Below are 55,459 nucleotides of genomic sequence, written 5' to 3'. Positions count from 1 at the left end.
GGACCTGCTCCCGCTCCTGGAGAAGGTCATGCAGTCGGGCAAGCCGCTGCTGATCATCGCCGAGGACGTCGAGGGCGAGGCCCTGTCGACCCTGGTCGTCAACAAGATCCGCGGCACCTTCAAGTCCGTCGCCGTCAAGGCCCCGGGCTTCGGCGACCGCCGCAAGGCGATGCTGAACGACATCGCCATCCTCACCGGCGGCGAGGTCATCTCCGAGGAGGTCGGTCTCAAGCTCGAGAACACGACCCTCGACCTGCTGGGCCGCGCCCGCAAGGTCGTCATCACCAAGGACGAGACCACCATCGTCGACGGTGCCGGCTCCACCGAGCAGGTCCAGGGCCGGGTCAACCAGATCCGCGCCGAGATCGAGCAGTCCGACTCGGACTACGACCGTGAGAAGCTCCAGGAGCGCCTGGCCAAGCTCGCCGGTGGCGTCGCCGTCATCAAGGCCGGTGCCGCGACCGAGGTCGAGCTCAAGGAGCGCAAGCACCGCATCGAGGACGCCGTCCGCAACGCCAAGGCGGCCGTCGAGGAGGGCATCGTCGCCGGTGGTGGCGTGGCGCTCATCCAGGCGTCCACCGTCTTCGAGAAGCTGGACCTCGAAGGTGACGAGGCGACCGGCGCCCAGGCCGTGAAGCTCGCCCTTGAGGCCCCGCTGAAGCAGATCGCCGTCAACGCCGGCCTCGAGGGCGGCGTCGTGGTGGAGAAGGTCCGCAACCTCACCCCGGGTCACGGCCTGAACGCCGCGACCGGTGAATACGTCGACCTGGTCGCCGAGGGCATCATCGACCCGGCGAAGGTGACGCGCTCTGCCCTGCAGAACGCCGCCTCCATCGCCGCGCTGTTCCTCACCACCGAGGCCGTCATCGCCGACAAGCCGGAGAAGGCCGCCGCGGCCGCTCCGGGCGGCATGCCGGGCGGTGACATGGACTTCTGAGCCTGAGGCTCGGATGTTCTGACGCAGCACCGAGGGCGGCACCCCCTGTTCGACAGGGGGTGCCGCCCTTCGGCGTTTCCGCAGCTGAGCAAGCGGGAGCTGCTCGTCGGCCGAGCGGCTCGGGCGAAGTCCGCTGCGGTTCGGCAGCGCCCCGAGGGGCGCTGGGGGTACCCCCGGCCGGAGCGCTCGGCACGGACGGCGGTGGGGCCGTGTCCCGGGTCACACGGCATCCGTGCGGGAGCGGGAATGTGCACGCCCGGGCAGGTCGTTCTGCACAGACGTGCACTCGATGCGTGTGCACATACCGTCCGGTATACGACCTGGGTGTATTGCCCGGGTACCCGACCTACTCACGAGGAGCCCCCCACGTGACCGTCACCACGCCCCCCGCCTCCCGCGCGGCCGAGATCCTCTCCCGTCCCATCGCCCTGAACGGGCTCACGGTCCCCAACCGGATCGTGATGGCGCCGATGACCCGCCAGTTCAGCCCCGGCGGCATCCCCGGCGAGGACGTGGTCTCGTACTACTCCCGCCGGGCCGCCGCCGGTGTCGGTCTGATCGTCACCGAGGGGACGTACGTCGGCCACGACTCGGCCGGGCAGAGCACCCGCGTCCCGCGGTTCCACGGTGAGGAGCAGCTGGCGGGCTGGGCGAAGGTCGCCGAGGGGGTGCACGCGGCCGGCGGCACGATCGTCCCGCAGCTGTGGCACATCGGCATGGTCCGCAAGCAGGGCCAGCCGCCGGTCGCGGACGCCCCCGCCGTCGGCCCCTCCGGCATCCGCCTGGACGGCACCGAGGGCGAGGGCAGGCCGATGACCTCGCAGGACCTGGACGACGTCATCCGCGCGTTCGCCGAGGCCGCGGCCGACGCCGAGCGCATCGGCTTCGACGGCGTCGAGCTGCACGGCGCCCACGGCTACCTGCTCGACCAGTTCCTGTGGGCGGGCACCAACCGCCGCAGCGACGCGTACGGCGGCGACCCGGTCGCCCGTACGAAGTTCGCGGCGGAGATCGTGGCCGCCGTACGCGACTCGGTCTCCCCGGAGTTCCCGGTCATCTTCCGCTACTCGCAGTGGAAGTCCGACAACTACGACGCCCGCCTCGCCGAGACCCCCGAGGAGCTGGAGGCGATCCTCACCCCGCTGGCCGCCGCCGGCGTCGACGTCTTCCACGCCTCCACGCGCCGCTACTGGCTCCCCGAGTTCGACGGCTCCGACCTGAACCTGGCCGGCTGGACCAAGAAGCTCACCGGCAGGCCCACCATCACCGTCGGCTCGGTCGGTCTCGACGGCGACTTCATCAAGGGCTTCCAGGGCGAGGGCTCCCCGGTCAAGGGCATCGACGACCTCCTCGACAGCCTGGAGCGCGACGAGTACGACATGGTCGCCGTCGGCCGCGCCCTCCTCCAGGACCCCGAGTGGGCGGCGAAGGTCCTGGCCGGCCGCACGGACGAGCTCACGTCGTACGACGCGGAGGCGCTCAAGACGCTGAGCTGATCCCGGCGGTTCGCCCCCCTGCCCTGGTCGTGATCATCCCGCGATGCTCATGACCAGGGCGACCACACCCTGCACGGGCAGGGACAGGAGGCCGAAGATCAGGGCGCCGTAGGGCGCGGCGTCCGCCTCCTTGCCCCGGTACCTCCCGAAGGCCCAGCCGCCGGCGGCGGCCAGGAGAGGTATGAGGGCCAGTACGACGTAACCCGTCGCGAACAGCGGGACCACGTCGAGCGCCAGCAGTACCGCCACCCCGGCCCAAACGCCTCGCACCTCGCGGGTCTCGGGGCGTCCGAAGTGCATCGCGCCGTAGATCACGGAGTGGACGAGGGCGACGAGGGTGCAGAGGACGACCAGGGACACGGCCTCGTCGCCCAGGGCCGCCAGGAAGTTCCCGAACAGCAGGGCGTCCGGGGCGTGCAACAGGTCGCCGAAGCCCATCACCCCGAGGGTGATCAGGAGCGAGACACGCAACTGCTTGAGCAGGCCGCTCACCGGCGCTCTCCTGTCGCGTGGGTCGCGTATGTGGTCACGGCTCGGCTCTCCGGTCGGCGGCTGACTGTCGGCTGGCTGTTGAGATATGGGACGTCAGGATCCTGTGCGAGCGGCCCCCGGGAACGGCCCCAAGACGCGGCGCTGACCTGCCGGAACGTCTCAAGTGGGGTGCGGAACCTGCCCACTTGCCTCGCGCACTTCGTTATCGGCTTGTGATGGCCGCCGGAGCCGCCGGTGCCGGTCCGGCCGAACGGACACATGTTCCCTGCGCGGGATCCACGGGCCCATGAGACGGTGTACGAGATCGACGAGGCGGAGGCCAGGGCGTTCGTGGCCCGGCGCGGCTGACCCGGATCGCCTGGATTCACTCCAACGGGTGAGGGGTGTTCGGCACTCGTGCGAGACGCCGGACGTTTCATCGGTGACCGGCCGTGAAACCGGTGGCGGTCAGTCGTCGGAAGTGGCAGCAACCAGCCGTCGAAAGCGAGCGATCATGATCACGAACGAGTCCGCCGAGCCGACGGCCGCCGCCGAGGGCCCTGTCGTGCGCACCACCGCCGGTGCCGTGCGCGGCCTGCGGGAGGACGGCCTGGCGGTCTTCCGGGGGATACCGTTCGCCGAACCCCCGGTGGGAGCGGCCAGGTTCGCCGCGCCGCGCCCGGCGCGGCCCTGGGAGGGGACGCGTGAGGCGTACGCCTTCGGCCCGCCGCCCCCGCAGGACCTGGGCATCCAGGGGCGCACGGGTGTCCTGGAGGCCCCCGAGGGCGACGACTGGCTGACGGTGAACGTGTGGACACCCGCCCCGGACCCGGCCGCCCGCCGCCCGGTGATGGTGTGGATCTACGGCGGCGCCTACAAGCTCGGCCACTCCGGCAGCCCCGGCTACGACGCCCAGCACATCGCCCGCGACGGCGACGTGGTCGTGGTCTCCCTCAACTACCGCGTCGGCATGGAGGGTTTCGCCCAGATCGAGGGCGCGCCCGCCAACCGGGGCCTGCTGGACCAGGTGGCGGCGCTGGAGTGGGTGCGGGAGAACATCACGGCGTTCGGCGGCGACCCCGGCCAGGTCACGGTCTTCGGCGAGTCGGCGGGCGCCGGATCGGTGGCGTCCCTCCTGGCGATGCCGAGGGCGCGCGGGCTGTTCCGGCGGGCGATCGCGCAGAGCGTCCCGGGCACGTTCTTCTCCCTCGACCTGGCCGAGGACATCGGCAGGGCCCTCGCCGCCGAGGCCGGCCTGCGCCCCACGGCGGCCGACCTGGCGACGACCGACCCGCGCCGGCTGACCGAGGCCGGGCAGGCGCTCGGCGCCAAGATGCCCCAGTACGTGGACCGCTGGGGCCAGATCGCGCCGACGGTCACCCCGTTCTCCCCGGTGGTCGACGGCGAGGTGCTCCCGACCACCCCCTGGCAGGCGCTGGCCTCCGGTGCCGCCCGCGACGTGGACCTCCTCGTCGGTCACAACCGCGACGAGTTCCGCCTGTTCCTGGTCATGAGCGGGATGTACGGCAAGATCACGGAGGAGCAGGCGACCGGCGCCCTGCGCCTGTTCGCACCGGGCGGCTCGGTGGGCGAGCACGCCTACCGCGCGGCCCACCCCGACGCCTCGCCGAGCGAGCTGTACGAACGGGTGCAGACCGACTGGCTGTTCGCCGTACCGTCCCTGCGCCTGGCGGAGGCGCAGACCGCGGGCGGCGGCCGGGCCCACCTCTACGAACTGACCTGGAGCGCCCCGGGCAACGACGGACTCCTCGGCGCCTGCCACGGCCTGGACATCCCCCTCCTCTTCGGCACGTTCGAGGCGGACATCGCCAACCTCCTCTGGGCCGGCACCGACGTCACCCCCGAGGCCGAGGCCCTCTCCGCCCGCTTCCGCACCGCATGGACGTCCTTCGCCGCGAGCGGCGACCCGGGCTGGCCGGCCTACGACACCGAGGCCCGCACCACCCAGGTCCTGGACGCGACACCGACGGTGACGGCGTACCCGGAGGAGACGAGCAGGCAGCTGTGGGAGGGACACGACTTCGCTCCCTCACCACTGCTCGGCTGACCGAGGTCAGGCCTTGTCGGCGGCCCCGTTCAGGTCCGCCGCCGGGCACGGATCCGGCACAACTCGCGGACGCCGTCCGGGCCCCGGCAGGACCGCAGCTGTTCACCCGGCTCACCGCGGGGCGGGGCTGGCCGGCCGCCACCTACGAGGAATGGCTGGCCGACACGCTCGCCGCCACGCTCCTGCCCCGGGAAGGGTGAGCCGCGGGACCGGGCCGGTCACGGCAGGATGGAGTCGACGTAGCCGCCGTCCACCCTCAGGGCGCCACCGGTGGTGGCCGAGGCCTGGTCGGAGCTGAGGTAGACCACCATGTGGGCGATCTCCTCCGGCTCGATCAGGCGCCGCAGCAGCGACTGCGGCCGGTGTTCGCGCATGAAGACGCGCTGGGCCTCGTCCCAGGGCAGGTCGCGGTCGACGAGTTCGTAGACGAAGTCCTCGACGCCCCCGGTGTGGGTGGGACCGGCGATCACGGAGTTCACCGTGACGCCCGTACCGGCGGCCTGCTTGGCGAAGCCGCGGCCCACCGCGAGCAGCGCGGTCTTCGACATGCCGTAGTGGATCATCTCCGCGGGGATGGCGACCGCCGAGTCGCTGGCGATGTACTGGATGCGCCCCCAGCCGCGTTCGGTCATGCCCGGCAGGAAGAGGCGGGTCAGCCGCACCGCGGCCAGGACGTTCACCTCGAAGTACCGCCGCCACTCCTCGTCGGTGATCCGCAGGGGGTCCTCGGCGCCGAAGATCCCCAGGTTGTTGACGAGGATGTCCACCTGCGGCAGCGCCTCCGCCGCCCGTCGGGCGCCCTCCTCGCCGGTCACGTCCGCCGCGACCGGCACGAGGTCGGCGCCGGGCGCCTGCTCCTTCAGCCGGGCCACGCTCTCCTCGACGCGCCGCGCGTCCCGGCCGTTGACCCCCACCCGGGCCCCGGCCCGGGCCAGGCCGACGGCGATCGCCGCGCCGATGCCCTGCGTGGAGCCGGTGACCAGTGCCGTGCGCCCCGTCAGATCGATCTTCATCCCGCCGAACCCCTTCCGCGTATCTGTCTCCGCTCAGGTACCCGGGTGGGCGTTCCGGCACAAAGGGTTCGGGCGTTCAGTGCCTGGATGGCGGCATCGGTGAAGCTCGGGGCGGTCGGGAGACGGCGGCCGATCTCCGTGGATCACCGATGCCGCGCGCTACTGTTCCCCGCGTGACAGGCGAGGACACTTCCACGGCAAGGCCGGACGGACGGGTCGAACGGGGGAACCGCACCCGTCGGCTGGTGCTGGACCGGACCGTCGAGATCGCGTCCGTGGAGGGGCTGGAGGCGTTGTCCGTCGGGCGGTTGGCGTCGGATCTGGGGCTCAGCAAGAGCGGGGTGTTCGCGCTCTTCGGGTCCAAGGAGGAGATGCAGCTTGCCACCGTGCGGGAGGCGGGACGCGTCTTCGCCGAGCGGGTGATCCGTCCGGTGTCGGCGGAACCCGCGGGGGTGCTGCGGGTGTGGCGGCTGTGCGAGGCCTGGCTCGAGTACTCGCGGGGGCGGGTCTTTCCGGGCGGCTGCTTCTTCTACGAGGTGATCGCCGAGTTCGACGCCCGCTCGGGGCCGGTGCACGACGCCGTGGTGCGGGCCCAGCGAGACTGGTCGGCGTACGTGGAGCGCACCGTCGCCGAGGCGCGGGAGGTGGGTGAGTTGCGGGCCGACGTCGATGCGCCCCAACTTTCCTTCGAACTCATCGCGTTGATGGAGGCCGCCAACGGGGTCGCGGTGCTGCGCGGCGAGGAGACCGCCTACCGGCGGGCCCGCGTCGGGATAGCGGCACGCCTGCGGACGGTAGCGGCGGATCCGCTGCGGGTGCCGCAAGTCTCCTGAATCCACGGCAAATCGAAGAGCGCGGGCGGCGCGAAAACAACTAGCACGACCGTTCGCACAATTTTAGAATCGGTGTCATGACTGTCACCGGAGCGGACATCGTCGAGTTGGACCGGATCGCCGTGCGTGAGGCGGTTCGGGTGGTGGATCTGGCGGGCGGCGAGGACTGGGAACGGGACACCCCCTGTGCGGGGTGGACGTTGCGTCGGCTGGTGGCGCACATGGCGGCCCAGCACCACGGCTTCGCGGCCGCCGCACGGGGCGCCGGACAGGATGCCGCCCGGTGGCGGGAGCCGCAGGACATGAGCGAGCCGTCGCGGGTGCACCGGGCGGCCGCGGCGGAGGTGCTCGGCGCGTTCGGCGAACCGGGGGCGAGCGAGCGGGAGTTCGCGCTGCCGGAGCTCGGCGGGAGCTTTCCCGGACGGAGGGCGATCAGCTTCCACTTCGTCGACTACGTGGTGCACGCCTGGGACGTGGCCGCCACCCTCGACGTGGCGGTGGAACTGCCGGACGACGTGCTCGGCGCGGCCCTCGCCGTCGCGCGGCTCGTTCCGGCGGACCCGGCGGGGCGGGGGCCGGGGTTCGCCTTCGCGCCCGCGGAGGAGGTTCCCGCGGGGGCCGGACCGCTGGAGGAGACGTTGCGGCTGCTGGGGAGGGAGCCGGAGCGCAGGTGAGGGCCGTGGGGCCGGACCCGGTCGTCACCCCGGTGACGGCGCGGTGATCCGCTTCTCGAACCAGTGATGGGCGTACGGCTCGTCGTTGAACGCCGGAACCTCCTGGAAGCCGTAGGAGTGGTAGAGGCCGATCGCGGAGCTGAGCGTCTTGTTGGTGTCCAGGCGCAGGGTGTCGTAGCCGTGCCGGGCGGCCTGTGCCTCCAGCTCGGTCAGGAACCGGCGGGCGAGGCCGAGTCTGCGGGCGTGCGGGGCGACCCACATGCGCTTGATCTCGGCCGGAGCCCCGGGCGGCAGCTTCACCCCCGCGCAGCCGACGGGTTCGCCGTGCAGCCGGGCGACCAGGAACAGGCCGCGCGGCGGCCGGAGTTCGCCCGCGTCGGGCAGCAGGCTGCGCGCGGGATCGAAGCCGGTGTCGAAGCGCTCCTGCAACTCGGCGAAGTAGGACAGCAGGCAGTGCCGGGCGTCGGGGTGGTCGGGGTCGACGACGTCCAGGGTGACCGTCCCGGCGGTCAGCAGCCGGTCGACCTCGGCCATGGCCGCGACCAGCCGGGCGCGCTGTGCGGCGTTGAGCGGCCGGAGCAGGGAAGCGGCGAGGTCGTCGCTGCGGTCGTCGAGCAGGGCGCGCTCCGCGCGGCCCTTCTCGGTGAGCCGCGCCGTGCGTACCCGTCTGTCCTGGGGCTGCGGCTCCACCGCCACCAGCCCGGCGGCCTCCAGGGAACGCAGCAGCCGGCTGACGTACCCGGAGTCGAGCCCGAGCCGTTCGCGCAGACGCCGGACGTCCTGGCCCTGCTCGCCGATCTCCCAGAGCAGCCGGGACTCGCCGATCGGCCGGTCACGGCCCAGGTAGCGGTCGTGGAGCACGCCCACGCGTTCGGTGACGGTCCGGTTGAACCGCCGTACGTCCTCGATCTGTGCCCGATCCATCCTCTGACTTTAGTCAGAGAACAGTGGGTGGCGCCACCGGCCGCTAGAGGTTGCCGAGCGGCTCGATGTCCACGTGCACCGGAGTGCCCCAGACCCGGAGCACCTCGTAGTCGGTGAACTCGTGGACCAGTCGGTAGGCCATGGCCGGCCGGGACCCGCGTCGCTGGGCGGCGAGGTACAGCTCGGCCTCGCGCCGGTCGCGCCGGGGGGTGCCGCACAGCTCCCACTCCCGGCCGTTCCACGCCTCCGGCAGCCAGCGCTGCTGCGGCTGCGGCCGGTCGGCCCGCGCCCCGTAACGCGACATGGAGGGACTGACGGCCTCCCCCGGCAGCGGCCGGGGCCCACCCGCGAACTCCGACCGCCGCGCGGCCCGCCGCCGCGTCTCGCAGAGCAGGCACAGGTCAGGGGCGCTCTCGTCCACGGGGCCCTGCGGATGCTCGGCACACCGGGTGGTGGGCGCGGCCGCGCTGACGCTCTCCTCCAGCAGATCGAGGGCGCGCCGGAGGTCGTCCTTGACCTCGTGCAGCTTGGCGTCGGGAGTGTCGCCGGTCAGGGCCTCCCCGTGCTCGCCGAGCAGACGAAGGGCTCGGCCCAGAGCGGTGAGCTGGGAGTGGTTCATATGAACCAGCGTGGCATACGGCGCTGACAACACCTCCGGAACGTCCGGAGCGTGATGTCAGGTGCTGCGACCTACCTTGAGCACGTAGACGGTGACCGTCTCGCCGTCCGGGCGGTAGAGCACCCGCCAAGTGCCGACGTGCAGGCGGTAATACCCCGATGTTCCGAGTGCGCGGGCCTCCTCCGGGCGAGGCTCTTCGGCAAGCGCTCGCACCGCTGCGGCAGCCGCCTTGGCACCCACGGGATCGATCGCCCGCAGCCGCCGGAACTCGTCCATGGCGCGGTGTTCCCACACCACCGCGTGGATCACGAAGCGACCTCTCGGCGGTCCTCGTCCTCCAACTGCGCCATGAACTCGTCGTGCGCCATCGAAGGCCCGGAGCGAGCGGCTTCCCGTGCACGTGCTTCGGCGATGTCCGCGTCGTCCCGAAGTCGCTGAAGTTCCTCAAGCTCGCTTATGGGGATCAGCGCTGCGGCGGGCTTGCCGTACTCGGTGATCAGGATGTGCTCCTGACCGTGCCGGACCCGGCCGACAAGCTGGCCGAGCTGGTTCCGGGCCTCCACAAGCGGATATGTCTCCATGGAAAAACTGTACACACCTGCGGGTGCGTGCAGTGTGTGCGCAGGAGCCGTCATGCCGGTGTCCTCTCTCGTCGTTGGTTCATCGCGCCACGGATCTCGGCGACCCGGGACTGGACCTCGGGAGGTGACAGGGGTGTGTGGGGACTGCTCGGGGCGGGTTCGCCCCGGCATGCGCCGCAGATGCCGCCCGGCAGCGCCTCCGGGCGGCCCGGCGCTCTGCACTTCGCGCACTCCAGGATCCGGAGCGGCGGGCGGGCGGGGGGACGCACCGGCTCGGGAGGGAGCTTGTCGGTGAGGCGTCTGCGCAGCAGGGCGGCCGGGTGGTGGACGGGCGAGGGCAGGCCGCTGGTCAGGGCCTGGAGTGCGTACTCGTCGGTGGCGCCGCGAGCGAACCACTCCATGAGCAGCGGGGCGAGGGCGGCGCAGTCGGCCTGGGAGAGGGAGAGCGCGGGAGCCGTACGGCCGAGGGCCGCGAGGAGGATGTGGGCGCGGCTGCGGGTGGGGCGGGCCCGGTCGGGAGGCTGCTCCGGCTCCGGTACGGCGCCTCGGGTGAACGCCGCCCACCAGTCATCGTCGCGTGCGGTACGGGACCACCACGATCGGGTGATCCAGCGTCGGGTCCCCGAGTCGGCCAGATGTTCCCGGCCTCGCCTCAAGTGCCCGGCCCGCTGGAGGTTGTTGAGGGCGGTGCGGAGCGCGCACTGACCGTATGGGAGGTGCTTGGCCAGCGTCTTCACGGAGATGTCGGCGCCGTCCGGGAGCCGGTCGACGTACCCGGCGATGGCGGCTTCGCGGGGTGGGAGGTGGGCGAAGTCGTGGGCGGTGCGACGGAGTTGGCCGGGCGCGGACCGCTTTCCGTACCCCGGGTTGGCCATGGGGTGCGGGGTGACGTGCGCGGGCGGGAGGGCAGCACTAAGCTGGCTGTCAGCCATGGGATCGAGCCTCGTAACCGATCTCGTTGGTCAAGCCCCCGCAGGTGTTGGTAGCGCCTGACGGGGGCTGTTTCGTTCGTTATGCGGGCACGCTAGACGATCGTGACTGTGCGTGGCAACTCGAACGCGTCACGTCAACTCGCCGGGTGGGAGGGTGGGTTGAGGCCCTCCACCCGTTCCCTGAAAAAAGGGCTCGGGACTGGCGGCTTGAGCCTCGGGGCACCGCGCAGGGCCGCCAGTTTCTCGGTGTCGTCGGATTCGGGGGCGGGCGCGTAGACGACGATGCGGAGGTCGGAGCCGGGGACCGTGAGGACGTCGAGGTCGAGGGTGAGGTCGCCGACCAGGGGGTGTTCGACGGTCTTGCGGTCGCCGGTGTGGAGGCCCGCGGTGCCGTTGGACCACAGCCGGGCGAAGCGGGGGCTGGTTTCCAGGAGGCGGTCGACGAGTAAGGAGAGGCGGGCGTCGTCGGGGTAGGCCACCGCCGTGACCCGCAGGTCGGCCACCAGGGACTCCTCCTCGACCTCGTCGCCCGCCCAGGACCGTACCGGCCAGGCGGCGATGGAATCGACGCGGTGGCCGCCGTGGGAGCGGAACATCCCGGCGACGAGATTGCCCTGGTCCCAGCCGTACGTACGGGGGTCCCCGATGACGGCGGCCCACATCCGGTTCCAGCTCAGCAGCGTCCAGTCGGCGGCGTAGACCGCGACCGGCGCGTCGCCCAGCTGCCGGACGAGCCGGTGGACCCTCGGCGGCACCTGCCGTGGCACATCACCGGCGGCGGGCGGGGTGAGCCGGGCGCACCGGAACAGGTGGTCGCGCTCCTCGGCGTCCAGGCGCAGCGCCCGGGACAGGGCGCCGACGACCTGGGCCGAGGGGTTGCGGGCGCGGCCCTGTTCGAGCCGCACCACGTAGTCGACGGACAGCCCGGCCAGGCGGGCCAGTTCCTCACGGCGCAGACCGGGGATGCGCCGGTCCGCGGCGGATTCCAGCTCGCCCGTCAGGGGTGAACGGCGCTCCCGCCAGCCGCGCAGGGCGATGCCGAAGTTGTTCGTCGTTGCCATGCGGGCATCATCGTTCGCAATTGTTCGGATGAGCTGCGCACAGTGGAAGTCCTTTGCCACATCTGGGTAAAGGCCTGCTTGGGGCAGCGGTCAGGAGCTGAGCGCGGCCTCGGCGGAGGTCCGGGCGGCCGCCCAGTGGGCCCGGGTGAAGGCGGCGGCGGAGTTCAGCGCCTCGTCGGCCTCGTCGAGCATGACGGCGAACGCCTGGAAGACGTGCGGGACTTGGGGCCAGACCTGGAGTTCGACGCGGACGTCGTCGGCGGCGGCGCGGGCGGCCAGCCGGACGGCGTCGTCCAGCAGGATCTCGTGCGAGCCCACCTGGACGAGCAGCGGCGGCAGCCCCGTCAGGTCGGCGAAGACCGGGCTGGCCAGCGGCTCGGTGCCGGGCGTCGTCGGACCGAGGTAGTCGCGGGCCCGGGTGCGCAGGGCCTGCGGGGTGAGTGCCGGGTCCAGGTCGGCCCTGCCGGTCGCGCCGGCTCCGGACACCGTGAGGTCGGCCCAGGGGGAGAACACCGCGGCCGAGGACGGCTGGGGCAGCCCCGCCGCCTTGAGGGCGACCAGCGTCGCGACGGTCAGGCCGCCCCCGGCGGACTCGCCGACGAAGGCGATCCGGGCGGCGGGGACGCCCTGGTCGAGCAGCGCGCGGTACGCGGCCACCGCGTCGTCGACGGCCGCGGGGAACGGGTTCTCCGGAGCCAGCCGGTAGTCGACGCAGACGGCACGGGCGCCGACGCGCCGGGACACGTCGGCGGCCAGGCCCGCCGCGTCGGCGGCGGAGCCGATGGCGTACGCGCCGCCATGGAAGTACAGGACCACGTCGGACGGATCGCCGCCCGGCGTCTCGACCGTGACGACAGGGACGCCGCCGAGCAGACCGGGGGTGGTCGTGACATCGGGGGGCAGCGGTATCGAGGTCATCATCTCGTGGAAGACCGCGCGTGCTTCGGCTATGTCGCCGCCGACGTCGAGCGGGGAGTGCCGGAGCATCTCGTCGAGGTCGCGGCGTTGCTGCCCGGACATGGCTGTGCCTTTCGTAAGGGGGGCGGACGCGGGGTGCCGGCGGGGGCGCCGACGTTCAGCGCGGCGGGCCGAGGATGATCTGGCCGTACATGTCGGCGGCCTCGGCCATCAGGTCCTTGGATATCTCGAACCCCTCCGGCCGTGCGGTCGACAGGTCGCGTCCGGCGTGCCGGAACATGCCCTCGATGCCGGCCGGAGTGCAGATCATCAACAGGTCGGCGGTGTCGGAGGTGATCCGGTAGCCGTGCGGGACGTTCTTGGGCAGATAGACGATCCCGCCCTCCGTCAGCTCCAGCTCCTGGTCGTCCGACCACACCAGCGCGGTGCCCTTGATCAGCATGAAGACCTCGTCCTCGCGGGTGTGCATGTGATAGGGCGGCGCCTCCCCCTTGGCGACGCTGAACCGTCCCACGGTCAGCTGTCCGTCGGTGGCCGCACTGTCCAGGAGGACGGCGAACTGGCCGCCGTCGAGCCATTCGAGCTTCTGCTGCTGGTCGGGCTGGGCGAGGTACATCATGCTCACGGCGGTGTCCGTTCGGTGTGGGTGACCGGTGTGGGGTGACCATCCCGCGCCGATGATCCTCTTCCGGAACCGGCCGTCGCCAGAGCCTGGGGTAGGACCAGCGGTACCACCGGCAGCGCCGCCCAGGGCATGGACGAGGCCTTTCACGTACGATTCAGACGTATGGTCCGTTACGTGACCATATGGGGAGTTCTGTCATGGATGGTCTTGCCGATCTGGGCGGCACACCGGGATGGGGTCCCGTGCACCCCCCGCCTCCCGACGAACCGGTCTTCGCGGAGCCCTGGCAGCGCCGGGCCTTCGCCCTCGCGATCCTCTCCAGCCGTGTCGCGTCCGGCGGCGTCAACACGGATGCCTTCCGGCACGCCCTGGAGCGCCTGGACCGGGCCGCCTACTTCGACGACGGCTACTACGGCCGCTGGCTCAACGGCGGGGAACTGATGCTCCACGACAGTGCCGTCCTCGCGCCCGGCGCGATCGACGCCCGCGCCCGCAACCTGCGCGGCGAACACGTCCCGGAGCCCCCGAGCCCCGAGCCCCACCGGCCCGACTACGCGCCGACCGCCGAGGGCTCGCTGCGCTCGGTCGACACCGAGCCCGCCTTCACCGTCGGCGAGCGGGTACGGGCCCGCGCCGCATCCGTGCCCGGCCACACCCGGCTCCCGCGCTACGCCCGCGGACACACCGGCACCGTCCAGGCCGTACAGCCCGCCGCCGTACTGCCCGACACCAACGCCCACTTCCAGGGCGAGAACCCGCAGTACGTCTACTCCGTGCGGTTCGACTCCCGCGAACTGTGGGGCGCCGACGCCGAACCCTTCGCCGTCACCCTGGAGATGTACGAGAGCTACCTGGAGGCCGCCGCATGACCACCGCCGGATCCGGCGAACGCCTGCCCCCGGCCCTGCGCACCGAGGCGCTGGAGCAACTGCTCACCGAACGGGGCCTGATCGACCCGAAGGTGATGGACGGGATCATCACCGAGTACGAGACCAACGTGGGCCCCCTCAACGGCGCCAAGGTCGTCGCCAGGGCCTGGACCGACCCGGAGTACCGGCGCCGCCTGCTCCGGGACGGCACCGCCGCCATCAAGGAACTCGGCTTCTCCGGACCCCAGGGCGAGCACATCGTCGTCGTGGAGAACACCCCCACCACGCATCACGTGGTCGTGTGCACCCTGTGCTCCTGCTACCCGTGGCCGGTGCTCGGCCTGCCGCCCAGCTGGTACAAGGACCCCGCCTACCGCGCCCGCGTCGTGAAGGAGCCCCGCCGGGTGCTGGCCGAGATGGGCCTCGCACTCGACGACGACGTGCGGATCACCGTCCATGACTCCACCAGCGAGGTCCGCTGGCTGGTCCTGCCCGAGCGGCCGGCGGGCACCGGCCACCTGACCGAGGAGGAACTCGTGCCGCTGATCACCCGGGACTCGATGGTCGGCGTGGCCAAGGCGACGGCCCCATGACCGCGCCGCTCGACATCGACGGCCCGGCCGCGCCGCCCCGCTCCAACGGCGAACTCACCTTCGCCGAGCCGTGGGAGAGCCGCGCCTTCGGCATGGCCGTCAGCCTGTGCGAGACGGGCGCGTTCACCTGGCCGCAGTTCCAGAGCGCGCTGATCGCCCGGATCGCGGCAGCCTCGGAGGGGCCGTACCGCTACTACCAGCTGTGGCTGGGCGCCCTGGAGGACGTACTCGCCGGCCTCTCCGTCGTGTCCCCGGAGGACATCACCGCCCGCGCCCGGGCCCTGGCGCAGCGCCCTCGGGGCCACGACCACGGCTCTTGACGCCGTCGACGAAGGCCGACCAGGTCTCCGGCAGGAACGCGAGTGTCGGGCCGTGGGGGGCGGTTTTGGAGTCGCGGACGGGGATGAGGGTGGGGTGGGCGGCGGTGACTTCGAGGCAGTTTCCGCCGCCCTGGCTATAGCTCGACTTGATCCACGTGGCCGTGCTCAGGTCGTGGTTAGGGATGTACCTCATGGGCGTAATCCTGCGCCAACGCCTCGATCAGGGCTAGCGACTTCTCTTGCGAGAGCGCGGAGGCAACGAGGAGATCAAACAGGAACCTCAGTTGGGTGACCGTGGCCGGGTCATCCTCCAACCGCCCACTGCGCACCGCTTCGAGGTAGGCCAGCGTCGGGGCCTCCTCGAACTCCATCAGCTTGAGGGCTCCCGCCATGCCCGCGTGCGCACCTGCGCTGAGCGGCAGCACCTGCATGATGACCCGGTTGCGGCGGGACAGGTCGGCAATGTGGCGCAGGGCTTCCGCCATCACTACCCGGCCGCCGGTTTCCCGGCGCAGCGCCGCCTCGTCAAGCACGGCCCACAACAACGGTTTTGTCGGATGGTCAAGCAGACGGATCCGCTCCATCCGGCCTTCCGTCCACTCCTCGATGGTCTCTTCCGACGCGGTCGGGGCGTAGGCGCGGTTCACGATCCGGGCATACGTGGGCGTCTGCAACAGCCCGGGAATCAGGAGCGGTACGTATTCCCTGATCGCTGTGGCTTGAGCCTCGATCTCCGCTACGTCTGCGAAGTAATCCTCATACTTCGACCTGGCCGCCGCCTTGCAGTTCCGCTTGAAGAAGCCGTCAGTCTCCAGGACTTCGTCCAGCAGGCGGGCGAGATCCGGCAGCATTCGCCGAGTCCCTGACTCCAACTGTCCGATGTAGGACCCGCTCACGAACACCATCTGGCCCAACTCGGCCTGGCTCAGCCCCTTCTGCTCGCGCGCATGCCGTAACTCCGCCCCCAGCAAGGCGCGCGGCGATGACGACGGATCCAGGTCCTTGGGTCCTGACATGGGCCACTCCCTGTCTCAACAGCCGAAGTTGTTGGGATGCCGTATCTGGCCAGGTTAGAGGCATGCCCGACACGCTGTGTGGCGAACCGAGAACTCAGCGTGGAGGTGCGGAATGGTGCTGCGACCCACCGAAGAAGTCGTGGAGACGTTGCGGTTGGCCCTGCGGGGCGTCGGTGTCGTCCTGCCGTCGCTGTGCGTCGACCCGGTGACCGGTGCGAGCGACGAGCCCTTCGCACTGGTCGAGTTGGGGCGGTGCAATGTGCGGGTCGCGGAGCGGCTGGCCTCGGTGGTCCGGGGGGAACGGCCGCCGCTCGGGACGTACGTGACGGACGTACGGGACGGGCGGATCGGTGAGGTCAGGGGGCATGTCGGCGGGAAGGTGCAGTTGCGGCCCGTGGCGGGTGGGCGGGAGTGGGACTGCCCGCCCGAGTCGCTGGAGCCGGCGCCGCCGGACGAGGTGCTGCGGGCGCAGGTGCGGCGCGTCAACGGGACGCGGCGACTGCCTTGTTGACGTCTGGAGAGGAAGCCCGCTCTGTAGTGTCGCAAGCATGAGCGTTGAGGCGGACATCACCGAACGCGAGCTGACCCATCCCTGGGAAGGCGTTCTGATCGCTCCGGTGCACGGGAGCGAGGTCGGCGTTCTGGTCCTGGCGGGATCCAGTGGGCGCGTCGAGCGTGAACGGGCGCGCATCCTCGCTCGGCAGGGCTTCGCGGCCTTGGCGATCCGCTGGTTCGGTGGGCCCGGGCAGCCGCCGGGGATCTGCGAAGTTCCCCTGGAGACCTTCACCGCCGCCGTTGACCTCCTTCGGCTGGGCGGAGCGCGACGCATCGGAGTTCTCGGCTTCTCCAAGGGGGCTGAGGCAGCTCTGCTCACGGCTGTGCACGACCCGCGTGTGGACGTGGCGATCGCGCTGTCGCCCACCTCGCGAGTCTGGTGCAATGTCGGCCCGGGCCGCGACGGAGCGCACCACCCGTATCGCTCGTCCTGGACCTGGCGGGAACGGCCGCTGCCGTTCGTCCCGATGGACGATTCCTGGGCTCCCGCGGAGCCGGACAGCGGGCCCGTCGCCATCCGGGGATGGTACGAACGGAGCGAGCGGACGTTCGCTCGCTCGCTTGCGTCGGCGGAGATCCCCGTGGAGACGGCCAGAGCGGATCTCCTGTTGGTGGCGGGCGGCGATGACGCGATGTGGCCCTCGCTTCCCTACGCCGAGCAGTTGGCGCAACGCCGACGGTCGGTGGGGGCAACCGTGCGTCTGATCGCCCGCGACGACGCCGGCCACCGGCAGCGCCTTCCTGGTGAGAGCCCCGCGCCGGCGTCCCCGCGCTTCAGGTACGGGGGCACTCCTGAAGCGGACGCGCTCCTCGGCAGGGCGGCGTGGCCGTACATCCTCGACGCGCTCGGCGACGGAAGGGCCGCTGCCGACGGCCGCTGAAACTGGCCGACTTCCGTGCGTCGGCTGCGGCACGCGGAGGGTGACGTCATCACCTGGATCGCCGAGGTGACGGGTCACCCGGGACACCTGCGCCGCTGAAGCCGGCGTAGGTCGCCAGGAAGCCCACGGCGTAACCGGTCAGCAGGCCGCCCGCGTAGATCGCCGCCGCCAGGGCCGGGCCCCTGTTTCCCGTGAGAAGGGGGAACAGGGCCCAGCCCGAGGGGCCGATGGCGGTGGCGCCCACCCGGTCGCCGAGGACCGCGAAGAAGCCGACGAAGGCGCCGCCCGCCGCCCCGCCCGCGCAGGCGGTGAGGAAGGGGCGACCGAGGGGGAGCGAGACGCCGTAGATGAGGGGCTCGCCGACGCCCAGCAGGCCGGCCGGGAGCGCCGACCTGATCGTCGTACGGAGCTGGGTGTCGTGGCGGAGGCGGGCGTAGACGGCGAGGGCGGCGCCCACCTGGCCGGCGCCCGCCATGGCGAGGAGGGGGAGCAGGACGGTGTAGCCCTGCTGCTGGATGAGGGTGGTGTGGATGGGGATCAGGGCCTGGTGCAGGCCCAGCATGACGAGGGGGAGGAAGAGACCGCCGAGGACCAGGCCGGCGAGCGGGCCGGTGGTGGCGAGCAGCCAGTTGGCCGCGGTGCCGATGGCGGAGGAGACGAGACCGGCGGCGTACATGAGGCCGTAGAGCGTGGCGAGGCCCGCGACGAGGACGGTGACGGTGGGGGTGAGGAGGACGTCGAGGGCGTCCGGGACGCGCCCCCGGCACCACCTCTCGACGCCGACGGCGAGCAGCGCCGCCGCCAGGGCTCCGAGGACCCCGCCCTGACCGGGGGCGAGCGCCACCCCGAAGGCCGTCACCTTCGCGACGCCCGGATAGACGACGACCGCCGCGACCGCGCCCCCGAGGACGGGCGTTCCGCCGAACACCTTCGCCGTGTTGTATCCGACGAAGACGCTGATCAGGGCCATGAAGCCGGAGGCGACGGCGGCGAGGGCGGGGGTCAGCCAGGGCAGCCAACCGGCGTTCACGAGGAGCCCGTTGAGGCCGGCCAGCACCCCGCAGCCGATCAGGGCGGGGATGAGCGGCACGAAGATGTCCGCGACGCGGCGGAGGGCCGTCTTGACCGGGGTCGCGTTGCGCCGGGCGCGGTCCGCCCGCAGCTCGGCCCCGCGGGCGGCGAGCCGCTGCGCGGACAGCAGCTTCTCGAACTCGGCGGTCACGGTCACCACGGCCCCCGGCCCGATGACGATCTGCACGGTGTCCGCGTCGGCCACCACCCCCAGCACCCCCGGCACGGCCCGCACCGCCGCCGCGTCCACGAGCGAGCGATCGGCCAGCCCCACCCTGAGCCGGGTCATGCAGTGGGCGACGGAGGTGACGTTCCCGGGGCCGCCGACCAGGGGCAGCAGCGCGGTGGCGGTGTCGTACGACGATCTCTGCACCCTCCGAGCGTGCGGGTCAGCCGCCCGTCGCGGTGAGCGCCGCGCGCAGATGACCGCCGGACTCCTCCAGAAGGCGGGCTGCGGTGGGCCCGTCGACACCGGCCAGGATCACCAGGACGGCGGGCTTCACCTCGCCGTCGGTGGCGGTGAGGGCCGCCTCGATCTCGTCGTCCGACGCACCCGTGGCGAGCGCGACGATCCGGCGGGAGCGGGCGCGCAGCTTCTCGTTGGAGGCGCGGACGTCGACCATCAGGTTCCCGTAGGTCTTGCCGAGCCGGATCATCGTGATCGTCGACAGCATGTTGAGGACGAGCTTCTGGGCGGTGCCGGCCTTGAGGCGGGTGGAGCCGGTGAGCAGTTCGGGGCCGACGACGACCTCGATCCCGTGCTCGGCGGCGGCCGCGAGCGCGCTGCCCGCGTTGCAGGAGAGGCCGACGGTCAGGGCGCCCAGGGCGCGGGCGTGCTCGACGGCGCCGACGGCGTAGGGGGTGCGGCCGGAGGCCGAGATGCCGACGACGGAGTCGGCGGGGCCGATTCCGAGCGCGTCGAGGTCCTTCCGGGCCAGCTCCGCGGAGTCCTCGGCCCCTTCCACGGACGTGACCATGGCCTCCGGCCCGCCCGCGATGACCCCGACGACCTGACCGGGCCGGGTGTTGAAGGTGGGCGGACACTCGGAGGCGTCCAGGATCCCGAGCCGCCCGGCGGTACCGGCCCCGGCGTAGACCAGCCGGCCGCCCTGGGCCATCCGGGCGGCGATGCCGTCGATCGCGGCCGAGATCTGGGGCAGCCGCAGAGCCACGGCGGCGGCCACCCCGGCGTCCTCACCGTTCATCAGGCGGGCGATGTCCAGGGTGGGCAGCGTGTCGATCTCGGCGAGCTCGGGGCGGAAGGCCTCGGTGGTGAGCGACTCCAGCTCGGTGCGGAGAGCGCGGTGTTCGGTGGTCATTCGGATACGGCTCTTTCCAACGCGGACGAGTGCACTTACTCAGGGGCGCGGGGCTGTGTTGAATATGCGGCTACCGCCGCGCGGGCGCGACAAGCCACGACGAACCGGCACGTTCCCACAATGATCAAGCCCTACGGTCTATCGGGGCACACTCCGATGCCGATGGGCCAACGCCTCGTACGACGCCGCCAACGCCGGCGCCGCCGCCTCGTACGTCCGCTGCGCCACCCCCACGAACAGACAGTCCACCACCAGCAACTGCCCGGTCCGCGACGACATCGCCGCCGGCCGCAGCTCGCTCTCCCGCGCCGTCGACGTCGTCAGCACATGGTCGGCGTACTGCGTCACCGACGACCCGGGCCGCCCGGTGATCGCGACGGTCGTGGCCCCCCGTTCGAAGGCCACCCGCAGCGGCTCTATGACATCCCCGGTCGACCCGGAGTGCGTGATCGCTATCGCCACGTCCCCGGCCCGCAACTGCACCGCGTTGGTGACCGCGAGATGCGGATCGCTGTGGGCGTGCGCTATCAGCCCTATCCGCAGCAGCTTCTGCGTGAGGTCCTGGGCGACCAGCCCCGACGCCCCGATGCCGTACACGTCGGTCCGCCGCGCCCCGGCGAGTGCGCTGACGGCGGCCCCCAGCTGCACCGTGTCGAGGCCGGCCGCCGTGTCCGCGAGGGTCTGCTGTTCGTCGTAGGCGAGTTTCGCGACGACGTCGGCGATCGGGTCGTCGACGGCGATGTCGGTGGTGATCGCGGGCGCCCGCCCCGACTGCTGGTGCGCGGCGAGCCCGGCGAGGGCGAGCCGCAGGTCGCGGTAGCCGGGGTAACCGAGCAGCCGGGCGGTGCGGACGACGGTCGCCTCGCTGGTGCCGGTCAGTTCGGCGAGGCCGGTGACCGTGAGGGCCGCGCAGCCGGCGGGGTCGTTCGCGACGGCCTCGGCGACGCGCTGCATGGAGCGGGTCATGGAGGGCGCGAGGGTCCGCACCTTGGCCGCGAGGGCGGCCGGAGCCGGTGGCGCACCAGCGCTTCCGCGGCGGCCGAAAATTTCCTTCACGTCCTTGGTCACTCTTGAAAGATATTTTCGGTTCGGGTGCCCGGTCAAGACCGCGCACAATAGGACCATGGACCCCGTAAGCCCCTTGGAACAGGCGTTGCACGCAGCCCGCGCCCTCGTGCTCGCCGATCTGGTCGCGGGCGAGGTCGCCGAGGCGGACGTGGTCTCGCTGGTCGAGGACTCCGTCGTACAGCGCCGCTGGTGGGTGGAGCAGTGGCCGGAGGGCGCGGGGTACGTGGCGGGGCTGGTGGCCCAGGACGTGCAGGACGCGCTCCTTGAGCGGTACGGCCGCTGGCCGCTGTGCCCGGTGTGCGGCTCCGGTGACCCGCACGCCCTGGACGTCGAACCGGAACTCGGCCCGGACCCGCACTGGGTGTGCCACAAGGCGGGCGTGAAGGTCGCCTCGGTCGGTTCCCTGGGCAGTTCCCTGGGCGGCGGGATGTCCTCCTCGTGACGGAGTTCTCATGACGGTGTACATCGATCCGCCGGACTGGCCGGGCCACGGCCGGATGTGGTCCCACCTGGTCAGCGATGTCTCGTACGCCGAACTGCACGCCTTCGCCGAGGACATGGGCGTACTGCGCCGTGCCTTCGAGCGCGACCACTACGACATCCCCTCGCACCGCTACCCGGACGCGGTCCGGGCCGGTGCCGTGGAGGTCAGCAGCCGCGAGGTGGTGCGGCTGCTGCACGGGGCGGGGCTGCGCCGGCGCAAGAGCGACGTGCCCCGCCGGTAACGGCCCCTGACGGTCCGGCGGTTCCTATTCCGCCCGCAGCGCGAAGGCCAGCTCCGCCTCGCCCTCGCTCACCTTGCCGAACCCGGCGCGGGTGACGACCGCCTGGGAGGCGGTGTTGGCGGTCTCGACGGTGGCGAACAGGGTGCGTACGTCGTCGCGGGCCAGGGCCCAGCCGGCCAGGGCGCGGAGCGCTTCCGTCGCGTAGCCGTTGCCGCGGGCGGCCTCGGCCAGGTCGTAGCCGATCTCCACCCGGCCCTCCTCGTCCGGGGCGGAGTGGAAGCCGATGCCGCCGACCGCGCGGCCGTCCGCCCGGCGGACCAGGGCGAAGACGCCGAACTCCGGCCGGTGGACGCCCCCTTCGTACGCCTTCAGCAGGAAGCCGGCGGCGTCCCGGGTGCCCTCGTAGGGGCCGCCGTCGACCCATTCGAAGCCGCCGTCGCCGCCGAGGCGCAGGTCGCGGGCTTCGGCGGGGCGGATGCCGACGAGGTCGAGGCGTTCGGCGGGGATGACGAGGTTGTTGCGCCAGCGCCAGTCGGTGACCGGGGCCCGGCCGGGCAGCTCGCCGCGGCCGGTGGCCCACAGGAGGGTCGGCCAGGCGGCGGGGCCGGGCTGGACGTGCGGGAACAGCCAGGCCAGGACGGACTCGGCGAGTTCTTCGGAGGGCCGGTAGGGGAGCCCGAGGCCCGTGGCCATGTCGTGGGTGTGGAGCAGCACTTCGGCGACGCCCATCGCGGCGAAGCCCGCGCGGTCGGCGCTGCGGAAGGGGTAGGGGTGGAAGGCGCGGACCTGGCGGGAGGTGGTGCGGACGGTGGCGGCGAGCAGGGCGCCGGTCGTCTCGATGACGTGCAGGAGGCCGGAGTTGTCGGTCCCGTCGTCGAGCCTGAGCTCGAAGGGCACGTACGCGTCCTGGGCGCGCCCGGCCAGATTGGCGGCGTACGCGACGAGGTCGTCGGCGACATGGACCGCCGTCTCGTGGCAGTTCCAGTCCAGCCTGCCGGCCGTCACCTCCGTCCAGTCCCGCGCCACCGCGGGCCGCAGCGCGGCCACACAGCCCGCGACGGCCTCTTCCACCTGGTCCCCGCCCATGTCACGCATGGGTCGCACCCTAGGACGCCGGATCCTCGGCGGTCGACAGCATTTCCAGCTCCGCGGCGAGGTTGTAGCGGGCGGTCGGCTCCCACTCGGTCCGGCCGTACGGCGTTCTGAACAGCTGGGGCAGGTCGAGGAGTTGGCGCAGGATCGCGGAACGGCCCGCACGGAAGGCGTCGTTCGGGACGAAGTGGTACTCCTCGCGCACCTCGACGGTGTAGGCGGCGTACCCGGAGGGCGGGGCGGCGAGGATCGCGAGGTCGGCGTCGCACAGGACCTCGCCGTTGCGGTCGCCCGGGGCCGGGTCGTGGGTGACGGTGAGCCGGACCAGGCGGGCGACCTCGGCGGTCTTCTCCGCGGAGATCCCGGCCTCGGGGAGGGCGCGTTCGGCGAGGCGGGCCGAGCGCTCCTCGTTCTCCGACCGGTCCGGGAGGTACACCGCGTCGTGGAACCAGGCGGCGAGCCGGACCAGGTCCGGCTCGTCCGCGTACTCCGCCAGTACGTCGACGTGGTCGAGGACCGCCGTGAGGTGGGCGACCGTGTGGTACCGGCGCTGGGGCTCCTGCCAGCGGCGGAGCAGTTCGTCGGCGTACGGGTCGGGGTCGGGGTGGCGGGAGTCGTCGTCGCGCGCCATGAGGAGGGCGTCCCGCCAGCGGGCGCGGAGATCGCGGAGATCGGCCATGCGCTCATTCTCCCGCCCGCCACTGACATCCCCCTAGCGTGGGACGCATGACTGCTGCTGCTGACGACGCACGCGACCCCCTCCTTCCCGGCCGTCTCCTCACCGTCGAGCGCGACGCGCTGATCCCGCTCCTGCGCTCCCGGCCGGACGCGGACTTCGCGCTGCCGACCGCCGCGTGTCCCGGGTGGACGGTCCGGGACGTGCTCGCCCACTGTTCGTCCGCGCTGATCCGGGTGGTGGAGAGCCGCTTCGAGCCCGGGGTGTTCTCACCCGAGTCGAACGACCGGGACATCGCCGAGCGCGCCGACTGGACCAACGCCCGGGTCCTCGACGAGCTGGAGCGCGGGATGACCGAGGCCGGCGACGTGATCGCGGGGCGGGCGGACGGGGCGCTGGACGGGATCGCCCTGGGGGAGTGGGTGCACGCCGGTGACGTCCGCGACACCCTCGGCGAACCCGGCGCCTACACGGGCGCGGGTCTGCCCCACGCGCTCTCGCTGCTGGCCCGGGTGACCCGGGCGCGGGGGCACCTGCGGCTCCAGGCCGACCTGGACGACGTGGACGACCCGCTGCACCTGGGCGAGACCAGCGGGACCCGGACCCCGGCCCGTTTCATGGGGGACGCGGCGACGCTCGTACGGCTGTACACCGGGCGGTCGCCGAACGGGACGTCGTACGAGCTGATGGGAGCGGAGGCGGTGGAGCTGAACCTCTACGGCTGAATACGGACCTTGTGCGACGGGGGCGGTCTCGCGGCCGTCCCTGTTCCCCGCGTACCCTGGATTGGACTAGACCTCCGGACTAGACCACCGGTCGGGAGGTGCACGGGGAACACCACGGAAGGGGCCCTATGAGCACGCGTGCAGTCCTGGAGGTGATCGCCCTCGACGCCGAGGACGCGGTCGCCGCCCAGGCCGGAGGCGCGGACCGCCTTGAACTGGTCACCGACATGGCGGCCGACGGGCTCACCCCGCCGCCCCGGACCTTCACCGCGATCCGGGCCGCCGTCGACATCGACCTGCGCGTGATGCTGCGACTGGCGGACGGGTTCGCGGCGGGCGACGCCGACCGCCTGGTGGAGGTGGCCGGGGAACTGCGGGCGGCCGGGGCCGACCAGTTCGTGCTCGGGTTCCTGGACGCGGAGGGCGGGGTGGACCTGGACGCGGTGGAGCGGGTGGTCGCCGCGCTGGACGGCTGCCGCTGGACCTTCCACCGGGCCATCGACCGGGCCGCGGACCGCGACGCCCTGCGCAAGCAGCTCGCCGACCTGCCCGGCCTCGACACCTACCTCACGGCCGGGGCCGCGGAGGGCGTGGACGAGGGGCTGCCCAGGCTGCTGGCCGAGGCGGGGCGGCGCGGAGAGCCGGGGTACGAGCAGACCCTCCTGGTGGGCGGTGGCCTGCGGCTCGATCATGTGGCCGAGCTGCGGGCGGCGGGCATCGAGGCCTTCCACATCGGCGGCGCGGCCCGGCCGGCGGGCTGGGACGGGGCGGTGTCGGAGGCGGCGGTGCGGTCCTGGCGCCGGGTGCTGGACGGGTCGGGGTCCTCCAACTAGGGCCGGGGCCGGCTCACTCGGCGGCGAGCAGGTGGGCGGGGGCGATCCTGGACAGCCCCCGGATCGGCACCGTCAGCGCCGCCCCCACCAGGGCGGTCGCCGCGAGCGTGGCCAGCAGCGCGGCGCCGGTGACCGTGAACAGGTGTCCGTGCAGCACGCCCCGGCCCAGTGCCAGCACCCCGGCCAGACCGGCCACCGCGCCGGACAGGCCGCCCAGCAGAGCCAGTCCGATCCCCTCGTAGAGGGTCAGCTTCGCCAGCTCGCGGTTGGTCCAGCCGGTCGCCCGCAGCACCGCGAGGTCGGCGGCGCGCTCGCGCTGCGAGATGACCAGGACGTCGATGGCACCGGCGGCGCCCAGCAGCAGGGACAGGGCGACGCTGAGGTAGTCGGCCTCGCGCGCCTGCGCCACCACGGCGCTGCCGAGCAGCGACCCGGCCACCTCGCCCCGGAAGGCCAGCGTCAGGGCCAGCAGCACCGTGAACGCGGCCACTCCCAGCGCCAGCCCGGCCGCGCCCAGCAGCGTGCGGCCCCGCACCCGCAGCAGGTTGAGCACGGCCAGCCCGGCCACCGAACGCACCGGGCGGGCGCGGCGGGCCGCCGTCACCGGGGGCCGGACGGCTTCCATCGGTCCCAGCCGGGTGGCGAGCCAGGCGGGGATCAGGCCCGCCGCCGTGGCCAGCAGAAGCGCCACCGGGAGCACGAGGAGCGACTTGGCGCCGGCTCCGGGCTGGCCCAGCGCCCGGCCCAGCACGTACGCGAGCACCGCGCCCGCGGCTCCGGCGGCGAGGCCGATCACCGCCAGTTCGCCGAGGACCAGGCGGAGTACTTCGCCGCCGCTCCAGCCCAGGCAGCGCAACGTGCCGATCTCGGTGCGGCGTGAGCGCACCGAGGCCAGCGCCGCCTGGCCGAGGAAGAGCGCGCACACGACGAGGACCAGCACGAAGAGCACCGCGCTCTTGGTGTCCACCGCCCGGAGGATGCGCAGGGCCACGCCCTTGGCGACCCAACGCTCCGTCACCCGCGCCGAGCCGCTCAACGCCACCGTCTGCGGGGCGGGCGAACTGCCGACGGTGACGTCGACCTGGAGCCGGGGGTAGGCGGCCCGGATCGCCCCGGCCACGGCGTTCACCCGCGCCCGGGAGGCCGTGTCGACGCCGGTCACTCCGGCCACCCGGATCCTGATCGCGCTCACCGGCGCCTTGTCCTGGAGGCTCGGGACCCGGCGGCTCTTGGTGAGCGCGGTGATGGAGTCCATCGTCGTCAGCATGGTGGGCGGCGGGCTGACGTAGCCGCCCAGGTTGCGGTCGGGCTGCAGCGGCTTGCCGTGGAGCTTCGCCCGGGTCGCGCTGTCCGCGCCGGTGACCTGCGGTGTCTGGTAGGTCTCCAGCGGGGTGTCGGACAGTGCCGAGAAACCGCGCAGTCTGCCGGTGTCGTAGCGGCCGACCAGGTGGACGAAGGGGTTGGGCAGGCGCCCGGAGTCGACGCCGTCGCAGGAACCCAGCCCGACGCAGTCCGTGGCGGCGTGACTGGTCACCTTCCGGTACTGGGTGCCCTGGTGGTTCTCCTCGGGGACGTTGGCGAACGGCTGCTGGTTCGAGTTGGTGATCCACAGGCTGCGCTTCTGCGCCGGCTGCGGCTGCGCGGTCAGGTCGCCGTCCGAGGTCCGGCGGTAGGTGACCGGGCCGACCGTCCAGTAGTCCCCGGTGTCGAACGAATCCTCGGTCAGCGCCTTCCGGTAGCCCTTGCCCAGGTCGACCCGGGTTGTGCCCACCGTGGTGCCGTGCAGGCCGCGGACGAAGCTGTCGGCCGTCGGGTTGCCCAGTTTCGAGGGCAGCTCGGCCGGGTCGCCGACGTCGAGCCGCTCGACGGTGGCGTCGAGCGTTCCGGTGGTCAGCGGGTTGTCGCTGAGCAGCGCCGGGATGTAGGAGTCGTGCTGTCCGTGGACGCTCTTGGCGGACGACACCGTCCACGGCTTGTCCTGCTCGGTGAGCATCCGGCCCGAGGTGATGGTGTCGCCCAGGCCCACCAGCCGGTTCTCGGCCGCCGGGTCGATGGCGGACAGCAGCACGGGGTAACTGACCGGAACGTCGATGGTGGCCTTGTCCCGGCCGGACTGGCAGTTCATCCGCGAACTCAGGTCCGGGTCGAACGGCGACCTGTCCCTGAGGTCCTCGGCGATGAAGTTCGTCCTCATCGGCAGTTTCAGGTTGAACTCGGTCTGCTCGGTCTTGTCCCGGTTGAAGTAGAAGCAGACGTCGTACTTCCCCGCCAGCTGGTACCGCTCGGTGCTCTTGTCGACCGCGCCCTTCTCCAGGGTGTCGGACTGGAACAGGTCCTCCGGTGTCCCCGCCGCTGTCAGGGGGGAGCGGGTGAGGTAGACGTACTCGTCGGAGGTGCGGTAGGTGCCCAGTCCGGAGGTGAGCGTCGGGCTGATGCGCAGGATCTGCCGGGAGGCCTTGCCGTCCAGGAAGCGGGACACGTCGACGGTGACGGTGCTCGACACCATGAGGTAGCCGATGTTGGCGACCGGCGCGGCCACGTCGACCCCGGCCAGGCCGCGGATGCGCCGGTACTGGTCCATGGTGATGCCGCCGAACGTGCCGGACAGGAAGTTCGGCGTGACCAGACCGCTCTGCCGCTCCACGGCCGTCTGCGAGTCCGGCGGGCGTACCAGGACGTCGTACGCGGACCGTGCGTTCTTCCGTACGGTGCCCACGGTGGTCGCCTGGCTCGTGCTCACCGTCGCGGTCAGCAGGGTGAAGCTGGTCGCCGCCACCAGGATTCCGGCGGCCAGGGCCAGCGCGCGCCCGCGCCGCCGCCGGAGCTGATCGAGGATCATCCCTATCACGGGCGCAGGCCCCCCAGCCGGTGCAGCACGTCGCCGGCCGGCGTGACCCGCTGGTCCGAGGTGATCCTGCCGTCCTGCAGGCGCACCACCCGGTCGCCGTTGGCGGCGACCTCCGCGTCGTGGGTGGCGATCAGCATCGTCATCCCGTACCGCTCGCGCAGCGACATCAGCAGGTCGATGATCTCCCGCCCGATGACGCTGTCCAGGTTGCCGGTGGGCTCGTCGGCCAGCAGCAGTCCCGGCCGGTTGATCAACGCGCGGGCGACGGCGACGCGTTGCTGCTGGCCGCCCGACAACTGTGCGGGCAGGGCGTCGGCCCGGTGGCCCAGGCCGACCGCTTCGAGCAGTTCCATGCCGCGCGCACGGCGGTCGAAGTCCACCCTGCGCGGCAGGACGGGGGCGAGCACGTTGTCCAGCGCGGTCAGCGCGGGCAGCAGGTGGAAGCGCTGGAAGACGAAGCCGATCCGCCGGCGGTGCCGGTCCAGGTCCCGGCGCACCAGTTCCGTGCCGTCGATCTCGACGTGTCCCTCGTCGGGCTGGTCCATGCCACCCGTCACGTGCAGCACGGTGGACTTGCCGGCACCGGAAGGCCCGGTCAGCATCACCACCTCGCCGGCCGCGACCTCCAGGTCGACCTCGTCCAGCGCGGTCAGCCCGGGATACCGGCGGCTCACCCCGCGCAACGCCACGCTCACAGCCATAGATGCAGCCTCGCCCTCGCACATCGCGGCACGTACACCGCCGCACATACATTGCGGCAATTCAGGGGTATGTTGTCACAATGTAGAAGGGACGTATATGCCGCTCCATCACGCCGTGCTCGCGCTGCTGACCCGGCGACCGAATCACGGATACGAACTCAAGGCCCGCTTCGAGGAGGCCATCGGCCCGCAGTGGGGTGGCCTGAACATCGGTCACCTCTACCAGATCCTCGAACGGCTGGTCCGTGACGGCTATGTCTCACGCTCGCAGGTCACGCAGACCGACCGGCCCGACAAGAACCTCTACACGCTCACCGAGGCGGGCGAGGCCGAACTGCGCTCCTGGGCGACCACCGCCTGGGTGCGCGTCGGCGGCTTCCGCGACGAACTGTTCCTCAAGCTCCTCGGCGCCTCCGCGCTGGGCCCGCAGGCCCTGACCACGCTGATCGAGGCGCAGCGGCAGACGTACCTGTCCGAGCTCGCGGGCCTGGCCCGACAGCGCCGGGCCCACGCCGACGAGCCGCTGGTCGCCGTCCTGATCGACGCCGCCATCGCCCACACCAAGGCCGACCTCGGACTGCTGGACAGCGCCGCGCAGCATCTGGGGCCGCTCGCCGCGGCGCACGGTGCACAGGTGCAGGGTGAAGCCGACGAGGCCGGCGGTCGCAGCGGGACGGGCGGGTCCCGCGCGGAGTCCGCCTAGCCCGACGTCTGCTTTCCCGGCCGGCTCAGCTCAGCTGCGGCGGCAGCGCGGCCGCGTGGGTGACGATGAGGCCGGACACCGCCCGGGTCAGCGCCACGTACAGGCGGCGCAGGCCGGTGCGTTCGTCCGGTTCGCCGTCGACCACGGCCCGGGGCTCGTCGAGGACCACGTAGTCGTACTCCAGGCCCTTGGCCAGTGACGCCGGGACCAGGGTGAGGCGGGTCTCGGCCGTGGTCTCCTCGCCGGGGGCCAGGTAGCCGATGCCCGCCGCCGCCAGCGCCTCCGCGAGCGCCGGCACGCGCGCGTCCGCCGCGATCAGGCCCGTCGAGCCCTCGTTGCCGAGCAACTCCTCGCACGCGGCGACCACTTCGGCGGTGTCCCCGATGGCGCGGAGCGCGAAGAAACCGGGGTTCTCACGGACCGAGGCGACCGGCGCGAGGCCGGGGGCGATGTGCGGGAGGAGCCGGGAGGCGTAGGTGATGACGTCGGTCGGGACGCGGAAACCCGCCGTCAGTTCCTCGACGACCCCGTCGGACTTGCCCAGGTGGGCCAGCGCCTCGTCCCAACTCCGCGTCGCCCACGGCGTGGTGCCCTGCGCCAGGTCGCCGAGGACGGTCGCCGACCCGGTGGTGCACCGGCGGCCGACCGCGCGGTACTGCATGGGGGAGAGGTCCTGCGCCTCGTCCAGGACGACATGGCCGAGCGAGTGGGTGCGCTGGACGAGATCCGTCGTCTCGTCGATCAGCACTGCGTCCGCGGCCGACCACTTCGCCGCCTTGACGCTGCGCACCGGCTTCGCCCACACGATCGTCTTCTGCTCGTCGTCGGTGAGGATCCCCTCCGCGTGTACGGCGAGGAAATCCGTGTCCGTGAGCAGGCGCAGCACGAGCTTCGCCGGGTCGACCGGCGGCCAGACCTGTTTGACGGCCGCCTTCACCGCCGCGTTGCGCGCCACCGAGTCCTGCACGCGGTCGTCGGGTGCCTCTCCCGAGCGCTCCATCTGGACCAGCACGGCGTGCGCGATGCGCTGCGGCAGGGCCTCGCGCGCGGCGCCGTACCGGATGCCCCGGTCCAGCAACTCGCGGACGATGTCCTCCAGCTCGTACGCCGGGACCCGCCAGCGCCGGGAGCCGCGCACCACCACGACCGGTTCGGTGGGCGGCGTGACGTGCGCGTAGACGGCCCTGCGCAGGACCTCCGCCATCCGGGCGTCGCCCTTGATGACCGCGGCGGGGGCGTCGTCGGTGCCGCGGATGTCGACGTCACGGGCCACCAGGTCGTCCACCGTCGCCTGCTGCACGGTCAGCTCGCCCAGCGCGGGCAGCACCTGCTCGATGTAGTGCAGGAAGGAGCGGTTCGGCCCGATGACCAGGGTGCCGGTGCGGGCGAGCCGCTCCCGGTGGGCGTAGAGGAGGTACGCGACCCGGTGCAGGCCGACGGCGGTCTTCCCGGTCCCCGGGCCACCCTGCACGCAGACCGTTCCGCCGAGCCCGCTGCGCACGATCTCGTCCTGCTCGGGCTGGATGGTCGCCACGATGTCGCGCATCGGGCCGACACGCGGGCGCTCGATCTCCTGCTGGAGCAGCTTGCTGGTGCGGGCCGCTTCGGCGGGGTCGGAGAGGTGCTCGTCCTCGTACGCCGTGATGTCGCCGCGGGTGTACCCGAAGCGGCGGCGCAGGGCGACGTCCATCGGGTCCTTCTTGGACGCCCGGTAGAACGGCTGCGAGACCGGCGCCCGCCAGTCGATGACCATCGGATCGCCGTCGTGGTCGTGCACGTGCCGGCGCCCGATGTAGAAGCGTTCGCCGTACGCGCCTTCCGCCTGGTCGGCGCCGGGGGCGTGCAGGTAGTCGAGGCGGCCGAAGAACAGCGGGGTGTCGCTGAGGTCGGCCAGCGCCTTGATGCGCTCCTCCATCTGGCGGGCGAGGACCTCGGCGTTGACCCAGTTCGCGGTGACGTCGCTGATGTCCAGCGACTCGACGTCCTCACGCATGGCGCGCAGGGCGGCGCGGGACTCGGCGAGGTGGGAGCGTTCGCGGGAGAGGGGGTCGGGGAGGGAGTCGGGGCCGGGGCCGGGGTGCGGGTCCGCTAGCGGGTCGTGGGCGGGCGTGGACAAGGGGGTGCCTCCGAAGGCCTGCGAGTCGATGGCGCTCAGGTGTGGATGGCGCACAGGTGGCGATCAGCCGACCGGTTTCCGTCCGGGCGGCGGCACTCCGGGGACGGAGGCGGGCAAGAGCGTAGATTCTAGTGAGGTGGGGGTGGGGGAGGCCAATGGATTTCCCCGCAACCCCTAGGGGGAGCATCACCCTGAGGGTGGGGCCGAGGCCGGGGGCGGCGTCCATCGGGGGGTGGACCGGAGGATGCCGGAAATTGGACCCGTGGACCGATGCCGTAGCCATGCCCGAAGTTCCACCATTGAGGCATGAGCGCAGCAACCATCCACCCAGCCTCCAGCCGTCCCCCGGGCGCCACAGCCCTCGACGGAGTTCCCCAGCCCCACCACCGCCTGGGCGACGCCCTGCGCGCCGTCAAGGTCTTCGTCAGCGCGGCGTTCAGCGTCGCGATACTCGGTGAATACGGCGAGGAAGCGGGCATACGCCGCAAGTGACGGCATAGGGTCGCCCCCGTGCCGAACCGGACGGTGACGTCACCCCCTGCCCCGCCCGCCTCCATCCCCCTCCTCCTGTCCCTCTCCTTACTGACGGTCTCCCTCTGCTCCTTCGCCGTCCTCTGCATCCTGCTCCGCGCCCCGATGGCCGACCTGCTGGTCTACCGGGCCGAGGGCGAAGCCGTGGTCCACGGCGGTGATCTGTACGGCTTCACGGTCACCGAGTGGCGGCTGCCGGCGACGTATCCGCCCTTCGCGGCGGTCCTGTTCGTCCCGACGACCGGGATCCCCGTCCCGGCCCTGAAGGCCCTGTTCCTCGCGGGCAACGCGCTCCTGCTCGCCTGGCTCCTCGCCCTCTCCGCCCGCCTGGCCGGCCGCACGGCACCCGTCCCGCTGCTGTGCGCGGCGACCGCACTCGCCCTCTGGCTGGAGCCGGTCTTCCAGACACTCCTCTTCGGCCAGGTCAACCTCGCGATCACCGGCCTGGTCCTCTGGGACCTCACCCGCCCGCCCGGCGCCCGCGCCAAGGGCCTGGCCCTGGGCATCGCGGCGGGCGTCAAACTCACCCCGGCGATCTTCATCGCCTACCTGTTCCTGACCGCACGCAGAAAGGAGGCAGCCACCGCGACGGCGTCCTTCGCGGGTACGGCCCTGCTCGGCGCCCTTCTCCTCCCGGCGGCCACCGTGGACTTCTGGACGCGGCGTCTGTTCGAGACCGGCCGGGTCGGCAAGGCCTGGATCATCGACAACCAGTCGCTCCAGGGCCTGGTCGCCAGGGTGACGGGCTCGGCGGCACCGGGCCTTGCCTGGGTGCTCCCGGCGGCGATGGTGGCGGTGACGGGCCTGTGGCTGGCCACCCGCGCTCGCCACGTGCACGGCTCCGACCGCTGGGGCATCCTGCTCACCGCGTGCACGGCCCTGCTGGTCTGCCCGATCAGCTGGTCCCACCACTGGGTGTGGTGCGTCCCGTTGCTGGCGGTCCTGCTGGCCGAGGGGCGAACGCTCCTCGCGGCCACGACGGCGCTGGTCTTCACGGCCCGCACGATGTGGCTGGTGCCCCACGCGGGCGACCGTGACCTGCACCTGCCGTGGTGGCAGCAGGCGTGCGCGTCGCCGTACCCCCTCCTGGGGCTGGCGTTGCTGGCGGGCGCCGCGGTCGCCCTACGGCGGCGCAGCGGCACCCTGCCGGAGAGGCGTCCCGGCGCCGCCCTGCCGGACGGCTCTCAGCCCTCCGCCAGCAGCTCGTCCGCGTCCATGATCCGGTAGGCGTACCCCTGCTCCGCCAGGAACCGCTGCCGGTGGGCGGCGAAGTCCTGGTCGATCGTGTCGCGGGCGACGACGGAGTAGAAGTGGGCCTTGTGGCCGTCGGCCTTCGGGCGCAGGACGCGGCCGAGGCGCTGGGCCTCCTCCTGGCGGGAGCCGAAGGTGCCCGACACCTGGATGGCGACCGTCGCCTCCGGCAGGTCGATGGAGAAGTTGGCGACCTTCGAGACGACCAGCACGCTGATCTCGCCCTCGCGGAAGGCGTCGAAGAGCTTCTCGCGCTGGGCGTTGGAGGTCTCGCCCTTGATGACGGGGGCGTTCAGGTGCTCGCCCAGCTCGTCGAGCTGGTCGATGTACTGGCCGATGACGAGGATCTGCTGCCCCGCGAAACGCCTCACGATCGCCTCCGTGACCTTCCGCTTGGTCGCGGTGGTCGCACAGAAGCGGTACTTCTCCTCGGTCTCGGCGGTGGCGTACGCCAGCCGCTCCGAGTCCGTCAGGTTCACCCGCACCTCCACACAGTCGGCGGGTGCGATGTAGCCCTGCGCCTCGATCTCCTTCCACGGAGCGTCGAACCGCTTGGGCCCGATGAGGGAGAACACGTCCGATTCCCGGCCGTCCTCGCGCACGAGGGTGGCCGTCAGCCCCAGCCGCCGGCGCGCCTGCAGATCGGCGGTGAACTTGAAGACAGGAGCCGGCAGCAGATGGACCTCGTCGTAGACGATCAGACCCCAGTCGCGGGAGTCGAAGAGTTCCAGGTGCGGGTAGACGCCCTTCCGCCTGGTCGTGAGGACCTGGTACGTGGCGATCGTGACGGGCCGGATCTCCTTCCGTGTCCCGCTGTACTCCCCGATCTCGTCCTCGGTGAGACTCGTCCGCTTCACCAGCTCGTGCTTCCACTGCCGCGCGGAGACGGTGTTGGTCACCAGGATCAGCGTGGTCGACTTCGCCTGCGCCATGGACCCGGCCCCGACCAGGGTCTTCCCGGCCCCGCAGGGGAGGACGACGACCCCGCTCCCGCCGTGCCAGAAGTTCTCCACGGCCTGCTTCTGGTACGGCCGCAGCGCCCAGCCGTCCTCGGCGAGCTCGATCGGGTGCGCCTCGCCGTCCACGTACCCGGCGAGGTCCTCGGCGGGCCAGCCCAGCTTCAGCAGGGTCTGCTTGATCTGCCCCCGCTCGGAGGGGTGCACGGCGACGGTGTCGGGGTCGATCCGGGCGCCGACCAGCGGGGCGATCCGCTTGGAGCGCAGGATCTCCTCCAGGACCGGCCGGTCGGTGGTGGTGAGCACCAGCCCGTGCGCCGGGTGCTTGCTGAGCGTCAGGCGCCCGTACCGGTCCATCGTCTCGGCGATGTCGACCAGCAGCGCGTGCGGCACCGGGTAGCGGCTGTACTCGACCAGCGCGTCCACGACCTGCTCGGCGTCGTGCCCGGCCGCCCGCGCGTTCCACAGCCCCAGCGGGGTCACCCGGTAGGTGTGGATGTGCTCCGGCGCCCGCTCCAGCTCGGCGAAGGGCGCGATCGCCCGACGGCAGTCGTCGGCCCGCTCGTGGTCGACTTCCAGGAGCAGGGTCTTGTCGGACTGGACGATCAACGGACCATTCACGCGCTGCACCCTTTCCGTTCGGACCGTGCGGCCATCGCCATGGCGGCCATCGTCACGGGCCAAAGTTCCAGTGTGCCTCATAGGCGAGCGATCACCTTCGCCGTTCGACGGAACGTGCACCGCCCGTGACCGGCTTCAGGGTGCATCTGATCGTCCTGTGCAACCTTGGGTCCGTTTCGGCTGTCATGTCCGGGGGAGGCGCGGTTGAGCGCGGCTCGGTGGGGAGGCTGGGGTGACGTCCGTACGCATCTGGGGTGCCGGCGCGGGGGCCGTGGTGGTGCTGGTGGCGGCCGGGGTGTGGGCGCGCGGGTCGAGCGCGGTCGACGCCGGCCTGTGGGCCGAGGTACGTCCCGCGATCGAGGCGCGGCTCGTGACGCAGTCCGCCGGGAACGGGGCCGGGGAGAGCGAGCCCGCTCTCAGGTCGCGGTGGTTCTGCCGGGCGGAGGCGCTGGACCTGGAGGAGAGCGGGGGCCGGGTGCGGGCCGGCATCAACACCCTGTGCGAGGAGTACGGCGAGCGCGCGGGCGCCCTGGTGCTGTGCGGCGGGGCGCAGATACCGCAGGTGGTGCGGCTGGAGCGGGATCCGGCGAGCGGTGGCTTCCGGGTGGTCTCCGCGGAGGCGCCGCCGGACGGTGAGGGCTACGGGGAGTGGGAGGGGGACCACTTCAGCCACTATGCGGCGTCCCGCCTCGACCGGGAGATGACGTCCAGCGGGCTGCGGACCGCGGCCCGTGCCCACTTCGGCCTGCCGAGCGGGGCGCCGGTGCGGTACTGCTGAGGGGGCCGGCCGAAGACCGGCCCCCTCGGGGGCGGCATCGCCTCAGCTCGGCGGCTCGACGGCGAAGGTGCCCGGTGTGGGGTTCTTCTCGGCCATCGCCTCGCCCGGGGCGGCCAGTCTGGCCCGGGCGCGCAGGACGGACCCCGGCACCACGCCCGCCAGGAGCGGGCTGGGCACGGCGAGCAGCAGGCGCTGTCCGACGTTGCCCGACAACAGGTCGGCGTATCCGGTCACCGGCTCGGCGCCGAGTACGTCCACCTCTGCCAGGTCCCAGCCCGCCAGCCGCGGATGCGGCTCGGTCCTGACCAGCCGCGCGGTCAGATCAGTGCGGTTCTCGACCACCTGCACCATGGCCGGCGGTCACCGGTGGTGCGGGCCTTCGAGCGGGCGGGCGCCGTACCCGTTCCCGGCCTTGACGGACTCCGGTGTGCCCGTACTGCCTGACCGCACGGCCTGCTCCAGGTAGGCCTCGGCGCCGGCCCAGGGGGCGACGGCCTGTTCCAGCGTGGCGAGCCGGTCCTGGAGGTCGTGGATCGTCTTGACCAGCCCGGGCACGTCCTCCTCCCGCCTGGCGGCGGCGGTGGGGGCGGGCGCGCGTACGGGAACCCCAGCCGAGACCGACACCGACGCGGTCATCGTGGCGGCGGGCGCAGAGATGTCCGTGACGGAGACGCCGGTCGGGGTGCCGGCGTACGACCGGGAACTGGGCTTGGTCGACGGACCGAACGAGCTGTTGCCCGTGCTGCCGGGGTAGACGTCACCGGCGTCACCGCGGTTCGCCGCGGACTCCAGGTCGCGCTGATCGTCCGCCTGGACGAGGCCCACCATGTAGTGGTGTTCGTTGGTGTTGTCCGGCTGGCTCTCGTCGATGTGCCAGATCTGCATGCCCGAGGCGGGCAGTGACTTGTCGTAGCCCGACTGCTGGCGGTTCTCGACCAGGAAGTACTCCTTCCCGTGCAGGCCGTCGGTCCACAGCCGGTACGTCTCGAAGCCGTTCTTGATGTCGGGGACGGACAGCTGTCCGTTGCTCGTGACGTTGACGGCTTTGGCCCAGCCCTGCTGGATCTTGCACCAGGCCGACGGATGCGTCGGCCTCTCGCCGGGGTGGTCGCCGCCCCATGAACCGGCGGCCATCAGGCACCAGTTGCCGATCCCTTCCGACGAACCGTCGATGTCGTACAGGTCGGGGAAGCCGAACAGCAGGTGGCCCAGCTCGTGGGCGCAGACCCCGATCTTGGCGTCCTCGGGAATGGTGAGGTAGCCGTAGATCTGGGCGCCGTCGGCGTTGTACGCGTTCGGCAGGACCCATTTGTGCGACCAGAGGTCTCCCCGGATACCGGTGGCTTCGCCGCCGGGGCCGGAGTGCACGACGATGAAGGCGTCCACGAAGCCGTTGCCATCGTTGTCGTACGGCGCGTAGTTGATGAGGGGGTCGGCGCCGACGGCGGCGTCCCGGGCCAGGATCTGCGCGCGCGGCTCGCCGGTCGGTTTGCCGATGCCGAAGTTGTTGTTGGCGTACCAGGAGAGCTTCTGCGGCATCCGGACCGGGCCGATGACCTCGCCGACGATGTCGACCAGGCCGTGGGTCACTTCACGGTAGTAGTCCCGGACGCTGCCGTGCGGGAGCTCGCCTTCGGAGAAGAACAGCTTCTCGAAGTGTTCGTTGTCCGCGGTCATCGGCTTGTCCGTGAAGTCCGCCAGGACGACGACGACCCGGACCGTGCCGGTCAGCGGGGTCCGTGCGGCGGCCGTGGCGCGGATGGCCTCCAGCGATGTCCCCGGGGCGAACGCCTCGGGCGGCATGTTGACGCCGTCGCCGTAGCCGAACCTGCGGGGGGTGCCGCCGAGGCGGAACAGACTCGCCACGTCCGACTCGCTCCGGACCCGCTCCAGTTCCTGCTGCATCCTGCCGCGGAGTTCCGGGCTGGGTGCGATGGCGCAGAATTCCGACCAGACGGCGACTGCGGAGTCCCGTGAAGTGGAAAGGTCAACCATTCCAAATCCTCTCAAAAAGGGATGTGTTGGTTGTTTCTACGCCAGTGACGCATGCAGGTGCGCGGCCTGCAAGATGATCACTTACTCCTGCGCGAGTTCCGCCACCCCCGTCACGCGGTGCAGGGGGTAGGTGCGTACCTCGTCGGCGGTGTGGTCGTAGGCCGTGACGAAGCCGCCCTCGACGCGGATGGGGGCGATGACGCGCTGGCTGGCGGTGCCCTCGGCGTTGACGTAGCCGATCCAGAGGGTGTCGCCGGTGAGGACGGCGGCCTGCATGGTGGCGAGGGTCTCGGCGGGGGTGGTGCGCGGGAGTTCGCCGCCCCTGACGGCGGCACCGGCGGACTTGCGCGGGGTGGTGGCGGCGAGGTCGCCCGCGCGGATCGCGCGGATCGCCGCCGCGAGGAGGGTGGAGTCCGGTGGCGGCGGGCCGTCCGGGACCGGCTCGGGGGCCGTGCGCGGCGGGGTGCGGTGGGCGTGGGCGCGGGTGATCAGGACGTCGCCCTCGGCGGACTCGGCGGCGGGCGCGTAGCCCATCGCGCGCAGGCCCTCCAGGAGGGCGGCCGGGTCGGCCTGGGTGGCGAGCACCGACGGGGCCAGACGGCGCAGGCGCAGGCCCGACGCGCGCTTGTCGGCCATGATCTCGTTGAGGACGGTGTCGTCGTCGCAGCGGACGTACGCCGAGGCCGCGCCCACCCGCAGGTGTCCGTGCCTGCGGGCCACGTCGTCGATCAGGTACGCGAGCGGCTGCGGGACCGGTGTGCGGGAGTGCGTGGCGAGGAAGGCGTGCAGGTCGGCGGCGGTCTGGCCGGCGTCCAGGGCGCGGCGGACGGAGGCGGGCGTGAAGCGGTAGACCGTGGCGCCGCCCTTCGACTCGACGTCGGCGAGGACGCCCAGCGCGTCGGCGAGCGGGCGGCGCAGCGGCCCCGGGGCGACCGCGGTCAGGTCGGCCTGGAGCAGGACGTGGTCGAGGGGCTCGGGGAGGAGCGGGGCGAGCAGCCGGCCGGCGGCCGCGGTGGCGACGGCCTGCTCGGGAGGGGCGAGGGGTTCGAGGGCGGGGGAGAGGTGGTGATGGCGCACCGGGAGCTTGTCGCCGGGGCCGGACGGCTCCGCCGCCTGTTCGGGCGTCTTCTCCACGGCCGGTGCGCCGAGGAGCACGCGGCCGTGCGCCGACAGCGCGCCGCGTCCCGTCACGCCCAGCAGCTCGGCCTCCGACAGGGTCCAGCGGGCCAGTCGGGTGCGCAGGTCGTCGCCGTGCTGCTGGGGACCGCGCAGCGGGCGTTCCCAGCGCAGCCGGGCCAGCACCGAGTCGGCGGTCGGCGAGGTGCCCTCCGGGAGCGCGGCGAGGAGGGTCAGCACCCGGTGCCGTACCTCGGGTGCGGCGGAGCGGTCGAGGCCGGGGCCGAGGGCGGACAGGGCGCGGTCCTTGGCGTCCCGGCCGCCGACCAGGCCGGAGGTGCGGGTCGCGGTGAGCCAGGCCTCCGCCAGCTGGGCCCAGCGTTCGGCGGGCGGCCGGTCCAGCCACTCGTCGTAGGCGGGGGTGGCCGCGTACCGTTCGTCGGCCTCGCCGTCGGAGGCGAGCAGCCCGGCCGCGTAGGCCAGCTCGACCCAGAACGCGGCGATCGGCTCGGGCACGTCCAGGGCGACGGCCGTCCGCTTGAGGTCCCGGACGCTCAGGCCGCCGGCCCGCAGTACCGCCGGACCGCCCTCGTCCCAGTCCTTCAGCAGCTCCTCGACGGTCGCGAGGGTGGTGTAGGCCTGCCCGGCCGCGGTCGCGTCCACAACCTGTGGACGGTGGGCCGCCGCCGGCTCGACGGCGGGCGGGGTGGGCTCCGGTTCGCGGTGGGCGCGGCCCTCGCGCAGGTGGAGGGCGACCTCGCGGGGCAGGACCACGGTGCCCGGCGCGGTCGGCAGCAACAGGCCGCGGTCGAGGAGCCAGCGCAGGTGAGCGGCGGGTTCGGGGGTGATCTGCCCGTACGGCGGCCCCCAGACCAGCCGGGAGAGGACCTCGCGGGACTCGGCGGGCGCGGCGGCGAGCAGCTTCGCCATCTTCTTCCGGTGCCCGAACAGCTTGGTGAGCGCGTCGACCGCGGAGACCGAGTCGTGCGTGGAGGGCAGCCCGGCGGCGGCCACGATCTCCTGGATCCGGCCCGGCGACATCCCCGAGGTGGCCTCCCGCACGGTCGGGCCGAGACCGGTCGGCGACGGGTGCTGCGGGGACGGGGCGAGCACCTCGCGCGCGGTCCGCACGAGCCGCAGCCGGTCGTCGTCGCCCCACACCAGCGCCTGGTCGCGGAGCGCGGCGACGGCCCGCGGCAGCTCGCCGGCGACGGCCGGGTCCCCGCCGTCCCCGGCCATCAGGCCCAGCAGCTCCTGGTAGGACGCGGGGTCGCCGGCCACCGCCAGCGCCTCCGCGGCCTGCAGGGCGAAGCGGTCAAGGCGTTCCAGCGCGCGCAGCACCGAGGCGCGGGTGCCGGCCCGGGTGGCCAGCTGGGTCAGGTCGGTGGGCACGGGGGTGATGAGGTCGGGGCGGGCACGCAGCAGTACGGCCAGGGAGGCGTCGTCCCTGGCCCGAAGCGCCTCCGCGAGGGAACGCGGCGGGGTGGCCGGGTTGCTCATCCGACCCACGGTAGCGGGTGCGGGGCGGGCACCGGGATCACCTGTCCCGCCGCCGTTTCTGTGTAAGGGGCAGCCACCGGGCGAACAGAACATTGCGCAGATGTCCGGCGAATGAATTTCAGCGGGAGGATCGTGGCACCTCTGGCAACACTCGGCACCCGGTCGTCACCCTGGGCTCCCTGACCACCGCGCGATGTCAACAACGCCGCGGGACACGGCGATTCGGGGGATGCGGTCGTGCGAACGCTCGGCGTCGAACTCAACTTCAACAACGTCGTCGCGATCTTCAGTGTCGTGATCCCGGTGCTGGCGTTCTTCTGGGAGTTCGTCGTCATCCGCCGCAAGCGGCTCGGCTACCGCCTCCAGATGGACACCCTGGCCACGGACACCGCGCACGCGCCGAGCGCCGACGTGCTGGCGCGGATGCGGGACGACGGCCACGAGCTGGTGGAACCCTCGTTCGTGCTGGTGCGGATCGAGAACGCCGGCTGGCGGGAGATCGTCCCCGGCGACTACCTGACCCCGCCCGACGACAAGACCGGCATCCGGGTGCTGTTCCGGGACCGCCGGGTCGTCGGCATGGCGGTGACCGAACTCAGCCAGCCCACCCTCCGGCACTTCTTCGTCACCACCCGCGACGGCAGGACCCAGGAGACCGACGGCTTCGGAAAGGACTGGGAGGACGGCGTCGGCGTCATCCGGCTGCCCAAGGTGACGCTGAACCCCGGCGCCCACTACAAGATCCTGGCGGTGCTGGAGCGGCGGGGCGGCAGCGAGCACGCGCCCTTCCCACCGCCGGAGTTCCAGGCCGCGGTGACCGGGGGCATGGACCACTCCTTCGCCTGGGTCCGCTGGCTGGCCCGGCTCAAGCTGGCCCACACCGAGAGCCACACCTTCGCCTCCAGGCCGGCCGTGGGCGGTCTGGCCCTGCTGGCGGCGGCGGTCCTCGTCCAGGCGAGCCTCACCTTGTTCTTCCCGGCCAAGCCCGCCCCGCTGGACTGCGTCGGCGGCACCCTGCACCTGTCGGGCTCGACCGCGTTCTCGCCCGCGGTGACGGCGGCGGCCAAGCAGTACACGAAGCTGTGCGCGGCCAAGGGGGCGGACATCCCCATCGACGACGGCACCTTCCAGAGCAGCACCGACGGCCTCACCACGCTCCAGCAGGCCGGCAAGGCCGCCGGGATCAAGGGCGACGCGGGACTCGGCGACCACATCACCTTCACCGACGGCCCGGCCGAGGGCAACCACGCCCAGCTGCTGCCCCGGCCGGTCGTCTACTCCCTGTTCACCCTCGTCGTGAACGACGCCGCCGACGTCCACAACCTCTCCCTCCAGCAGATCCGCGACATCTACGCCGGCAAGGTCAAGAACTGGTCCCGGGTCGGCGGCCACGACGTCCCCGTCCACCTGATCAACCGCCACCGCGGCTCCGGCACCCGCAACGCCCTCGAACAGCGGGTCCTGGCGGGCAAGTCGGTCCCGGAGGCCGACGTCAACGACTGCGCGGCGCTGAGCACGGACAAGTACGGCGTCTGCGAGGTCAACACCACCGACAGCCTGCTGGACGCCGTGAGCGCCGACCCCGGCGGCCTCGGCTACAGCGAGGTCAGCAGCGTGCCGGCCGGCAACCTCGTCAAGCTGGACGTCGGCGGCATGCCGCCCACCCTCGAAGGCGTCGAGCAGGGCACGTACCCGTACTGGCAGACCGAGTACGCCTACACGTACGGCGAACCGCCCGCCGGCTCCATCGCCGCCGCCTTCCTGCGCTACCTCACCGACCAGGGCGGCAAGGACATCCTGCGCGAGTACGGAAACCGCCCCTGCTCCGAGACCCGCTACCCGCTGGTGTGCCGGCCGACATGAGCCGTGGCCTGCGCTACCGTCGTTCCGACGGGGTAATCCAAGGCAACGCACCGGCCCCGGAGGGGACTTCGTGGGTATCGAGAGCGATCAGGTCGTCTACGAGTATCTGAGCCGCGTCGGGGACATCGCGCACCAGCGCCAGTTGTCGTCGGCCGAGCGGATGCGGCTGGTCTCCGGACTGCGCAACGACATCGACCGGCAACGGGCGAAGGCGACCGTCGACAGCCCGGCCGCGGTGAAGCGCATCCTCGACCGGCTGGGCACGCCCGACGAGGTCGTCGAGGCGGCGGGCGGTACGACGGCGAGCGGCGCACCGCAGCCGCCGTCGGGCGCGGTCCCCGTCCAGCGGGACGCGGGGCCTGCGGCGCCGGCCGAGGACCTGCGGCGCGTCGTACCGCGCCCGCGGCCCGCGGAGCCGGACGGGTCGGCGGCGCCGCCCGACTGGTGGCGGGTGGACAGCAGTCCGTTCGGGGACGGCGACGGGGTGCCGGGGTTCGTCGGCGGGGTGGAGATCCCCGAACTGCTCAGCAGGCCGCGGCTGCGGAAGGCGGAGCCGGCGGACGAGCCGGGCGAGCCGGAGGAGGCCCCGGTGGTGGAGGAGGCCGCACCGTCCGGACGACGCCGGATCCGCGTCCTCCCCCGCCCCGGCGCCGGGGGCGGCTGGCGCAACCCCCTCCTCCTGCTGGCCGCCGCCGCGCTCGTAGTGGGCGCGGTGCTCGGCAACTGGTTCGCGCTCGTCCTCGGCTGGGCCATCGCCTACGGCTCCCGCCGGCTCACCCCGGCGGAGACGAAGCTGGCGGTGATGTGGGTACCGGGGCTGTCCGTCGCGGCCGGGCTGGTCTGGCTGTGGGGGCGCAGCGCGGGGCGCTGGGGCGCGCCGATCGCCCAGGGGCAGATGAGCGGGGCGGTGGGGCAGACGTGGCCGTGGGTGGTACGGGGCGCTGCGCTGGCCTCGGCCGTTTATGTGGTGTGGCGGTCGCAGAGGTCGCGGTAGGGGGTGGGGTGGTCGGTTGTCGGGCGGGTGCGGGTGCGTTGTGGCTGGTCGCGCAGTTCCTCCCCCAGCCTTCGGCTGGGGGTACCCCCAGCGCCCCTGACGGGGCGGCACCCGGCAAGCGCCGGTGAGCGTCCCCACCCCCGGCCACCCCCTACCCTGCACAATGGCCCACATGACTCCTCGCCCCCTCACCGTCGGCTTCGATCTCGACATGACGCTCATCGATTCCCGGCCCGGCATCCACGCCACGTACCTGGCGCTCGCCGAGCGGACCGGGACGTACATCGATGCCGATCTGGCCGTGACCCGGCTGGGGCCGCCGCTCGCCGAGGAGCTGGTGCACTGGTTTCCGGCCGAGCGGATCGCGGAGATGAGTGATCTGTATCGGGCGATGTATCCGGAGATCGCCATCGCGGCGACGCCCGCCATGCCGGGTGCGCGGGAGGCGATCGCGGCGGTGCGGGAGGCCGGTGGCAAGAGCGTGGTGGTCACCGCGAAGTACGAGCCCAACGCGAAGCTGCACCTCAGCCACCTCGGCATAGTCCCGGACGCCGTGGTCGGCGACCTGTGGGCCGAGCAGAAGGCGGTGGCGCTGCGCGAGCACGCCGCGGGCGCGTACGTCGGCGACCACGTCGGAGACGTACGCGGGGCACGCAAGGCGGGAGCCCTGGCGGTGGCGGTGGCCACCGGCCCCTGCGATGCGGAGGAACTGCGCGCGGCCGGCGCCGACGTGGTGCTCGCCGACCTCACCGAGCTGCCCGCCTGGCTGGCCGGCTACCGCGAGGGCGGCTACCGGGAGGACGCCTCCCGCGCCTGACGGCGTCCGGCCGCGACCGACTGGAGCACTCCGGCGGCCGCGACCAGGAAGCCGACGCCCATGAGCATGCTCAACAGGTACATGTACGTCGGAAAAGGCTTCGCACCGAGGAACAGCGGTATCACGGTGACGAGTGTGGCCACCGCACCGATGAAGAAGACCACGGCACCGGTACGGACCAGTCGGTCACCGGGCCCGGCGGAATTCGCTTGGGTTTTGTCACGCACTCGACCAGGGTAGTTCCCTGCCCGAAGGAACAACCGGGCGACGTCTTGTCACGCGCCCGAAGACCATTAGCCTTGGTACCGGCGGGTCGTGGTCGACCCGCCCGAGTGCTATCAAGGCCCGTTCCAGAGCTGTTGCATTCAGAAGTTTTCCGAGCAGTTTCCGACGAGATACGAGGACGAGGACAGACGTGCCTACCGGCAAGGTCAAGTGGTTCAACAGCGAGAAGGGCTTCGGCTTTCTCTCCCGCGACGACGGCGGTGACGTCTTCGTCCATTCCTCGGTTCTCCCCGACGGGGTCGACGCACTCAAGCCGGGCCAGCGCGTGGAGTTCGGCGTCGTCGCCGGTCAGCGCGGTGACCAGGCACTGTCCGTGGTCCTGCTCGACCCCACCCCGTCGGTCGCCGCCGCCCAGCGCAAGAAGCCGGACGAGCTGGCCTCGATCGTGCAGGACCTGACGACCCTGCTCGAAAACATCACGCCGATGCTGGAGCGCGGCCGTTACCCGGACAAGGCCGCCGGATCGAAGATCGCCGGGCTGCTGCGCGCGGTCGCGGACCAGCTGGACGTGTAGCCGCGCAAGCGGCATATGCGTCTCGGAAGCGGGTAAGTCCCGTGCGTTTTTTCAGGGGAAATCGAGTGCGTGCGGGCCGAGGGGCGGGACGAGTCCCTCGGCCGCCGCGCGGGTGAGCAGTCCGCGCACCGCCGCGTAACCGTCCTCGCCGAGTTCCGAGGTGAACTCGTTGACGTAGAGCCCGATGTGCTGGTCGGCGACGGCCGGGTCCATCTCCTGGGCGTGCGCCATGACATACGGCCGGGAGACCTCGGGATCGTCCCAGGCCGCGTGGACGGAGGCGCGGATCGAGTCGGCGAGGCGGGTGAGGGCCTCGGCGCCCAGCGACCGCTTGGCGATGATCGCGCCGAGCGGGATCGGCAGGCCCGTCGTGTTCTCCCAGTGCTCGCCCATGTCCGCGAGCTTGTGCAGGCCGTAGTTCTGGTACGTGAAGCGCGCCTCGTGGATCACGAGCCCCGCGTCGACCTTCCCGTCCCGCACGGCCGGCATGATCTCGTGGAACGGCATGACGACGATCTCGCCCACGCCGCCCGGGAGGGTGTCCGCGGCCCAGAGGCGGAACAGCAGGTACGCCGTCGACCTCTCGCTCGGCACGGCGACCGTACGGCCGGTGAGGTCCGCTCCGGCCCCCCGGGTCAGCACCAGCGGCCCGCAGCCCCGCCCCAGCGCGCCCCCGCAGGGCAGCAGTGCGTACTCGTCGAGGACGTAGGGCAGCACGGCGTACGACACCTTCAGCGCGTCCGACTCGCCGCGCTCGGCCATGCCGTTGGTGATGTCGATGTCCGCGAAGGTCACGTCGAGCGCGGGCGCGCCCGGGATCCGGCCGTGGGCGAGGGCGTCGAAGACGAAGGTGTCGTTCGGGCAGGGCGAGTACGCGATGCGCAACGGGTCAGCGGTGGTCATGTGGGTTCCAACTCTCCAGGGCGGGCACGAGCTTCCCGAAGGCCTCGGTCAGGGCGGCCAGGGCGTCGCCGATCCGCCAGGCGGCACGGTCGCGGGGGCCGACGGGGTTGGAGACCGCGCGCAGCTCCAGCACGGGCACGCCGTGCGCGGCGGCCGCCTCGGCGACGCCGAAGCCCTCCATGGCCTCGGCGAGGGCGCCCGGGTGCCGGGTCCGCAGTTCGGCCGCGCGGGCGGCGGTTCCGGTCACCGTGGAGACGGTGAGTACCGCTCCGGGGCGGGCTCCGGTGGCCTGCGCCGTCACTCGTACGAGTGAATTTTGTGGGTGGTGGCTGACGGTTCCGAAGCCCAGTTCGGTGACCGGAAGGAAGCCGTCGGCCGTCTCGGCGCCCAGATCGGCCGCGGTGATCTCGTCGGCCACCACCAGGGAGCCGACGGGGGCCTCCGGCTGGAAACCGCCGGCGATCCCGGCGGAGACGACCAGCGCGTAGGGGCGGCCTTCGAGGGCGGCGGCGGTGAGGGCGGTCGCGGTGCCGGCGGCGGCCAGGGCCGGACCGACCCCGGCGGCGAGCAGGTCGTACCCGCCGGTGGTGCGCAGCAGCGTCGCGGCCGGTAGCCGTACCTCTTTCGGAGGTGTGAACGCCCGGGCCACCGCGTCCCGTTCGGCCGGGACCGCGGTGGCTACGAGGATCCGCGCGGCGGACGTGGTCAGGCGTCCTTCTTGAGCTTGAAGGACCACAGACCCAGCACCGACTTGTCGCCCTCCTTGATGGAGACGAGGGTCGAGTTGCCGGAGGCGCCGTACTGGGCGTTGAAGAACACGCTGCCCGGGATGGTGCGGTAGGTCTTGGTGCTGGAGTCGGTGAGCGCCTGACCGTTCATCAGGATCGTCCAGCCGCTGTCCGCGATCTTCGGGTCGACGCCGAAGCGGACCGTGTCGTCCGGGTCCACCTTGATGGACTTGATCCCGGTGTCCTTCAGGCACTTCGTGAGGGAGGCCGTGTCCAGGGCCTTGCCGTCGTTGTAGCAGGAGGCCTCGGAGTTGACCGAGTTCGTACCGACGGTGATCGTGGCGATCGGCGTCGGCTTGTCACAGGCAGACAGGACGAGCAGTCCGGCGGAAACGGCGCCGGCGGCGGCGACGACGCGGCGGCGTCGCGAGCGGGATTGCAGCGTGGTCATGGCCGAAGGCTATCGGGCGCTCCGGGCCGTCTCCCCATGTGGGGTACGGCGTGCCCGGTTCGTTACGCCACTCGCGGGCGGGGCCGGGTGCCGTGCCGGGCGGAGCTGAGCAGGCCGCGCAGGGTGGCCAGCCAGCCGGCCGCCACGATCGCGGCGGCCACCACCAGTCCCAGGGTGCCGTTCAGCGGCATCACGATGCCCACCGCGCCGCCGAACACCCAGGCCACCTGGAGCAGCGTCTCCGAGCGGGCGAACGCGGACGTGCGCACCAGTTCCGGCACGTCCCGCTGGATCAGCGCGTCCAGGGAGAGCTTGGCCAGCGCCTGTCCGAAACCGGCCATCGCGGCCAGCACCGCCACCAGGAAGGCGCCGAAGAACAGCGCCGCGACGATCGCCGTGCCCAGCACCGCGGCCACCGCCGCCACGATGATGATCTCCGGCGCCCGGGAGTGCAGCCACGACCCCACCGCCGTACCGAGCGCGTTGCCGACGCCCGCCGCGACCCCCACGATCCCGAGCGACACGGCCGCGCTCTCGCCGGTCAGCGGGTGCTCGCGGAGCAGGAACGCCAGGAAGAAGATCAGGAAGCCGGAGAGGCAGCGCAGGGCGGCGTTGGCGCCGAGGGCGTGGGTGACGGCGGGCCCGACCGTCCGCAGCCCCGGCCGCCTCGCCTCCTTGCGGTGCGGGCCGTGCAGATGCTCCTCGTCGGCGGCGAGCAGCGCCACGTCCTCGCCCTTGGCGGAGTCGACCTTGGGCGGCAGCGAGAAGGAGAGAAAGGTTCCCGCCACGAAGATCACGAAGGCGCCGTAGAGCGGCCACGGGTCGCCGATCGCGTGCAGCCCGGCCCCGATCGGGGCGGCGACGCCGGTGGCGAGCAGCCCGGCGAGGGTCACCCGCGAGTTGGCCTTCACCAGCGAGAACCGGGGCGGCAGGAGTCTGGGCACGACGGCACTGCGCACCACGCCGTACGCCTTCGACGCGACCAGCACCCCGAGCGCGGCCGGATACAGCTCCAGGCCGCCGCCTGCCACCGCGCCCGCGATGATCAGCGCGAGCAGCGCCCGGGCGAGCATCGCGCCGGCCATCGCGGCGCGCCGCCCGTGCGGCAGCCGGTCGAGCAGGGGGCCGATGACCGGGGCGAGGACGGTGAAGGGTGCCATCGTGATGGCGAGGTAGAGCGCGACGCGGCCGCGGGCCTCGTCGGTGGGCACGGAGAAGAACACGGTCGAGGCGAGCGCGACGGTGATCATCACGTCCCCCGCGCCGTTGACCGCGTGCAGTTCGATCAGCTTCCCCAGCCCGGACTCGCCGGCGCCGTGCGCGTGGGTGGCCTTGCGGATGCCGCGGGCGGTACCGGTCACCGGGAGGTGCAGGGCACGGCCGACCGAGCGGGCGGCACCGCGCATCCGGCCCGCACCGCTACCGACCCCGACAGCGCGTTGGGGTGACCTCGCGGTTGCCACGTGCTTCATAGTGCCCTGAGAGTGCTGTTCCTAGTGCACTTTGTGGCCAAGCGAGTCGTAGGGGCCCCTTGGGGTAGGACGCGGCTGGGCTGGGGGAGGAACTGCGCGACCGGCCCCCACCCACCCGCACACACCCCACAACCCGCCACCACCCCAAAAAGCAACTCCTCGCCCGCCTCCGAAACCCGCCGCCGTCCCGCCTCGAAACCGGCTTTCGCCCCACCCCCGTCGGCTCTCCCCCTCCCCGCTCGCACGCCGGACTGTCCCCATCCACCGGCGACGGGGTAGCGTGCGTATCTCAGCCATAAAGCAGAATGGATGGCATAGGTGCGCCCGAGCGCGATCGGACGCGGACGTCGATGCGGCCCACAGGTCCGCTCCGTCCGCCCCACCGCCGGAGGCAACCGCACTCGTGAGACGGCGTAGGAGAGAAGCGATACCTGTGAGCGCAGCGACAACGCGAAGCCGCACCCCCGACCGTCTGTGCGCCGAGGCCGTCGACCTCGCCCGTGGTGCCGCCGAGGAGGCCGCCGCACCGGGGGTGGTCGGCGAGCACGCCGGAGCGGTGGCCGAGGGCGATCGCGTGGTCACGCACTTCTTCGAGTGCAAGGAACTGGGATACCGCGGCTGGCGCTGGGCGGTGACGGTGGCCCGCGCCTCCCGCGCCAAGGTCGTCACCCTGGACGAGGTGGTCCTCCTCCCCGGCTCCGACGCCCTCCTCGCCCCCGAGTGGGTGCCGTGGAGCGAGCGGCTGCGCCCCGGCGACATGGGCCCCGGCGACCTGCTGCCCACCGAGGCCGAGGACCTCCGCCTGGAGCCCGGCTACACCGGCGAGGACGGACCGGAGCCGAACTCCCCGGTCTCGGAGGAGATGGAGGAGCTGGCGGAGGCGGAGGACGCCGACGTCACCGCGGGCACCCCCGCGCACCTCCCCACGGTCCCCTCCCGGGGCACGATCGCCTCGGTCGCCGAGGAACTCGGCATGCGCCGCGCCCGGGTCCTGTCCCGCTACGGCCTGCACATCGCCGCGGACCGCTGGGAGGACGCGTACGGCGCCAAGACCCCCATGGCCCAGGCGGCCCCCGCGACCTGCGTGAGCTGCGGCTTCCTCAGCCCCATCGGCGGCTCCCTCGGCCAGGCCTTCGGTGTCTGCGCCAACGAGTTCTCCCCGGCCGACGGCCGGGTCGTCTCCCTCTCCTACGGCTGCGGCGGCCACTCGGAGGCCGCGGTCATGCCGAAACCGCCCCAGCCGGCCCCGCCGGTCATCGACGAGACGCGCGTCGACCCCTTCCCCCTCCGCCCCGCCTCCGACTCCGGTTCGGTACCGGCGACGGAGGACGAGACGTCGGCGGAGCTGGGCCACTCCTAGCGGGCCGACGCCTCGTCAGCCGGGGTCCGTCCGGCCGGGTTGCGTCACGTACGCCCCGGCAGACCGGACCCCGCCGCCAGCAGGAGCGCGCCGGTCGCCGCGGCCAGAGCCACCAGGAGGGCGCCGCCGGGACCGTGGGCCCCGGCCGGCGAACCGGAGGCGGCCTGACCGGCCGCCGTGCAGAGGGACCTGCCCAGAGGACCGTCATCGCGGTCGTGGCCCGTCCGGTGGCGTGAGGCGTTCGGTCAGGGCGTAGAGCGTGCGAACGTGACGTACCGCGCCCGCAGGGAGAACCGCCGCGGCGTCGTCGTGGCCGGTCGCGCAGTTCCTCCCCCAGCCTTCGGCCGGGGGTACCCCCGGCGCCCCTTCGGGGCGCGGGTCCCGGCGTTCGCTTCTCGGCCGACCGGGTCGGGTGGGCGGGTGGGTGAGGCCCCGGCGCGCGGTACCTTCTCCTCACGTCGACGAGGAGAGTGAACGTGAGCAAGTTCGTGCGGCCCGCCGCCGAGGGCGCCGACCCCTTCGGCACCGCCCGCCTGCGCCGCGGTGTCCTCGACGCCTGGGCCACCAGCCCCGCCCGGTTCCGTGAGGACGCCAACGCCGAGGAGGACCTGGTCCTCGGGGGGTACCGGGACCGGCTCGTCGTGGAGCTCGCCCAGAACGCGGCCGACGCGGCCGCCCGCGCCGGGGTGCCCGGGCGGCTCCGGCTCACCCTCCGCGACGGCGTCCTGTTCGCCGCCAACACCGGCGCCCCGCTGGACGCGGCCGGCGTCGAGTCCCTCTCCACCCTGCGCGCCTCCGCCAAGCGGGGGGACGGCGAGGGAGCGGTGGGGCGGTTCGGCGTGGGGTTCGCCGCCGTGCTGGCCGTGACCGACGAACCCGCGGTCGTGGGGCGGCACGGCGGGGTCCGCTGGTCCCTCGCCGAGGCCCGGGAGCTGGCCGAGGAGACCGCCCGGCACAGCCCGGGGCTGGGGGACGAGATCCGTCGGCGGGACGGCCATGTCCCCCTCCTGCGGCTCCCGTTCGCCGCCGAGGGCACCGCCCCTGACCCGTACGACACGGTCGTGATCCTGCCGCTGCGGGACACCGCGGCCGCCGATCTCGCCGAGCGCCTCCTCGATGCCGTGGACGACGCCCTGCTCCTCGCCCTCCCCGGGCTGGAGGAGGTCGTGGTCGAGAACGCCGACGCCACCCGCACCCTGCGCCGCAGCACCGACGGCGCGCTCACCGTCGTAGCGGACTCGCAGGAGGGCACGACCCGCTGGCGTACCGTCTCGGCGCACGGCCCGCTCACCCCCGACCTGCTCGTCGGCCGGCCGGTCGAGGAGCGGCTGCGGCCGCACTGGTCGCTGACCTGGGCCGTGCCCACGGACGGCCAGGGCGCCCCCGACCGGCCGCGCACCGCCGCCGTCGTACACGCCCCGACCCCGAGCGACGAGCCCCTCGGCGTGCCCGCCCTGCTCATCGCCTCCTTCCCCCTCGACACCACCCGCCGGCACGCCGCTCCCGGCCCGCTCACCGACTTCCTGGTGCAGCGCGCGGCCGACGCGTACGCCGAACTCCTCGCCGACTGGCGGCCGGTGGGGGAGGGGATCATCCACCTGGTGCCCGGCCCGCTCGCCAAGGGCGAGCTGGACGGCGCGCTGCGCCAGGCGATCCTGGAGCGGCTGCCGCGCACCGCGTTCCTGCCGCCCGCCGTGGAGAGCGACGACTCCGACCTTCCGGAGGCGCTGCGGCCGCGTGACGCCGAGATCGTGGAGGGGGCGGGTGCGGAGACCGTCCGGGTCCTGGCCGAGGTGCTGCCCACGCTGCTCCCCGCCGGTCTCGAACGCCGTGTCGAGCTGCGCACCCTCTCCGTCGCCCGGCTGCCGCTCGCCGACGCCGTCGACCGCCTGGCCGGTCTGGAGAAGGACCCGGACTGGTGGTGGCGGCTCTACGACAGCCTCGCGGGCGTCGACCCGGACCGGCTCTCCGGCCTGCCGGTGCCGCTGGCGGACGGCAGGACCACCATCGGTCCCCGGCAGGTCCTGCTGCCCACCCCGGACGCGGCCGCCATCGACCCCGAGGTGCTCGCCCGGCTCGGTCTGAAGGTCGCCCACCAGGATGCCGCCCACCCGCTCCTGGAGAAGCTCGGCGCCCTGCCCGCGAGCCCCCGCGCGGTCCTCACCACCCCGCAGGTACGGGCCGCGGTCGCGGCCTCGCTGGACGACGAGGGGGGCGCGCTCTGGGAGGAGGACGCCCCGGACGCCGAGGAGTTGGCGGACACCGTGCTCGCGCTGGTGCGGGACGCCGGCCTGGAGCCCGGTGACGAGCCGTGGCTGGGCGCGCTCGCACTCCCGGACGAGGACGGCGAGCTGGCCCCGGCCGGTGAACTGGTCTTCCCCGGCAGCCCGTTCGCCCGGGTGATCAGGGAGGACGAACTGGCGTCAGTGGACGCCCAGTTGGCCGAGAAGTGGGGCGAAGGCCCGCTCGCCGCCTGCGGGGTGCTCGCGAACTTCGCGCTCGTCCGTGCCGCCGACGTCGTCCTGGACCCGGACGAACTGGAGCCCCGCGAGGGCGACTTCGCCGAACCCGACGACGCCGGCCTCCTCGACGCCGTGGACGTCTGGTGCGAGGACATCCTCGACCGCTTCCCGGACACCCCCGTCCCGCCGGTCGCCACCGAGCTGATCGCCGTCCGCGACCTCGACCTCGTCGACGAGGACCACTGGCCCGAGGCCCTCGCCCTGCTCGCCCAGCCGCCGCTGCGCGACGCCCTCACCCAGCCGGTCCGCATCCTGCTGCCCGACGGCACGCACGAGGTCGTACGGCCGTACACCGCGTGGTGGCTGCGCGGGCACCCGGTCCTCGACGGCCGCCGCCCGGCCGGCCTGCTGGCGGCCGGCGGCGACCCGCTGCTGCGCGGCCTCTACGAGGAGGCCGATGCGACCGGCTTCGAGGACGAGCAGGTGCTGCGGGCGCTGGGCGTACGGACCTCGGTGGCCGCCCTCCTCGACGAGCCCGGCGGCGGCGCCGAACTCCTCGACCGCCTCGCCGACCCGGACCGCTCCGTCTCCGGCGCCCAACTGCACGCGCTGTACGGCGCGCTGGCGGACCTGGACCCCGAGCAGGTGACCCTGCCGGACGAGGTGCGGGCGGTGATCGACGGCCGGGTGGAGGTCGTGGACGCGGCGGACGCGGTGGTCGTCGACTCGCCCGATCTGCTGCCGTTCACGGCCGGTGTCCCGCTGCTGCCCGTACGGCCGTCCCGGGCCGCCGAGCTGGCCGAGCTGTTCCAGGTGCGGCGGCTGAGCGAGTCGGTGACGGGTTCGGTCGACTCGGAGGGCACGGAGCACGACGTCCCGGACGCGGTACACGTCCTGCTCGGCCCGCGCACCCCGCGGACGTACGTGGAGCACGAGGAGCTGGTGGTCGACGGCGTCGAGATCGACTGGCGCCTCACCGGTGACGGCGTCCTGCACGCCGCGACCCTGGAGGGCGTGGCGGCCGGTCTGGCCTGGGCGGCGGGCCAGTGGCCGCGCCGCTTCGAGGTGGCGGCCCTCCTGGAGGACCCGTCCCGGACGGAGGAGCTGGCGCGGGACCGCTGGTTCGACTGAGGTTCACAGTTCGACTGAGATTCACAGATCGCGCACAAGTTTCGAGATTCGTACAACCGTCCCCCCGTCGCCGGAGTCTGATCACACGAGTCGCAGGACTTGCTGATCAACCAAGCTCGACCAACGTGGGGAACTCATGCGTATTCGCGTCATCGGGGCGTCCGTCACGGGCGCCCTGGCTCTCTGTGCCCTCGCCGTCCCGGCCGCCCAGGCGGACGGGGGATCCGGTGACACCACGATCACCAAGGTCGTCGTCGACGGGGACAACAAGGTGGTCGTGGGCACGTCCGGCGCGGTGACCGTCAAGGTCGCAGTGACGGCCAAGGACAACTCCGGTATCAAGAGCGCCGACAATTTCTCGCTGTCGGGACCGGACTACGGCTTCTACACCACTTCCAAGCCGACCTGCGTGGCGGCCAGTGCGACCACCTCGACGTGCACCGGCACTGTGAAGATCGACCCGAAGGTCGACTATCTCAGCAACGCGAGCGCCGGTACCTGGTACGTCGACGCGTGGGTCGACGCCAAGGACGGGGACTTCATCTGGGTCGAGAAGGCGGGCTCCTTCAAGTTCCAGCGCGCCGCGAAGCTGACGGCCAACGCTACGCCGGAGCCGGTGAAGAAGGGCAAGACCATCACGGTCACCGGCAGCCTGACCCGCGCCAACTGGGAGTCCCTCAAGTACTCGGCGTACGGCAGCCAGTCGGTGCAGCTGCAGTTCCGCAAGAAGAGCTCCAGCGCCTACACCACGGTGAAGACCATCAAGGCCACCTCGGCGGGCGCCCTGAAGACGACGACCACGGCGACGGTGGACGGCTACTACCGCTACTCCTTCGCCGGCAACGGGACCACGGGCGCGGTCAGCGCCACGGGCGACTTCGTCGACGTGCAGTAGTCCTCCGCAGTTCGGTCACCTCCAACCCCCCACGCCTCCCTTTCTCTCCGACCTTCTCTCCGAGGAACCACATGCGTATACGCGCCACTGTGGCCGCCGTCTCCGGCGCCCTGGCACTCTCCGCTTTCGCGATGCCGGCCGCGCACGCCGCCGGCGGCTCGTCCTTCGGTACCGACGCGGCGAAGCTCTTCGCGGCCGCTCACTCGGCGTCCGGCAAGACCGCGTTCAGCGCCACCACCGCGGACGACGACGCTCCGTACGCCATGGACGTCACCTTCTCCAACGTCAAGATCGCCAAGGCGGTCACGGTCGGTACGACCGCGCACGTCGCCACGTCGGTCACCTACACGCTGACCCACGGCGCCGATGTCGACATCACCGCCGCGGACTTCTTCTCGGGCGCCTACATCTACAAGGGCTCCTACGACAACTCGGCCAACTTCCTGATCGGCGACGACCCGGCGAAGTGCACGGTCACCTCGGCGACCACCGCCAGCTGCAAGGGGAACATCGACATCTACCCCGGTGAGGGCGAGCTGTTCAACTCCGACGCCGGCCTCTGGCACGCCGGTGCCCTGGCCATCGCGTACAACGGCCAGGACCCGGCCAGCGACGACTTCGACATCACCAAGATCGGGTACGCCGACCAGGGCGCCCTCGGCAGCACCCAGGTCCAGCGCCTGTCCAAGCTGACGGTCAACGCCGCGCCGGAGCCGGTGAAGAAGGGCCAGACCATCACGGTCACCGGCAAGCTGTCCCGCGCCAACTGGGAGGACGGCAAGTACCACGGCTACACCGGCCAGTCGGTGCGGCTGCAGTTCCGCAAGAAGGGCAGCACCACGTACACCAACGTCAAGGGCATCAAGACGTCCTCGACCGGCACGCTGAAGACGACCACGAAGGCGACGGTGGACGGCTACTACCGCTTCTCCTTCGTCGGCACCGCGACGACCCCGGCGGTCAACGCGACGGGTGACTACGTCGGCGTGAAGTAGCGGCACCGGGAGTAACCCCAAGGAGACGTAATCCGGTCGCAAAGGAAACAAAATCTGACCGGATTACGTCTCACTCGTACAACCTCACTCGCCCCTCGTGGATCTGATCAGCCGAGTCAACAGACTCCCTAGATCACTTGGGCATCGCGCCCACTGTTCCCACTGGGGAATTCATGCGCATTCGTGCCACTGTGGCCGCCGTCTCCGGCGCCCTGGCCCTCTCCGCGTTCGTCGCCCCGGCCGCACACGCCGCGGGCAGCACGCCGGACGTCACCTTCTCCAACATGAAGATCAACAAGGGCAGCAGCATGGTCGTCGGCACGACCAAGGCGTCCTTCTCGGTCACGTACACCGTGACCCACGCGGCGAGCCTGAGCGCCAGCAGCTTCCAGACCGGTCCGGTCATCTACCGCGGTACCTCGATCACGTCGCCGAGCGATGTCTTCATCTCCGACGAGCCGGGCACCTGCACCGCCGCCTCCACCACGGTTCTCAACTGCAAGGCCACGCTCCTCTTCACGGTCAACGGGGACTGGGACCTGGACAACTCCGAGGCCGGCTCCTGGAACGTCGGCGCC

General features: G+C 72.3%; 56 protein-coding genes (2 of these 56 only partly in view). 27 read left to right on the top strand and 29 right to left on the bottom strand.

Features of this window, described 5'->3' with window-relative positions:
* Together groL and ABT137_RS05940 are read left to right on the top strand one after the other, a co-directional pair.
* Positions 1-937, top strand: the 3' portion of a protein-coding gene (gene groL, locus ABT137_RS05945; RefSeq protein WP_351703108.1) for a chaperonin GroEL. 686 nt of this gene lie to the left of the window's left edge; 937 of the gene's 1,623 nt are visible here — the last part of the coding sequence; the start codon falls outside the window, past its left edge; the stop codon is at positions 935-937.
* A 368-nt stretch (positions 938-1,305) separates the two neighbouring features.
* Entirely contained in the window at positions 1,306-2,433 is a 1,128-nt protein-coding gene (locus ABT137_RS05940; RefSeq protein ID WP_351703105.1) for an NADH:flavin oxidoreductase, read from the top strand.
* A 33-nt stretch (positions 2,434-2,466) separates the two neighbouring features.
* On the opposite strand, the gene ABT137_RS05935 is transcribed toward ABT137_RS05940, so the two are convergent.
* Positions 2,467-2,925 carry a hypothetical protein gene (locus tag ABT137_RS05935; RefSeq protein WP_351703102.1) on the bottom strand — a complete coding sequence of 153 codons (459 nt, stop codon included), beginning with the start codon at positions 2,923-2,925 and terminating at the stop codon, positions 2,467-2,469.
* A 493-nt stretch (positions 2,926-3,418) separates the two neighbouring features.
* Between ABT137_RS05935 and ABT137_RS05930 the strand changes: the two genes are divergently transcribed.
* Positions 3,419-4,972: a carboxylesterase/lipase family protein gene (locus tag ABT137_RS05930; RefSeq protein ID WP_351703100.1), complete on the top strand. Its 1,554-nt coding sequence runs from the start codon at positions 3,419-3,421 to the stop codon at positions 4,970-4,972.
* Positions 4,973-5,190: 218 nt separating this feature from the next.
* Here ABT137_RS05930 and ABT137_RS05925 read toward each other — a convergent pair whose 3' ends face one another.
* The gene (locus ABT137_RS05925) at positions 5,191-5,985 is read right to left on the bottom strand and encodes an SDR family NAD(P)-dependent oxidoreductase (protein ID WP_351703097.1); all 795 of its coding nucleotides are present in this window, start codon (positions 5,983-5,985) and stop codon (positions 5,191-5,193) included.
* A 149-nt stretch (positions 5,986-6,134) separates the two neighbouring features.
* Between ABT137_RS05925 and ABT137_RS05920 the strand changes: the two genes are divergently transcribed.
* Together ABT137_RS05920 and ABT137_RS05915 are read left to right on the top strand one after the other, a co-directional pair.
* The gene (locus ABT137_RS05920; protein ID WP_351703094.1) at positions 6,135-6,818 is read left to right on the top strand and encodes a TetR/AcrR family transcriptional regulator; all 684 of its coding nucleotides are present in this window, start codon (positions 6,135-6,137) and stop codon (positions 6,816-6,818) included.
* A 77-nt stretch (positions 6,819-6,895) separates the two neighbouring features.
* Positions 6,896-7,492: a TIGR03086 family metal-binding protein gene (locus tag ABT137_RS05915; protein ID WP_351703091.1), complete on the top strand. Its 597-nt coding sequence runs from the start codon at positions 6,896-6,898 to the stop codon at positions 7,490-7,492.
* 24 nt (positions 7,493-7,516) lie between these two features.
* On the opposite strand, the gene ABT137_RS05910 is transcribed toward ABT137_RS05915, so the two are convergent.
* The 8 genes from ABT137_RS05910 to ABT137_RS05875 form a co-directional block, all read right to left on the bottom strand.
* Positions 7,517-8,416, bottom strand: a complete 900-nt coding sequence (locus tag ABT137_RS05910) for a bifunctional helix-turn-helix transcriptional regulator/GNAT family N-acetyltransferase (protein ID WP_351703088.1) — start codon at positions 8,414-8,416, stop codon at positions 7,517-7,519.
* A gap of 43 nt (positions 8,417-8,459) precedes the next feature.
* Positions 8,460-9,035, bottom strand: coding sequence for a hypothetical protein (locus ABT137_RS05905; protein ID WP_351703085.1), 576 nt, complete (start codon positions 9,033-9,035; stop codon positions 8,460-8,462).
* Between the two features lie 57 nt (positions 9,036-9,092).
* A complete protein-coding gene (locus tag ABT137_RS05900; protein ID WP_351703082.1) occupies positions 9,093-9,344 on the bottom strand; it encodes a type II toxin-antitoxin system RelE family toxin in 252 nt (83 codons plus the stop codon).
* Positions 9,341-9,616: a type II toxin-antitoxin system Phd/YefM family antitoxin gene (locus ABT137_RS05895; RefSeq protein ID WP_351703079.1), complete on the bottom strand. Its 276-nt coding sequence runs from the start codon at positions 9,614-9,616 to the stop codon at positions 9,341-9,343. The genes ABT137_RS05900 and ABT137_RS05895 overlap by 4 nt, the downstream gene beginning before the upstream one ends.
* Positions 9,617-9,666: 50 nt before the next feature.
* Positions 9,667-10,548 carry a hypothetical protein gene (locus ABT137_RS05890; protein WP_351703076.1) on the bottom strand — a complete coding sequence of 294 codons (882 nt, stop codon included), beginning with the start codon at positions 10,546-10,548 and terminating at the stop codon, positions 9,667-9,669.
* Between the two features lie 134 nt (positions 10,549-10,682).
* Positions 10,683-11,609, bottom strand: a complete 927-nt coding sequence (locus ABT137_RS05885) for a helix-turn-helix transcriptional regulator (protein WP_351703073.1) — start codon at positions 11,607-11,609, stop codon at positions 10,683-10,685.
* A 90-nt stretch (positions 11,610-11,699) separates the two neighbouring features.
* Positions 11,700-12,629, bottom strand: a complete 930-nt coding sequence (locus tag ABT137_RS05880) for an alpha/beta hydrolase fold domain-containing protein (protein WP_351703070.1) — start codon at positions 12,627-12,629, stop codon at positions 11,700-11,702.
* A 55-nt stretch (positions 12,630-12,684) separates the two neighbouring features.
* Entirely contained in the window at positions 12,685-13,146 is a 462-nt protein-coding gene (locus ABT137_RS05875; protein ID WP_351703615.1) for a cupin domain-containing protein, read from the bottom strand.
* A gap of 203 nt (positions 13,147-13,349) precedes the next feature.
* Between ABT137_RS05875 and nthB the strand changes: the two genes are divergently transcribed.
* Genes nthB through ABT137_RS05860 form a run of 3 tightly spaced genes read left to right on the top strand, consistent with a single transcriptional unit; the run spans position 13,350 to position 14,934 of the window.
* The gene (nthB, locus tag ABT137_RS05870) at positions 13,350-14,021 is read left to right on the top strand and encodes a nitrile hydratase subunit beta (protein ID WP_351703067.1); all 672 of its coding nucleotides are present in this window, start codon (positions 13,350-13,352) and stop codon (positions 14,019-14,021) included.
* Entirely contained in the window at positions 14,018-14,614 is a 597-nt protein-coding gene (gene nthA / locus ABT137_RS05865) for a nitrile hydratase subunit alpha (RefSeq protein WP_351703064.1), read from the top strand. Before nthB ends, nthA begins: the two co-directional genes overlap by 4 nt.
* Positions 14,611-14,934, top strand: a complete 324-nt coding sequence (locus tag ABT137_RS05860) for a nitrile hydratase accessory protein (protein ID WP_351703061.1) — start codon at positions 14,611-14,613, stop codon at positions 14,932-14,934. Before nthA ends, ABT137_RS05860 begins: the two co-directional genes overlap by 4 nt.
* Here the strand turns inward: ABT137_RS05860 and ABT137_RS05855 are convergent.
* On the bottom strand, positions 14,876-15,127 hold the full coding sequence (locus ABT137_RS05855) for a DUF397 domain-containing protein (protein WP_351703058.1): 252 nt from the start codon (positions 15,125-15,127) through the stop codon (positions 14,876-14,878). The genes ABT137_RS05860 and ABT137_RS05855 overlap by 59 nt on opposite strands.
* On the bottom strand, positions 15,111-15,950 hold the full coding sequence (locus tag ABT137_RS05850; protein WP_351703055.1) for a helix-turn-helix domain-containing protein: 840 nt from the start codon (positions 15,948-15,950) through the stop codon (positions 15,111-15,113). The genes ABT137_RS05855 and ABT137_RS05850 overlap by 17 nt, the downstream gene beginning before the upstream one ends.
* Positions 15,951-16,068: 118 nt before the next feature.
* On the opposite strand from ABT137_RS05850, the gene ABT137_RS05845 reads away from it, so the two are divergent.
* A complete protein-coding gene (locus tag ABT137_RS05845; protein WP_351703612.1) occupies positions 16,069-16,461 on the top strand; it encodes a hypothetical protein in 393 nt (130 codons plus the stop codon).
* Between the two features lie 37 nt (positions 16,462-16,498).
* On the top strand, positions 16,499-17,386 hold the full coding sequence (locus ABT137_RS05840; protein ID WP_351703052.1) for an acyl-CoA thioester hydrolase/BAAT C-terminal domain-containing protein: 888 nt from the start codon (positions 16,499-16,501) through the stop codon (positions 17,384-17,386).
* 49 nt (positions 17,387-17,435) lie between these two features.
* On the opposite strand, the gene ABT137_RS05835 is transcribed toward ABT137_RS05840, so the two are convergent.
* The 3 genes from ABT137_RS05835 to ABT137_RS05825 all read right to left on the bottom strand — a co-directional run bounded on the left by ABT137_RS05835 (position 17,436) and on the right by ABT137_RS05825 (position 20,844).
* Positions 17,436-18,830: a PTS transporter subunit EIIC gene (locus ABT137_RS05835; protein WP_351703049.1), complete on the bottom strand. Its 1,395-nt coding sequence runs from the start codon at positions 18,828-18,830 to the stop codon at positions 17,436-17,438.
* Between the two features lie 16 nt (positions 18,831-18,846).
* The gene (murQ, locus tag ABT137_RS05830; protein ID WP_351703046.1) at positions 18,847-19,776 is read right to left on the bottom strand and encodes an N-acetylmuramic acid 6-phosphate etherase; all 930 of its coding nucleotides are present in this window, start codon (positions 19,774-19,776) and stop codon (positions 18,847-18,849) included.
* A 138-nt stretch (positions 19,777-19,914) separates the two neighbouring features.
* Positions 19,915-20,844: a MurR/RpiR family transcriptional regulator gene (locus tag ABT137_RS05825; RefSeq protein ID WP_351703043.1), complete on the bottom strand. Its 930-nt coding sequence runs from the start codon at positions 20,842-20,844 to the stop codon at positions 19,915-19,917.
* Positions 20,845-20,899: 55 nt separating this feature from the next.
* Between ABT137_RS05825 and ABT137_RS05820 the strand changes: the two genes are divergently transcribed.
* Together ABT137_RS05820 and ABT137_RS05815 are read left to right on the top strand one after the other, a co-directional pair.
* Complete coding sequence (locus ABT137_RS05820; RefSeq protein ID WP_351703040.1) at positions 20,900-21,286, top strand: DUF8819 family protein; 387 nt, start codon at positions 20,900-20,902, stop codon at positions 21,284-21,286.
* Between the two features lie 10 nt (positions 21,287-21,296).
* Complete coding sequence (locus tag ABT137_RS05815; RefSeq protein ID WP_351703037.1) at positions 21,297-21,569, top strand: DUF4031 domain-containing protein; 273 nt, start codon at positions 21,297-21,299, stop codon at positions 21,567-21,569.
* A 24-nt stretch (positions 21,570-21,593) separates the two neighbouring features.
* Here ABT137_RS05815 and ABT137_RS05810 read toward each other — a convergent pair whose 3' ends face one another.
* Positions 21,594-22,664 (bottom strand): GNAT family N-acetyltransferase, encoded by a 1,071-nt coding sequence (locus ABT137_RS05810; RefSeq protein WP_351703034.1) that lies wholly within the window; start codon positions 22,662-22,664, stop codon positions 21,594-21,596.
* A 10-nt stretch (positions 22,665-22,674) separates the two neighbouring features.
* Complete coding sequence (locus ABT137_RS05805; RefSeq protein WP_351703031.1) at positions 22,675-23,340, bottom strand: HD domain-containing protein; 666 nt, start codon at positions 23,338-23,340, stop codon at positions 22,675-22,677.
* 47 nt (positions 23,341-23,387) lie between these two features.
* Between ABT137_RS05805 and ABT137_RS05800 the strand changes: the two genes are divergently transcribed.
* Both ABT137_RS05800 and ABT137_RS05795 read left to right on the top strand, forming a co-directional pair.
* The gene (locus ABT137_RS05800; RefSeq protein WP_351703028.1) at positions 23,388-24,062 is read left to right on the top strand and encodes a maleylpyruvate isomerase family mycothiol-dependent enzyme; all 675 of its coding nucleotides are present in this window, start codon (positions 23,388-23,390) and stop codon (positions 24,060-24,062) included.
* Positions 24,063-24,190: 128 nt separating this feature from the next.
* Complete coding sequence (locus ABT137_RS05795; RefSeq protein WP_351703025.1) at positions 24,191-24,895, top strand: copper homeostasis protein CutC; 705 nt, start codon at positions 24,191-24,193, stop codon at positions 24,893-24,895.
* A gap of 13 nt (positions 24,896-24,908) precedes the next feature.
* Here the strand turns inward: ABT137_RS05795 and ABT137_RS05790 are convergent, their stop codons facing one another.
* Entirely contained in the window at positions 24,909-27,734 is a 2,826-nt protein-coding gene (locus tag ABT137_RS05790; protein WP_351703022.1) for an FtsX-like permease family protein, read from the bottom strand.
* 5 nt (positions 27,735-27,739) lie between these two features.
* Positions 27,740-28,444 carry an ABC transporter ATP-binding protein gene (locus ABT137_RS05785; protein WP_351703019.1) on the bottom strand — a complete coding sequence of 235 codons (705 nt, stop codon included), beginning with the start codon at positions 28,442-28,444 and terminating at the stop codon, positions 27,740-27,742.
* 97 nt (positions 28,445-28,541) lie between these two features.
* Here ABT137_RS05785 and ABT137_RS05780 point away from each other — a divergent pair, with 97 nt between their 5' ends.
* Entirely contained in the window at positions 28,542-29,147 is a 606-nt protein-coding gene (locus ABT137_RS05780) for a helix-turn-helix transcriptional regulator (RefSeq protein WP_351703016.1), read from the top strand.
* 25 nt (positions 29,148-29,172) lie between these two features.
* Here ABT137_RS05780 and ABT137_RS05775 read toward each other — a convergent pair whose 3' ends face one another.
* Positions 29,173-31,263 (bottom strand): HelD family protein, encoded by a 2,091-nt coding sequence (locus tag ABT137_RS05775; RefSeq protein WP_502984477.1) that lies wholly within the window; start codon positions 31,261-31,263, stop codon positions 29,173-29,175.
* A gap of 306 nt (positions 31,264-31,569) precedes the next feature.
* Here ABT137_RS05775 and ABT137_RS05770 point away from each other — a divergent pair, with 306 nt between their 5' ends.
* Entirely contained in the window at positions 31,570-31,755 is a 186-nt protein-coding gene (locus ABT137_RS05770; protein WP_351703013.1) for a hypothetical protein, read from the top strand.
* Between the two features lie 18 nt (positions 31,756-31,773).
* Complete coding sequence (locus ABT137_RS05765) at positions 31,774-33,021, top strand: glycosyltransferase 87 family protein (RefSeq protein WP_502984476.1); 1,248 nt, start codon at positions 31,774-31,776, stop codon at positions 33,019-33,021.
* Here the strand turns inward: ABT137_RS05765 and ABT137_RS05760 are convergent.
* Positions 32,979-34,622 (bottom strand): DNA repair helicase XPB, encoded by a 1,644-nt coding sequence (locus tag ABT137_RS05760; protein ID WP_351703010.1) that lies wholly within the window; start codon positions 34,620-34,622, stop codon positions 32,979-32,981. The genes ABT137_RS05765 and ABT137_RS05760 overlap by 43 nt on opposite strands.
* Before the next feature lie 232 nt (positions 34,623-34,854).
* Here ABT137_RS05760 and ABT137_RS05755 point away from each other — a divergent pair, with 232 nt between their 5' ends.
* On the top strand, positions 34,855-35,400 hold the full coding sequence (locus ABT137_RS05755) for a hypothetical protein (RefSeq protein WP_351703007.1): 546 nt from the start codon (positions 34,855-34,857) through the stop codon (positions 35,398-35,400).
* 42 nt (positions 35,401-35,442) lie between these two features.
* Here ABT137_RS05755 and ABT137_RS05750 read toward each other — a convergent pair whose 3' ends face one another.
* The 3 genes from ABT137_RS05750 to ABT137_RS05740 all read right to left on the bottom strand — a co-directional run bounded on the left by ABT137_RS05750 (position 35,443) and on the right by ABT137_RS05740 (position 40,011).
* Positions 35,443-35,751: a hypothetical protein gene (locus ABT137_RS05750; RefSeq protein WP_351703004.1), complete on the bottom strand. Its 309-nt coding sequence runs from the start codon at positions 35,749-35,751 to the stop codon at positions 35,443-35,445.
* 9 nt (positions 35,752-35,760) lie between these two features.
* Positions 35,761-37,395, bottom strand: a complete 1,635-nt coding sequence (locus tag ABT137_RS05745) for a M6 family metalloprotease domain-containing protein (protein ID WP_351703001.1) — start codon at positions 37,393-37,395, stop codon at positions 35,761-35,763.
* Between the two features lie 81 nt (positions 37,396-37,476).
* Positions 37,477-40,011, bottom strand: a complete 2,535-nt coding sequence (locus tag ABT137_RS05740) for a helicase-associated domain-containing protein (protein ID WP_351702998.1) — start codon at positions 40,009-40,011, stop codon at positions 37,477-37,479.
* A 237-nt stretch (positions 40,012-40,248) separates the two neighbouring features.
* On the opposite strand from ABT137_RS05740, the gene ABT137_RS05735 reads away from it, so the two are divergent.
* The 3 genes from ABT137_RS05735 to ABT137_RS05725 all read left to right on the top strand — a co-directional run bounded on the left by ABT137_RS05735 (position 40,249) and on the right by ABT137_RS05725 (position 43,685).
* Positions 40,249-41,874, top strand: coding sequence for a PstS family phosphate ABC transporter substrate-binding protein (locus ABT137_RS05735; protein ID WP_351702995.1), 1,626 nt, complete (start codon positions 40,249-40,251; stop codon positions 41,872-41,874).
* 70 nt (positions 41,875-41,944) lie between these two features.
* On the top strand, positions 41,945-42,868 hold the full coding sequence (locus tag ABT137_RS05730; protein WP_351702992.1) for a hypothetical protein: 924 nt from the start codon (positions 41,945-41,947) through the stop codon (positions 42,866-42,868).
* A 172-nt stretch (positions 42,869-43,040) separates the two neighbouring features.
* Complete coding sequence (locus ABT137_RS05725) at positions 43,041-43,685, top strand: HAD family hydrolase (RefSeq protein WP_351702989.1); 645 nt, start codon at positions 43,041-43,043, stop codon at positions 43,683-43,685.
* Here the strand turns inward: ABT137_RS05725 and ABT137_RS05720 are convergent.
* A complete protein-coding gene (locus ABT137_RS05720; RefSeq protein ID WP_351702986.1) occupies positions 43,658-43,912 on the bottom strand; it encodes a hypothetical protein in 255 nt (84 codons plus the stop codon). The two genes, ABT137_RS05725 and ABT137_RS05720, sit on opposite strands and share 28 nt — an antisense overlap.
* Before the next feature lie 188 nt (positions 43,913-44,100).
* Here ABT137_RS05720 and ABT137_RS05715 point away from each other — a divergent pair, with 188 nt between their 5' ends.
* Positions 44,101-44,484: a cold-shock protein gene (locus ABT137_RS05715; protein ID WP_089101875.1), complete on the top strand. Its 384-nt coding sequence runs from the start codon at positions 44,101-44,103 to the stop codon at positions 44,482-44,484.
* A gap of 51 nt (positions 44,485-44,535) precedes the next feature.
* On the opposite strand, the gene ABT137_RS05710 is transcribed toward ABT137_RS05715, so the two are convergent.
* The 4 genes from ABT137_RS05710 to ABT137_RS05695 all read right to left on the bottom strand — a co-directional run bounded on the left by ABT137_RS05710 (position 44,536) and on the right by ABT137_RS05695 (position 47,972).
* Positions 44,536-45,387, bottom strand: coding sequence for a 1,4-dihydroxy-6-naphtoate synthase (locus ABT137_RS05710; RefSeq protein ID WP_351702983.1), 852 nt, complete (start codon positions 45,385-45,387; stop codon positions 44,536-44,538).
* Positions 45,374-46,123, bottom strand: coding sequence for a futalosine hydrolase (locus tag ABT137_RS05705; protein WP_351702980.1), 750 nt, complete (start codon positions 46,121-46,123; stop codon positions 45,374-45,376). The genes ABT137_RS05710 and ABT137_RS05705 overlap by 14 nt, the downstream gene beginning before the upstream one ends.
* A complete protein-coding gene (locus ABT137_RS05700; protein WP_351702977.1) occupies positions 46,093-46,566 on the bottom strand; it encodes a DUF2771 domain-containing protein in 474 nt (157 codons plus the stop codon). Before ABT137_RS05700 ends, ABT137_RS05705 begins: the two co-directional genes overlap by 31 nt.
* A 62-nt stretch (positions 46,567-46,628) precedes the next feature.
* Entirely contained in the window at positions 46,629-47,972 is a 1,344-nt protein-coding gene (locus tag ABT137_RS05695) for an MFS transporter (protein ID WP_351702974.1), read from the bottom strand.
* Between the two features lie 499 nt (positions 47,973-48,471).
* Between ABT137_RS05695 and ABT137_RS05690 the strand changes: the two genes are divergently transcribed.
* The 5 genes from ABT137_RS05690 to ABT137_RS05670 form a co-directional block, all read left to right on the top strand.
* The gene (locus ABT137_RS05690) at positions 48,472-49,398 is read left to right on the top strand and encodes a DUF3027 domain-containing protein (protein ID WP_351702971.1); all 927 of its coding nucleotides are present in this window, start codon (positions 48,472-48,474) and stop codon (positions 49,396-49,398) included.
* Positions 49,399-49,874: 476 nt separating this feature from the next.
* Positions 49,875-52,991, top strand: a complete 3,117-nt coding sequence (locus ABT137_RS05685) for a sacsin N-terminal ATP-binding-like domain-containing protein (RefSeq protein ID WP_351702968.1) — start codon at positions 49,875-49,877, stop codon at positions 52,989-52,991.
* A gap of 136 nt (positions 52,992-53,127) precedes the next feature.
* Positions 53,128-53,886, top strand: a complete 759-nt coding sequence (locus ABT137_RS05680; protein WP_351702965.1) for a calcium-binding protein — start codon at positions 53,128-53,130, stop codon at positions 53,884-53,886.
* Between the two features lie 71 nt (positions 53,887-53,957).
* A complete protein-coding gene (locus tag ABT137_RS05675; protein WP_351702962.1) occupies positions 53,958-54,881 on the top strand; it encodes a hypothetical protein in 924 nt (307 codons plus the stop codon).
* 173 nt (positions 54,882-55,054) lie between these two features.
* Positions 55,055-55,459: the 5' portion of a hypothetical protein gene (locus ABT137_RS05670; protein WP_351702959.1), read on the top strand. It continues 381 nt past the right edge of the window; only the first 405 of its 786 coding nucleotides appear in the window; it begins with the start codon at positions 55,055-55,057; its stop codon lies off the right edge, out of view.

The sequence above is a fragment of the Streptomyces sp. NPDC001980 genome (assembly GCF_040296885.1).
Classification (GTDB): domain Bacteria; phylum Actinomycetota; class Actinomycetes; order Streptomycetales; family Streptomycetaceae; genus Streptomyces.
Note: the sequence above shows the minus strand (reverse complement) of the source record. Positions and strands in the feature narration are given on the sequence as shown.

Coding starts and splice junctions, on each gene's coding strand:
- ABT137_RS05930 (WP_351703100.1), top strand. CDS start 3,419: ATGATCACGAACGAGTCCGCCGAGCCGACGGCCGCCGCCGAGGGCCCT.
- ABT137_RS05740 (WP_351702998.1), bottom strand. CDS start 40,011: ATGAGCAACCCGGCCACCCCGCCGCGTTCCCTCGCGGAGGCGCTTCGG.
- ABT137_RS05910 (WP_351703088.1), bottom strand. CDS start 8,416: ATGGATCGGGCACAGATCGAGGACGTACGGCGGTTCAACCGGACCGTC.
- ABT137_RS05680 (WP_351702965.1), top strand. CDS start 53,128: ATGCGTATTCGCGTCATCGGGGCGTCCGTCACGGGCGCCCTGGCTCTC.
- ABT137_RS05895 (WP_351703079.1), bottom strand. CDS start 9,616: ATGGAGACATATCCGCTTGTGGAGGCCCGGAACCAGCTCGGCCAGCTT.
- ABT137_RS05710 (WP_351702983.1), bottom strand. CDS start 45,387: ATGACCACCGCTGACCCGTTGCGCATCGCGTACTCGCCCTGCCCGAAC.
- ABT137_RS05890 (WP_351703076.1), bottom strand. CDS start 10,548: ATGGCTGACAGCCAGCTTAGTGCTGCCCTCCCGCCCGCGCACGTCACC.
- ABT137_RS05885 (WP_351703073.1), bottom strand. CDS start 11,609: ATGGCAACGACGAACAACTTCGGCATCGCCCTGCGCGGCTGGCGGGAG.
- ABT137_RS05915 (WP_351703091.1), top strand. CDS start 6,896: ATGACTGTCACCGGAGCGGACATCGTCGAGTTGGACCGGATCGCCGTG.
- ABT137_RS05855 (WP_351703058.1), bottom strand. CDS start 15,127: ATGAGGTACATCCCTAACCACGACCTGAGCACGGCCACGTGGATCAAG.
- ABT137_RS05925 (WP_351703097.1), bottom strand. CDS start 5,985: ATGAAGATCGATCTGACGGGGCGCACGGCACTGGTCACCGGCTCCACG.
- ABT137_RS05725 (WP_351702989.1), top strand. CDS start 43,041: ATGACTCCTCGCCCCCTCACCGTCGGCTTCGATCTCGACATGACGCTC.
- ABT137_RS05780 (WP_351703016.1), top strand. CDS start 28,542: ATGCCGCTCCATCACGCCGTGCTCGCGCTGCTGACCCGGCGACCGAAT.
- murQ (WP_351703046.1), bottom strand. CDS start 19,776: ATGACCACCGAACACCGCGCTCTCCGCACCGAGCTGGAGTCGCTCACC.
- nthA (WP_351703064.1), top strand. CDS start 14,018: ATGACCACCGCCGGATCCGGCGAACGCCTGCCCCCGGCCCTGCGCACC.
- ABT137_RS05695 (WP_351702974.1), bottom strand. CDS start 47,972: ATGCGCGGTGCCGCCCGCTCGGTCGGCCGTGCCCTGCACCTCCCGGTG.
- ABT137_RS05750 (WP_351703004.1), bottom strand. CDS start 35,751: ATGGTGCAGGTGGTCGAGAACCGCACTGATCTGACCGCGCGGCTGGTC.
- ABT137_RS05820 (WP_351703040.1), top strand. CDS start 20,900: ATGGACCCCGTAAGCCCCTTGGAACAGGCGTTGCACGCAGCCCGCGCC.
- ABT137_RS05800 (WP_351703028.1), top strand. CDS start 23,388: ATGACTGCTGCTGCTGACGACGCACGCGACCCCCTCCTTCCCGGCCGT.
- ABT137_RS05675 (WP_351702962.1), top strand. CDS start 53,958: ATGCGTATACGCGCCACTGTGGCCGCCGTCTCCGGCGCCCTGGCACTC.
- ABT137_RS05815 (WP_351703037.1), top strand. CDS start 21,297: ATGACGGTGTACATCGATCCGCCGGACTGGCCGGGCCACGGCCGGATG.
- ABT137_RS05805 (WP_351703031.1), bottom strand. CDS start 23,340: ATGGCCGATCTCCGCGATCTCCGCGCCCGCTGGCGGGACGCCCTCCTC.
- ABT137_RS05745 (WP_351703001.1), bottom strand. CDS start 37,395: ATGGTTGACCTTTCCACTTCACGGGACTCCGCAGTCGCCGTCTGGTCG.
- ABT137_RS05785 (WP_351703019.1), bottom strand. CDS start 28,444: ATGGCTGTGAGCGTGGCGTTGCGCGGGGTGAGCCGCCGGTATCCCGGG.
- ABT137_RS05860 (WP_351703061.1), top strand. CDS start 14,611: ATGACCGCGCCGCTCGACATCGACGGCCCGGCCGCGCCGCCCCGCTCC.
- ABT137_RS05850 (WP_351703055.1), bottom strand. CDS start 15,950: ATGTCAGGACCCAAGGACCTGGATCCGTCGTCATCGCCGCGCGCCTTG.
- ABT137_RS05795 (WP_351703025.1), top strand. CDS start 24,191: ATGAGCACGCGTGCAGTCCTGGAGGTGATCGCCCTCGACGCCGAGGAC.
- nthB (WP_351703067.1), top strand. CDS start 13,350: ATGGATGGTCTTGCCGATCTGGGCGGCACACCGGGATGGGGTCCCGTG.
- ABT137_RS05700 (WP_351702977.1), bottom strand. CDS start 46,566: ATGACCACGCTGCAATCCCGCTCGCGACGCCGCCGCGTCGTCGCCGCC.
- ABT137_RS05840 (WP_351703052.1), top strand. CDS start 16,499: ATGAGCGTTGAGGCGGACATCACCGAACGCGAGCTGACCCATCCCTGG.
- ABT137_RS05790 (WP_351703022.1), bottom strand. CDS start 27,734: ATGATCCTCGATCAGCTCCGGCGGCGGCGCGGGCGCGCGCTGGCCCTG.
- ABT137_RS05880 (WP_351703070.1), bottom strand. CDS start 12,629: ATGTCCGGGCAGCAACGCCGCGACCTCGACGAGATGCTCCGGCACTCC.
- ABT137_RS05875 (WP_351703615.1), bottom strand. CDS start 13,146: ATGATGTACCTCGCCCAGCCCGACCAGCAGCAGAAGCTCGAATGGCTC.
- ABT137_RS05905 (WP_351703085.1), bottom strand. CDS start 9,035: ATGAACCACTCCCAGCTCACCGCTCTGGGCCGAGCCCTTCGTCTGCTC.
- ABT137_RS05810 (WP_351703034.1), bottom strand. CDS start 22,664: ATGCGTGACATGGGCGGGGACCAGGTGGAAGAGGCCGTCGCGGGCTGT.
- ABT137_RS05770 (WP_351703013.1), top strand. CDS start 31,570: ATGAGCGCAGCAACCATCCACCCAGCCTCCAGCCGTCCCCCGGGCGCC.
- ABT137_RS05920 (WP_351703094.1), top strand. CDS start 6,135: ATGCCGCGCGCTACTGTTCCCCGCGTGACAGGCGAGGACACTTCCACG.